Raw genomic sequence first — 57,372 nt, forward strand, 5'->3', positions numbered from 1 at the left:
AACGACGCCTTTGTCCGCATGGTCCACATACCCGGGGTCATGGAGCGTCTGCTGCGCACGGTGCGCCAGCGTCTCGCGGGGTTCATCACGCCGATCCCGATCCGGGTCCGGGACGGAACGCATCTGATGCTGCGACCGGTACTGCCCGGTGACAGCGAGCGAACCGTGCACGGACACATCGAATTCTCCAGCGAGACGCTGTACCGGCGCTTCATGACGCCGCGCCTTCCCACGCCGGCGTTGATGCACTACCTCTCGGAGGTCGACTATGTCGACCATTTCGTCTGGGTGGTGATCGACGGGAAGGACCCGGTGGCCGACGCGCGCTTCGTGCGCGATGAAGACGACCGCAGCGTCGCCGAGATCGCCTTCACCGTCGCCGACGCTTACCAGGGACGCGGGATCGGCACGTTCCTGATCAACGCGCTGTCCATCGCGGCACGGGTCGCCGGGGTCGAAAGGTTCTCCGCGCGAATGCTTTCCGACAATCTGCCGATGCGCACGATCATGGACCACTATGGGGCGGTCTGGCAGCGCGAAGACGTCGGTGTGATCACCACCGTCATCGACGTGCCCGAGCGGCGCAACCACGGGTTTCGGCGTGACGTGGCCGCAAAGATCGAGCACGTCGCCCGCCAGATGATCGAGGTGGTCGGCTGAGCCCGCTCGTTGTGCTATCAACGGGCATGCGGCCGTTCCGGTTTGGCCCGGTGGCAACTCCCGCGATCGTGTTGCTGGTGGCGGCGTGCGCTCATGCGCCGGCGCCCGCACCGTCGCGGACGCCCGCCAAGGCGCCGCCGCCGACGGCGGTCAACCCCGCCAACATCAAACGGGTGGTTCGCGACCTGCCGCCCGGTTACGAGGCGTCCACGGGCATCCCCAGCGGAGTCTCCCCGGGGGCGATCTGGAGCCTGGGGCCCGACGCATCGGATAGCAAGGCGAGGCCGCCCCAGTGCGGGACCCTTGCCGATCCCGGCAGTGGACGCGACCAGTCGGCGCAGGGCGTGTCCGGTTCGGGCAGCGGCGGGATCGTCGACGCGGTGGTGGTGGCGTTGCCGGGGCCGGTCGAACTGCCGGGCGACGTCGTCGCCGCGTGTGGCCAGTGGACCGTTACCGCCGGGCGCAGCACGGCAAGCGTGCACCTCATCGACGCCCCGCATATCGATGGCGCCCAAACCGTCGGAATGGTGGCCGATGTCAAGTCGGCCGTCGAGTCGGGCACCGAGATCGATTCGCGCACATACACATTCACCGCCTACCTGGGCAACTTCTACGCGTTCACCACATTGACCACCGACCCTGGTTCGGTGGTGCCCGCCCTGCCCCCGCAGTTCGCCGCCGATCTGCTCGTCAAAACGGTGTCCACGTTGCGCAGCTGATACATCGGCCTTGGGTAGATTGGCCACGATGTTCAAGCTGGCGTTCGCGGTCGCGGTGGTGGGTGTGCTCGCCGGGTGCTCGTCGGGGGCCACCTCGGCCAAGGTCGACATCAAGAAGGTCTCCGAGGTCAAGTCGAGCTTCGGGCCCGACTTCAAGGTCACCGACATCGGCGAGCGGGGGATCGATCCCAAGGTGTTGTCCGGCCGCAAGCTCCCCGAGGGGCTGACGTTCGACCCGGCCAACTGCGCGAAAGCGGCGGCGGGGCCGGAAATGCCGCCGGACCTGCAGGGCAACATGGCCGCCATTTCCGCCGAGGGCAAGGGCAACCGGTTCGTGGTCATCGCCGTCGAGACCTCAAAAGCCTTGCCCTTCAACGACCCCGGTAAGGACTGCGCCAAGGTGGCGTTTTCCGGCCCGCAACTACGCGGCGGCATGGAGGTGGTGGATGCGCCGCAGATCGACGGGACCCACACGCTGGGGGTGCACCGCGTCCTGCAGGCGCTGGTCGCCGGCGGCCCTCGCACCGGCGAGCTCTACGACTACTCCGCCCAATTCGGTGATTATCAGGTGATCGTCACCGCCAACCCGCTGGTCATTCCCGGCCAGCCGGTCGCCCCGGTCGACACGCAACGCGCCCGCGACTTGCTCGTCAGCGCGGTGAAGGCGGTCCGCAGCTAGCGCGCGAACAGTGTCTCAGACCTAGCGCACACCGCGCGGGCGGAACTGGATGCTGACGCGCGGGCCCACCGGCGACGCCGTCTTGGGCACGGCGTGCTCCCAGGTGCGTTGGCACGATCCGCCCATCACCAGCAGATCCCCGTGCGCCTGCGGCAGCCGCAACGACGGGCCGCCACCCCGCCGGCGCATGGCGAAGGTACGGGTAGCGCCCAGGCTGATGATCGCCACCATGGTGTCCTCGGAGCTGCTGCGGCCGATGGTGTCGCCGTGCCAGGCGACGCTGTCGGAGCCGTCGCGGTAGCAGCACAACCCGACCGTGGTGAACGGCTCGCCCAGCTCGCCCGCGTAGATATCGTTGAGCCGGCGCCGCAGCCGGGCCAACAGCGGATGGGGCGGCTCGTCGACGGTGAGGTCGTGAAAGCTGACCAGTCGCGGCACGTCGACCACCCGGTCATACATCTGGCGGCGTTCCTCCCGCCAGGGCACGGCCGATAACAGACCTTCGAGCAGGTCGTCGGCGTCGGTGAGCCAGCCCGCGCGGATCTCGATAAAGGCGCCGTCACCGAGTTCTCTGCGCTCGGTGTGCTGGAACAGGGAGCCTTGTGCCGCCATCTCCACGACGCCCAGTCTATCGCACATCCGTTCGATGGAGCGGGGACCGGCGGCGCGACCGGCTACCGTTTTCACTGTGGGTGTGGTTGAGCTGGGCACCAATTCCGAGGTGGGCACGCTGCGGGTCGTCATCCTGCACCGCCCCGGCGGCGAGCTGCGGCGGCTGAATCCGCGCAACATGGACCAGTTGCTCTTCGATGGGTTGCCCTGGGTCGCGCGCGCGCAAGACGAACACGACCAGTTCGCCGAGCTGCTCCGCGCTCGCGGCGTGGAGGTGCTGCTGTTGTCGGACCTGCTGGCCGAGGCGCTGACCCACAGCGGGGCCGCGCGGATGCAGGGTGTCGCCGCCGCCGTCGACGCGCGCCGGCTCGGAGTGCCGCTGGCGCAATCTCTTTCGGCGTACTTGCGGGGCCTGGACGCCGGCAGGCTGGCCCAGGTGCTGATGGCCGGCATGACGTTCAACGAATTGCCGTCGGACATCCGCACCGACGTGTCGTTGGTGCTGCGCATGCACCACGGCGCCGACTTCGTCATCGAGCCACTGCCCAACCTCGTGTTCACCCGTGACTCGTCGATCTGGATCGGTCCGCGGGTGGTCATCCCCACGCTGGCGCTGCGCGCCCGGGTGCGCGAGGCATCGTTGACCGATCTCATCTACGCCCATCACCCGCGGTTCACCGGAGTGCGGCGCGCCTACGAGTCGCGCACCGCCCCGGTCGAAGGAGGTGACGTCCTGCTGCTCGCCCCCGGGGTGGTCGCGGTTGGCGTGGGCGAGCGCACCACCCCGGCGGGTGCGGAAGCGTTGGCCCGCAGCCTTTTTGACGACGACCTCGCGCACAAGGTGCTGGCCGTGCCGATCGCCCAGCGGCGCGCGCAGATGCACTTGGACACGGTGTGCACGATGGTCGACACCGACACCGTGGTGATGTACGCCAACGTCGTCGACACGCTCTCGGCGTTCACGATCGAGCGCACGCCGGACGGCGTCGCCATCAGCGACGAGGCGCCCTTTCTGGAGGCCGCCGCCAAGGCGATGGAGATCGACAGGCTGCGCGTCATCGACACGGGGTTGGACCCCGTCATCGCCGAACGGGAGCAATGGGACGACGGCAACAACACCTTGGCGTTGGCGCCCGGAGTCGTCGTCGCCTACGAGCGCAACGCGCAGACCAATGCCCGCCTGCAGGACGCGGGCATCGAGGTGCTGACCATCGCGGGGTCCGAGCTGGGCACCGGCCGCGGCGGCCCCCGCTGCATGTCGTGCCCGGTCGCCCGCGACCCGCTGCATTAGACGTCGAGATCGCCGCCATGGTTGTGGATAGAGCATCGTCCACAGCCCTCATGGCAATCTCGGCGAGTACCGGTCTAGCGCATCGCGTGCTCGTTGAACGATGACGTGGGGGCGGTCCTCGTTGATCACCCTGATCACGTTCCAGCCGAGTCGACTCAACATTTCGGCTCGGCGAATGTCTCTCACGTACTGGTTTCGATCGGTGCGATGCTGGTCGCCGTCATACTCCATCGCCACCATCGCGTGCTGCCAGCCCATATCTAGATAGGCCACGAACCCGCCGTCAGTGACTTTGATCTGGGTGGTCGGCCGCGGTAGACCTGCGTCTATCAAGACGAGGCGCAACCAGCTTTCTTTCGGCGATTGCGCACCGCCGTCCATCAGGGAAAGGGCGGCCTGGCATTGTCGGACGCCACGGACTCCTCTGTTGCGGCCAATGAGCGGGATGACTTCGGCAGCGGTGAGGCCGGTCGCGGCCGAAAGGGCATCCAGGTGGGACACCGCTCGAACCCGCGGCAGGTGGCGTGCGATATCGAATGCCGTCCGCGCCGGACTGGTTGCTGGTAGTCCGTTGAGCTCGACCAAATCCTGGGCGCTGATGCGTTCTCGGCGAATGATGATGCCGGGCGGTGAATGGTTGAAGGGCCCGATGATCTCTACTGGGGTGAAGTCGTCGACCCATTTGGCTCCGTGGAGCGCGGCGGCGGCGCAGCCGGCGATGATCCCTCGCCGACCCGACCACAGCCAGGCGGCCAAGATATTGTCATGAAGTGACGTGAGCGCGTTCTTCGGGACATAGACGTCTCGATGGATTCGCCGGTAGTTCCAACGCAATTGGCTGCGAGTGAGCGAACCGCGTGCTATCGCTTCGCTTCCGAGAAACACCCCCGCCACGCGCTCATCATGAGCGCCGCCGCCCGCCTCTCGTCGACATTGCCGCCATGGTTGTGGATCGCGCGGATATCACAGCCATAGCGGCAATCTCGATGCAAAAATCGACTACCGCCAGCTGGGCAGCCAGATCTCCATGTCCCAAGTCTGCTGCGAGATCGGCAGGCCGGTGAGCACCGGGAAGAGCCAGGCGAAGTTCGTCACCACCAACGCGACGTAGCAGCACACGGCGATCAGCCCGAGTGTGCGCCGTTCCGAGCTCAGCCCGCGGGCTCGACCCGGCTGGTAGAGGATGTCGCCACAGATCAGGGCGATCCCCATCACCAGGAACGGCGCCATCGTCGCCGCGTAGAAGAAGTACATCTGGCGGTCGATGTCGGCGAACCAGGGCAGCCAGCCGGCGCAATAGCCGGTCAGCACAACGGCGTAACGCCAGTCGCGGCGGACGAAGGTGCGCCAGACCGCATACACCAGGACTGGGACCGCGAGCCACCACATCGCCGGAGTGCCCACCAGCATCTCCGCCTTGACGCACGACTGCGCGCCGCACCCGGAGACGTTCTGCTGATCGATCGCGTACAGCACTGGCCGCAACGACATCGGCCAGCTCCACGGCTTGGACTCCCACGGGTGGTAGTTTCCCGCGGCGTTCGTCAGGCTCTTATGAAAATCGAAAGCCTTGGCGGTGTAATGCCATAGCGAGCGGATGGCGTCGGGCAGCGGCACCACCGAGTGCGGGCCGATCGACTGACCCACCTCGTGTCGATCGATCGCGGTCTCGGACGCGAACCACGGCGCGTAACTGGCCAGGTACACCGCGAACGGGACGAGCGCGAGCGCATAAGCGGTGGGAATCAGGTCACGCCGCAAAACCCCCCGCCACGGGTTCGGCACCTGGTACTGGCGCCGCGCCACCACGTCGAACGCCAACGACATCGCGCCGAAGAACAGCACGAAATACAGCCCGGACCACTTTGTCCCGCAAGCCAATCCGAGCAGGACGCCCGCAAAGAAGCGCCACCAGCGCACCCCCAGGCGCGGCCCCCACACCGTCTCGGCGGCGCGCCCGGCAAGCAGCGCGACGTGCATGCGCTGGCGCACCTGATCCCGGTCGACGATCAGCGCGCCGAACGCGGCGACCACGAAGAAGGTGAGGATGCCGTCGAGCAGCGCGGTCCGCGCGGCAACGAAGCTGACCCCGTCGCAGATCACCAGCACGCCGGCGATGGCGCCGACCAACGTCGAGCGGCTGATCCGCCGGACGGTCCGCATCACCAAGACCACCAGCACCACGCCGAGCAGGGCGCCGGTGAACCGCCAGCCGACGCCGTTGTATCCGAAGATCGCCTCCCCGATCGCGATCAGCTGCTTGCCGACCGGCGGATGGACCACCAAGCCGAACCCGGGGTTGTCCTCCACCCCGTGGTTGTGCAGCGCCTGCCAGGCCTGCGGCGCGTAATGCTTCTCGTCGAAGACGGGGGTGCCGGCATCGGTCGGCGAACCCAGATTGAGGAAGCGGGTGATCGCCGCCAGTACGGCGATCACGCCCGTGACGACCCAGCCGCGGATTTGATCGGTGGGCCCGAAGTCGGCCACCGGAACCATCGGACCCGGGCTGACGACGGGCACGACACGCTCGTCCTCGACGACGGGGCTTTCGCGGGGCGGGGCGGACATCGGTGTCGATCGTAGGCTGTCGGTCATGACCACTGGCCGCCTGTTGCTGGGCGCGACGCCGCTGGGCCAACCGTCGGACGCCTCGCCCCGCCTGATCGACGCCCTCGCCCACGCGGACGTGGTGGCGGCCGAGGACACCCGCCGGGTGCGGACGCTGGCGAAAGCGCTGGACGTCACCATTTCCGGCCGGGTGATCAGCCTGTTCGACCGGGTGGAGGCGGCCCGGGTGGACTCGCTGATCGCCGCCCTCAAAGCGGGTGCGACGGTGCTGGTGGTCAGCGATGCCGGGATGCCGCTGATCAGCGACCCCGGCTTCCGGCTGGTCGCGGCGTGCGTGGAGGCCGACCTTCCGCTGACCTGTCTCCCGGGCCCGTCGGCGGTGATGACCGCGCTGGCACTGTCGGGTCTCCCGGCGGAGAAATTCTGTTTCGAGGGTTTCGCGCCGCGCAAGAAGGCCGCGCGGCGGACCTGGCTCGAGTCGCTGGCCGACGAGCGGCGCACCTGTGTGTTCTTCGAATCGCCGCGCCGGTTGGCGGCGAGTCTGCGCGACGCCGTCGACCAACTCGGCGGTGACCGCCGGGCGGCGATCTGCCGGGAACTGACCAAGGTGCACGAGGAGGTGGTGCGCGGATCGCTCGACGAGCTGGCGGCGTGGGCGGACGACGGGGTGCTCGGCGAGATCACCGTCGTGCTTGCCGGTGCGACCCCACGCGCCGACCTGCCGTCGCTGGTCGCGCGGGTGGAGGAGCTGGTCGCCGACGGCGCCCGCGTCAAGGACGCCTGCGGTGAGGTGGCCGACGCGAATCCGGGGGTGCGCTCACGCCAGCTCTACGACGCGGTCCTGCAGTCGCGCCGCGCGTGAGGTCAGCCGGCCGAAAACGCGGCGGCGATGCGCGGCTGCCCCACGATGGGGGACGCCTTGTGCAGGCATTCGGCCCATTCGGCGTCGGGATCGGAGTCCGCGGTGATCCCCCCGCCGACACCGAGCACGGCACCACCCGCGGCGTCGAACTCGACCGTGCGGATGGCGACGTTCAGCTCGCATCCGGCCACGGGAGAGGCCAAACCAATTGTGCCGCAATATATCCCGCGACGATGCGGCTCCCACTGCGAAAGCAGCTGGCGGGCCCGGTGTTTGGGGGTCCCGGTAACCGAGGCCGGTGGGAAGGCGGCGTCGAGCAGCGCCGACGTCGGCAGTTCGACCGGAACCCGCGCCGACACGGTGGACACCAGGTGCCACACGCCGGGCGCACGCCGGACCACCAACAACTCGGGCACGGTGACGGTGCCGACGAGCGCTACACGGCCGAGGTCGTTGCGCACCAGGTCCACAATCATGATGTTCTCGGCCACCTCTTTGGCCGACGCCCGCAGCGCCGACGGCCAGGCGTCCAGGGGCAGGGTGCCTTTGATCGGGCTGGAGGTCACGAGCGTGCCGCGCCGCCGCAGGAATAACTCCGGGGACAGCGACGCCACCGCGCCCCACGCCCCGGCGAGATACGCGGCCCGCGCCGGGGAGGTGCGGGCGATGCCGTCGGCGAAGAAGTCCAGCGGGGCGCCGGTGACCGTTCCGGTGAAGTGCGTGCACACGCAGGCCTGGTAGACCTCGCCGGCGCGGATGGCCTCGAGGCAGTTCAGCACCCCGTCGCGGTGGGCCGCCCGGTCGGCGGGCCCCCAGTCGATGCGGCAATCGAGCTCCGGCGGGGGCGTCGCCAGCGCGGCGGCCAGCCAGTCCGGCATCGGCGCGCCTGACAGGCTTTCGTACCACCAGTGCCCGTCCCGGTCGCGGCGCAGCACGCAGTCGGTCCAACCGCCCGCGGCCTCGGGGATCCGGTTCGGCCCGCCCTCGGCGCCGGGATCGGGATAGGAGAGGTAGCCGATCCAGCCGCCCCCCACCGCCTGCGCGTCGACGGTCTGCGAGCTCAGCTGGACCGCGAAGGCCGCGTCGGGATCGACCGGCCGCGCCGAGACGCTCGGGGCGATCACCGCCAGCGCGCCGAACCAGTCGCCGGTCAGCGCTGCCGGCGGCGACAGACCGAGGCGCGCCGTGGCGTCGCCCACGGCGCGCAACACCTCGGGTGCGGCGCCGAGGTCGCCGAGCCGGTCGATACGCACCGCCCTAGCTTGACAGAAGGGCGGTCACCTAGCCGCGGCTGACGTCACGGGCGGTCGCCAGGGCCACCAGCTTGTCCGGGTTGCGCGTGACGTAGAAGTTGGTGATTTTGTCGTCGGCGATTTCCAGCGTGATCACCCCTTCGAGGTGATCGCCCAGGTAGAGCAGCACGGCCGGGGCGCTGTTGCACGTCACCATGTCGACGCGGAATTCGGCGAACTCCGTGGCCTTGCGGATCAGGCCGATGATGGCCCGGGCCACCCGGTCGGCCCCCACCACCGGCCGGCGCGCCGCGGACACCTTGCCGCCGCTGTCCGCGGTCCAGGTGGCGTCGGGGGCGAGCATCGTCATGAGCGTCTCCACGTCGCCGCTGGCGGCCGTCGCGAGGAACTGGGCGGTGATCTGCGCGTTGCGTTGCGGGTCGGCCGCGTCGAACCTCTTCCGTCGCGCCCGCACGTGCTCACGCGCCCGATGTGCCACCTGCCGGACCGTCGGCGCGGGCTTGCCCACCGCCTCGGCGATCTCGCCGTAGTCGAAGCCGAACACCTCGCGCAACACGAACACCGCGCGCTCGTCGGGGCTCAGCGTCTCCAACAGGACCAGCATCGCCATCGAAATCGATTCCGCCAGAACGACATCGGTGGAGGGATCTTGGTCGTCGAGCAGCAGCGGCTCGGGCAGCCACGGCCCCACGTAGTCCTCGCGACGACGCGCGTCGGTGCGCAGCGCGTTGAGCGCCTGGCGGGTCACCAGCTGGGCGAGATACGACTTGGTGTCGCGCACGGTCGACAGGTCGACCGCCGCCCACCGCAGGTAGCTGTCCTGCAGCACATCGTCGGCTTCGGTCGCCGAGCCCAGCATCTCGTAGGCGATGGTGAACAGCAGCGGCCGCAGCACGGTGAACCGTTCCGCGTGCTCACTGCCGGCGGACGGGCGCGTCATCGCAGAGCGATCTCGGCCGGTGCCTGCGCGGGCCTCTTGCCACCCTTGAGCCAGAGGTAGGAGCCGGGCTTGGCGGCCTCGCGCCGGATGGCCCACAGCGTGCCCTTGCAGATGGCTTCTTTGATGGACGCACCCGTCCTGCCGCCCAGCGCCATGTTCACCGGGGTGTCGTCGGTGCGCGACAGCTGCACCGTGCCGTGGGTGCGGCCGAGGCTGATGCACTGACCGACGAACGCCTGGCTGAGCGGGGCCGGGGCTGTTCCGGCGATGCGGCTGAGCACGGTGTTGGCGGCTTGCGCGCCCAACGGCCCGGCGGCCTGGCAGCTCATCCGCAGGGGCTGTCCCGACGGCGCGGCGGCGTCTCCCGCCGCGACGACGTAGGGATTGTCGACGCTGGTCAGCGTCTCGTCGGTGAGTAGGCGGCCCACCGCGTCCGTGCTCAGGCCGCTGCGCGCGGCCAGGTCCGGCACGGCGAATCCGGCCGTCCAGACGGTCGCCGCGCTCGGCAGCACGGCGCCGTCGGCGAGCACCACCGCGTCCCAGCGCACCTCGGTCACCATCGCGGATTCCAGCACGTTGACGCCGAAGCCGCGCAGGCGCTTGGCGACCGAGCGCCTGCCCCGCTTGCTCAGCGACGGGCCGAGCGCGCCGCCGCATACCAGGGTCACCTGGCGGCCCTGTTCGGCCAGCTCGGCGGCGGTTTCGATGCCGGTCAGGCCGCCGCCGACGACGGTGACGGGCGCGGCCAGCGGCAGGTCGACGAGCGCGTAGCGCAAACGCTGCGCACTTTCCAGGTCGGCGACCGCGTACGCGAAGTCCGCGAATCCGGGCACCGCCACCGGTGTCGCACCGGTGCTGCCGACCGCGTAGATCAGGTAGTCGTAGTCGAGCTCGGCGCCCGAGGACAGCAGGACGCGACGCGCGGTGGCCTCGATGCGGTCGACGGTGTCGACGACCAATCGGATGCCGTCGCCCAACAGCGTGGAGTAGTCGGCGGTCGCGGCGCCGGTGTCGGCGACCAACTGATGCAGGCGGATCCGCTCCACGAAGACGGGCCGGGAGTTCACCAGGGTGATGTCGATGTCCGGTCGCTGCCGTAGATGGTTCGCGGCCACTGTTCCGGCGTATCCGCCTCCGACCACGACGACGTGAATTTTCCGGGCGGCTACCTCGCTCATTGCTGTCTCCTGTTCTGATGGGCCTGATGCCCTCGAGACACCGCGGGCCGGCCGAGCGTGACAGGCCCGCCCCACATTGTGACGCGCCTCACGGGAGCCACCTCGGGGGCCGGGGACGGCGGCGACGTGCGTGTTAGGCTGCGCTACGCCAATTCGTGACCTGCCCCGCGTCGGATACACGTACCGGATAACCCAGGCAGTATGGGGCCACTTCAGTGGACATCGGTGTGTGTTGGGAGAAGCAACCGTGAAGACGAGGAATAGCGCGCTGGCCGCTGCCGTGTGCGCGGCTATGGTGCTGAGCGGATGCGGTGGCAAGAGCGATCCCGGCCCACTGTCCGCGATGGTCAGTCCGGCCATTCCGCCTACCGCTCAGGAGATCCCCAACCCGCTGCGCGGCCAGTACGAAGAAGGCTTGAATCCGCTTTTCCCGCAAGGCAATCCCGCGCAGCAGCGATACGCTGCCTGGCCCGCGTCGGACGACGCCAGCTTGCGAGTTTCGTGGCGGCAGCTGCAGCCCGTCGACCCGCGCACGCTGCCCCCCGACGCTCCCGACGACCGCAAGTTCGACTTCAGCGTGATCGACGACGCGCTCACAAAGCTCGGCAGCCGAAACATGCGACTGACCCTGGGCGTATACGCCTACAAGTCCTGTTGCAACGATTCCTATCCCGACAACACCAACATCGCGATTCCGGACTGGATCCGCTCCGCGGCCACCAGCTATCCCGCGGCGCCTAACGGTGCCGGACCCGGTGTGGCGCAGGTGGTCCCGAATTGGAATGATCCCGGCTACCTGACCGGTTTCGGGCAGTTGCTCGCCGCGCTCGGGCGGCGCTACGACGGCGACGAGCGCCTCAGCGTGTTCGAGTTCTCCGGCTACGGTGATTTCGGCAAGGCCAGCCTCGCGTACGTGCGTGATGCGCTCGGTGCCCCCGGCCCCGCGCCGGACGACAGCGTGCCGAAGTTGGGCTATTACAGCCAGTTCCGTGATCAAAGCATCACCAAAGCGTCCATCGGGCAACTGGTCGCGGCGAACGTCGGCGCGTTCCCTCACACCCAGCTGGTGGTCGCCGCCGAGAATCCGGAGATCGTCCGCGAGTTGTTCGCCGACGACGTGACGAAAAAGCTGTCCGCACCGGTCGGCGTCCGCGCGGATTGTCTTGGGGTGCAGTCACCCCTGCCGGAATGGGCCGAGTCCAGCGACTCCCACTACGTCCGGTTCGACGACGCCGCTGTCAACACGATCAAGCAGCGGCTCACCTCGGCGCTGGTGATCAGCCAGTGGTGCCGGTTGCCGAACGGTACCGACCCGCGGTCGTACTACGAGAAGGCCCTGCACGACGTCGTCAGGTATCACGTCTCGATGACGGCGAGCGCCGACTTCCCCGACCGGGATGCGACCTCGGCGATGGACCCCAAGCTCTATCTGCTCTGGGCCAAGGCGAACACGTCCGCCGGTTACCGGTATTCGGTGGAGGCCAAGCCGGGCTCGCAGTCCATCCAGGGCAAGGTGGCTTCCATCTCGGTCATCTGGACCAACTACGGTTCGGCGGCGGCCACCGAGCGATGGGCACCCGGTTACAAGCTGGTCGATTTCTCGGGAGCGGTGGTCCGCACCATTCCGGCGACGGTCAATCTCAAGACGCTGTCGCACGACGACTCCAGCCAGTCACGCGAGGAGGCGGTTCCGGAGTCGTCGACGGAGTCGGTGCGCGTCGACGTGACGGGGCTGGCGCCCGGGCACTACACGCTGCGCGCGTCCGTGGAATGGCAGCAACACAAGCCGGGCGCCTCCCACGTGGTGAACTACGCGCCGATGGCGCTGGCCCGCGACGGCCGCGACGGTTCCGGCCTGTATCCGATCGCCACGCTGGACATCGCGAGCGACGCCTCCGCCAACGGTCAATGATGCGTCCGTCTCGCCGTAGACCAGCGCCCGCGCAAGTTGCTCGTTAGCCCGGATGAAGCGGCTACTGCGTGATACGTTTTTGCTGACTGAAACCGATCGTGACCTGCCCTCGATGCGTACGGGCGCGCATTCGACGGGATTCGTCAGCGAGACCGTCCCCCGATCGGGCAACCGTCAAACGCGGTGGCCGCCCGGGTGAACGTATGCCCGTATCGGAGGAGACCGTGCCGCGCAGCCTGGACCTGGTCGTCACCTCCGTTGCCACGCAGCTGATGGAAGCCACGGCAGCGACCGCCACCCTGGTGAGCCAGAAGGTGCTCGCACAACTCGTCGAGCAGTTCGACGTGGACGCCAGCTTCTTGCGACACCTCGACCCGCAGACCCGGGCCTCGGCGCTGGTTGCCGAGTGGCCACCCCGAACGGTCGCCGCGGATCCGGATCCCACGGACTTCGCCCAGCTGGACATCGCGGAGTCGGTCCTCGCGCAGTGCGGGCACGGCCGCAAACCGGTGGTGATCCGGCCGGCGCAGTCGAAACGCTATTTCCGGCGCGGGCCGGGCGGGGGCAAAGTCGCCGCCTCGCCTTCGGTGGCCGCCGCCCCCCTGGTCTCGGGCGAGACGACGACCGGCTTGCTCGGCTTCGTCAAGTTCGGCGCCCGCAAGTGGGAGCAAGACGAGATCAATACGCTCGAGGCCGTCGCCGCGCTGTTCGCGCAGGTGCAAGCGCGCATCGCGGCGGAAGAGAAGCTCCGCTACCTCGCCGAGCACGACGATCTGACCGGCCTGTACAACCGTCGTGCTCTGGTCGCCCACCTGACCGAACGGTTGTTGGCGGGGCGCCCAGGGCCGGTCGCGGTGCTGTACCTCGACCTCGACCGGCTCAAGCCGATCAACGACTACCTCGGCCACACCGCCGGTGACTGGTTCATCCGGGTCTTCGCGCAACGCATCCGGATCTGCGCTCCCAACAGCACGATCGCCCGGTTGGGCGGGGACGAGTTCGTCGTCGTGCCCGACGAGCCGCTGGCGCCGGAAGCCGCGGAGTCGTTCGCCCGTCGCCTCTCGACGATGCTGTGCGAGCGCCTGGCCATCGGCGGCCACGTGATCAGCCGGACGGTCAGCATCGGCCTGGCGGTGGGCGTTCCGGGGCGGGACAACTGCACCGACCTGCTCCGCCGGGCCGACGAGGCGGTGCTGACGGCGAAACGCGCTGGCGGCAACCAGATTGCGGTGTCCACCGACGACATGTCCCTCAAGCGCGCGTTCCGCAACGACATCGAGCTGCATCTGCAGGGCGACATCGGCAGCGAGGCGCTGCTGCTGCACTACCTGCCGGAGGTGGACCTGTCGACGGGCGCCATCGTCGGCGCCGAGGCGCTGGTGCGCTGGCGGCACCCGATCTGGGGGCTGCTGCTGCCGGATTCGTTCATCGGGATCGCCGAATCGACCAACCTGGCGATGGAGTTGGGCCGCTGGGTGCTGCGCAGCGCATGCGCCGAGTTCAGTCGCTGGCAGACCAACGGCGTCGGCCGGGAAGCCGTCATGCGCATCAACGTGTCGCCCGTCCAACTGATCACCCGCGGGTTCGTGCGCGACGTCGCCGGCATCATCGACGAGTTCGGCATCGCGGCCGGTTCGGTGTGCCTGGAGATCACCGAGCGCGCCGTGGTCCACGACATCGATACAACCCGAAAAACCCTGGCGGAGCTCAAGGAAGTCGGGGTCCAGCTGGCCATCGACGACTTCGGCACCGGTTATGCGGTGTTGTCGCACCTGAAATCCCTGCCGGTCGACATGCTCAAGATCGACACCGGATTCGTGCGCGACCTGGGCAACAACGCCGGCGATCTGGCGATCGTTCGCGCCATCATCGGCCTGGCCGAGGCGTTCGGCCTGGACGTGGTGGCCGAGGGAGTTGAAACAGCGGCCGCGGCAACGATTTTGATGCAGCACGGCTGCCGCCGGGCGCAGGGCTTTTTGTTGTCGCGCCCCGTCCCAGGCGACGAGATGGAAGCGCTGCTGGCCGCGCGGTGGTTGCCGATGCCGTTTTTGGCCGACCTCAAGGCGTTGCCGACGAGCGCCATCTAGCATCGCACCGATGGTCCGAAAATTGAGGAAGTGTGCGGCGGTGATCGTCGCGTGCTCGGCGCTGGTGCTGAGCGGATGCGGTGGCCACAGCGACCCCAACCCGTTGTCCGCCGTGATCAGTCCCGCCATCCCGCTCAGCGTGCAGGAGGTGCCGAATCCGCTGCGCGGGCAGTACGAAGACCTGATGATGCCGCTTTTCCCGCAAGGGAATTCCGCGCAGCAGCGGTATCCGGCGTGGCCGGCGTCGTACGACGCCAGCTTGCGCGTTTCGTGGCGGCAGTTGCAGCCCACCGACCCGAACACGCTGCCCGCCGACGCTCCCGACGACCGCAAGTTCGACTTCAGCGTGATCGACGATGCGCTGGCGAAGCTTGCGAGCCGGAACATGCGGCTCACGCTTCGCGTGTTCGCCTACAACTCCTGTTGCGACGCCACCTATGCGAACAACACGAACATCGCGATCCCGGACTGGATGCGGTCCGCCGCCACCAGCTATACGGGGCCGCAACGATACTGGTGGACACCCGGGGTGGCGCACGTGGTGCCCAACTGGAACGACCCCGTCTACCTGAACGCCTTCGGGCAGCTGCTCGCCGCGCTCGGTCGCCGCTACGACGGCGACGAGCGGCTCAGCGTCTTCGAGTTCTCCGGCTACGGGGACTTCAGCGAAAACCACATCGCCTATCTGCGCGACACGCTTGGCGCGGCGGGTCCCTCTCCGGAAGAGAGCATCGCAAAGCTGGGTTACTACAGCCAGTTTCGTGATCAAAGCATCACCAAAGGGGCCATCGGACAGCTCGTCGCGGCGAACGTGAACGCGTTCCCTCACACGCGGTTGGTGACCACCGCGCTGAATCCCGAGATCGTTCGGGAGCTGCTCGCCGACGATGTCACCAAGAAGGTGTCCGCGCCGGTGGGCATCCGCTCGGATTGCCTCGGCGTGTACGCGCCGCTGCCCGTATGGGCGGAGTCGGATGGCTCGTACTACGTGCACACGAAAGATCCGGTCGTCGGCCAACTGAAAGACCGGTTGGCCTCGGCATTGGTGATCACCGAATGGTGCCAGCTGCCCGATGGAACCACTCCGCGGTCCTACTACGAAAAGGGCCTGCGCGACGTCGTGAAGTATCACGTGTCCATGACGTCGAGTTTCAACTTCCCGGCCGTTGATTCGAACACCCCGATGGATCCGGCGTTGTACCTGCTGTGGGCGCAGGCCAACGTGTCGGCCGGCTACCGCTACTCCGTGGGAGCGCGGCCGGGGTCGGAATCGTTTCGCGATCGCGTGGCGACCATATCGGTGGTTTGGACCAACTACGGCAGCGCCGTCGCCGTCGAGAAATGGGAGCCCAGCTACCGGCTGGTGGATTTCTCCGGCGCGGTGGTCCGCACGCTGCCGACAGCCGTGGCCCTGCACAAGCTGGTCCCGTCCGGGGAGAACTCGGGTAATCAACCGGCTCCGGCGTCGTTCACCGAATCGGTGACCGTCGACCTGGCGGGTTTGGCGCCCGGGCACTACACGCTGCGCGCTTCCGTGGATTGGCAACAGCACAAGCCGGACGCTTCACACGTGGTGAACTATCCGCCCATGCGGCTGGCCCGCTCGGGACGCGACGAATCCGGGGGGTACCCGCTCGCGACCCTCGACATCCCGCGGGAGGCACTGACTTCCGCCCCGCGCCAATGATGGTGGGCTCCAGCAAATGCTTCTAAGCGGGTGTAACAACGCATTGCGATTAGGACGATGCTGCGTGGCGAGTGCTGCATAATGTGCACTGGGCTTTGCGCGGCGGGTGTAAGGCAAATCAATTCGACGCTATTGGCGTGGCGTCGCCCCAGAGAGGTTAGTGGATGGATTTCCGCACCTTTGTCCGGACTCTCCTCACGCACTGGAAACTCGCCTTGGGCGCATTGCTGGCGTGCACCATCGGCGCCGCGGCGGTCACGGCATTGCAGACCAAGCATTACCAGTCGACTGCCACCATCCTCATTTCCTTTCCCGGTGCCACCGACCTCACCGAGTTGTACAACGGCACCCTGACCGCACAGGAACGGTTGTCGTCCTACGCGCAGATCGCCGGCGGCCGGACGGTGGCGGAGCGCGCGGTCAACCAGCTGCAAGCACCGATCAGCGCCGACACCCTGGTGACCCAAACCCAGGTGAAATACACCGCCAAGTCTCAGCTTTTCACGATCACCGTCAAGGACACCGACCCGAACCGCGCCGCGGCCTTGGCGGGAGCCATGGCCGATCAGTTCGCCGCGCTGGTGCCGACACTCGGCGCGACCACGGGTCCGAATGGCCGGCCCGTACCGGTGACGTCCGGCCCGCGGTCCGACGCCGGCGAGCCGAATCCACCCGCGGCCCCACCGTCGGAAGCGCCCGGCCAACCGGCGGCCAAACCCATGCCGGTGGCCAGGGCGCGGGTGGTGGAGGCGCCGCGGGTGCCCGATCACCCCGTGACGCCCGTGCCGGTGCGCAACATGGCGATGGGATTCGTTGCCGGAATCCTGCTGGCCATGGCGGTGGCGGTGGCCCGCGAGGCCAGCGATCGCACCGTGCGATCTCGGGAGAAGCTGGAACAGCTTTCGGGCCTGCCGACCTTGGCCGAGCTGCCCGGCAGGCGCGGGAACACCCCGCGGTTCGGCGTCGACTCCGCCCTCGACGACGCCGTGCGGGGCTTGCGCGCCCGGCTACTCAGGGCGATCGGACCCGACGCCCGCCGCGTGCTGGTGGCGGCGCCGTTCGGTGGGGAAGGAACGACGACCACCGCACTGAACCTGTCGCTGGCCCTGGCCGAAATCGGCGAGGACGTCCTGCTCGTCGAGGGCGATACGCGCCGGCACGTGATCGCCGGTCTGCTGCGGGTCGAGTCAGGGGAGGGGCTGGCCAACGCGCTGGCCAGCCCCGGGATCGCCGCGGAAGCCGTGAAGCCGACGCCGATCGCCAAGCTGTTCATCCTCGCGTCCCGGTCCGCCCGCCGCGAGACCCCGCCCTGCAGCGCGTTTCTGCCGGAGGTGATCGACAGGGTGATGCTGGACTTGTCGTCACGCTTCGACCGGATCGTGGTCGACGGGCCGCCGGTGCTGGCGACGCCGGACAGCGGCCTGCTGTCGGGCGCGGTGTCGGCCACGGTGCTGGTGGTGCGGGCGCGCCGGACCACCGTCGACGAGCTCAACGACGCGGTGACCGCCCTGCGCTCGGCCGGCGCACAGGTGGTGGGCACCGTGCTGACCGACGCCCGGCCGGCGCTGCACATCAGGGCCGCGGCCAAGACCTATCGGACGAAGGTCGGCGGCCCGGCGTGATTCCCTACCTGCCCGGTCGCCCTCGCCTGGCAGTGGACGGCGTCCTGCTGACGGTATTCCTGTTCGGCTGCTTCGTCTTTGGTGTGCTCGCGGTGCGCCGAACCACCGAGGGAGTGTTGCTCATCGCCGCGACGTTCTGCCTGGTTGTCTATTGGGTGAAGCGCGAGGCGCTGGTGGGGGTGACGCTGTTCCTGGCGTTCGCGGCGCTGCCGGAAGGATTGCACATCGGCAAAGTGATCGGGCCGGTGGCGATCTACGCCTACCAGGTGGCCGCGGTGCTGGCGATCGGTTACCTCATCCCGATCGTCAGACCGCGGTCCAAGGATTTCCTGCTGCCGGCGATGTTCGTGTTGACGGTCGTGTACTTCACCGCGGTCGGGTTTCAGATGGGGCACGACGCCACGATGGTGCTGCACGAAGCGACGACTTTGATCGAGATGGTCATCGGCTTCGTCTTGGCGCTGTTGATCGTGTACGGCGGCTATCTGAAGTTCTGCATGCGCGTGATGGTCGTGACGCTGTGGTTCTCGGCGGCGATGGCGATCTTCAGTTCGTTGCATGCCATCCGGCTGGCCGGCCGCGCCGAAAGCCTGGAGGGCGCGACGGGCGCCGGCCAAGCCCTCCGCATCGTCCTATCCACCCAGACGCCGGCCACCGCCGCGCTCACCGCGCTGGTCGCCGCGTCGATCATCGGTCGCGTCCGGCCCATGACGTACCTGGCCTTCGGTCCGCCCGCGCTGATCATTTCGCTGCTGGCTTTCTCGCGGAACACGCTGATCGCGGTGGCGGTGGGCGCGACCGTCGCCTTCTTCGCCAGCTTCGGCTGGCGGGCGCTTCGCCGTTCGGCCGCCGTGGCCGCTGTCAGCGCGGGTGTGGCCGCGCTGATATTGCCCGGGTCGCTATTCCTGCTCCAGCAGTCGGACGCGGGGTCGTGGCTCAGCGATCAGTTCACCGCGTTCAATCAGCGGGTCTTCGGCGGGGTTTCGGCCAGCGCGCTCGCCACCGACGAATCGACGCTGGACCGGCTGCGGGAAGTTGCCCGGCTCAACGCCGCGATCGCCCAGGCGCCGGTGTTCGGCCACGGCCTGGGCTACGCCTACCAGCTGCCGTCCGGCAACGATCCGAAGGCCTTCGCCTGGACGTTGGGCCCCACCTACTCCCACCTTTTCTACCAGTGGTGGCTGGCCAAGGCCGGGGCCGTGGGCATGGCGGCGTTCGCGTGGATCGCGTTGACACCGATTGTCCGCGCGCTGCGCTGTGCGACGATGCAGGCGAAGGTCAGTGCGGCGGTCTGCGCCGGTCTGCTCGCGATATCCGCGGTCTGGCCGCTGCCTGAAATGCCCATGGACGCACTGGCTTTGGGGCTTGCCCTGGGAACGGCGATGGGATTCGCCGGCCTACTTCGCAGGAATTCCGAAGCGGATCAGGCGGACGCCGGCCCGGCGCCGGCGCCGGCCGCTGCCGGCGGAAAATGATTGCGGTCACTCACGTCGGGCCCGACATGTACAGCTTCGGCGGGACGCAGTCAGTGATCCGAGTCATCCGCGACAACAGGATCGGCGCCGACGAAATTCGCGTCCTGTCAACGTGGAACGGGCGTCACCACGCCAAGAACCTGTGGCTCACCGCGCGCGCGGGCGCCGCGCTGGCTCGGGCACCGCGCGGGAGCGTCGTGCACTTCCATATGTCGAACGGCGGCGCCTGGCTGCGCGAAGGGTCGCTGATTCGCGTTGCGCGGGCGCGAGGGTTCCGGGTCATCGTCACCATCCACGGCTCCGACTTTCCGCAGTTTTCCCGGTCGCACCCCCGTTTCGTGGCCGCCACCCTGAGGAAGGCGGACCATCTCATCGTGTTGTCGGAGGAAGCGCGTGCCTGCGCGCAATGGGTTGCGCCCGCGGTGCCGGTGTCGATCGTCGCCAACCCGATCCCCATCGATCGAGACGCGCCCGGGGCCGCCTCGACACCGCCCGTGGTGCTTTTCGCCGGCACCATCGGCCGCCGCAAGGGCGTCGACACGCTGGTCGCGGCATGGCAACTGTTGCTGGCCGAGGGCATCGAAGGGCGTTGCCGCATAGTCGGTGTCGTCGACGACTACACGCCGCCGCCAATGGAGCGGCTCACCGTCGAGCCCCCGGTGCATCCGGATCGGGTCCGCGAGCTACTCCGGTCGGTCCGCGTGGTGACGCTGCCGTCGTACGCCGAGGCAATGCCGATGATCCTGACCGAGGCCCTCGCTGGCGGACGACCGTTCGTGGCCACCCCGGTCGGTGGCACGGCGGAGATCGCCTCGGACCCGGGCATGCTCGTGCCCGTCGGTGACGCGTCCGCGTTGGCGGCGGCGATCGGCCGGTACCTGCGCAACCCGGAGCTGGCAGAGCGCGACGGGCGGCGCGGTCAGGAACACATCGCGGCGACGCGGAGTCCGCGGATCATCGACGCGGAGCTGCGCCGGATTTACGAGGGCTGCGGTGTTGGAACGAGTTGAACTCGAGGGGCCGCAGCTGAGAGTGAGCGCGGTCGGCTTCGGATGCGGCGGTCTGATGCAGTCGCCGTCCCGGCGGGAACGGATGACCGTGCTGGGCGCCGCGGTGCACAGCGGCATCACTCACTTCGACACCGCGCGGATGTATGGCCTGGGCAGGGCGGAGGCGGAACTCGGGGCGTTCCTGCGGACGGTCCCGCGCGACAGCGTCACCGTGGCAACAAAATTCGGCATCGACGTCGGGGGGATGGCCCGGCGCCTCGGCCGGTTTCAGGCTCCGGCGCGGGCGCTGCTGCGCAAGGCGCCGGCGCTGCGACGCGCGGTCAAGCGGCAGCAGGCGGCACCCGAAACCGCCCGGGTGTACGACGCGGCCACCGCGGCCCGCAGCCTCGACGAGAGCCTCGCGGCGCTGGGCGTCGACTACGTGGACATCCTGTTCGTTCACGGTCCGCGGCCGGGGGACACCGTCGCCGGCGGCGAACTTCGAGAATTCTTCGAACGCGCCCGCCAGCAGGGCAAGATACGCGCCTGGGGTGTCTCACAGGACGAGGGGCTCGACACGGATTTCGCCGCAGCCTTCGCGCCGGAAGGGGTGAGCCAGGTGCGCGCCGATCTCTTCCATCCGCCGCCGCGCCCAGCGGATCTCGCGTTCGGCGTGCTGCAACGGTCGTACGCTGCGCTCTCGAACGCGTTGCGGGCCGACGCGGAGTTGGTGCGACGCTGGCGCCAGGCCCTCCAGCTCGATCCGCTCGCTCCCGGGGCGCTGCCCAGGCTGATCCTCGCTTCCTCGGCCAGCGCAACGGGTTGCCGCGCAATCCTATACAGCACCACCGACCCACACCGGGTCGCCGAAGCGGCCGGCGCCGTCTCGGCGCCGCCGGACCAGGAGACCCTGACGCGGTTCCTCGCGCTGGTGGCCGAGGTGCGCGGGGGCGCTGCCGCGTGATCCGCGGCCCCCGGGAGTTCGCCCCGAACACGACGGTCCGGACCGACGTCGTGGTCGTCGGGGCCGGCGCGATCGGCATTGCGACGGCGCTGGAACTCGCGCGAGCCGGCATCCAGGTGGCGTTGATCGAGAGCGGACTGGAACGCAAAGACGAAGCGGCCCAGGATTTGTCGGCCTTGGACTCCCGGCAGGACGACGATCTGCATGCGCGCAGCGAGCTGATGATCCGTCGGCAGGTGGGGGGGACTACCGCGCTCTGGGGTGGCCGCTGCGTCAAGTTCGACCCCATCGATTTCGAGGACCGCCCGCTCACCGCGCAGGCGCCCTGGCCGATCCGATACGAGGACGTCGAACCCTACTTGCAGCGTGCCTGTGATTGGGCGGCGTGTGGCCGGGCGGCGTTCAACGCGCGGGAGATTCCGGAGCTGGCGCACCACGACCTGATCGCCGGGCTGCCCGACGGCGACGTGCGCACAACCGACCTCGAACGCTGGGCGCTGCCAACGCGTTTCGGCCGTGAGTACCGGGACGCGCTGCGTGAGGCCTCTGCCCTCACCGTGTGGACCGGCCTCACCTGCACCGAGATCGTGACGACGCCGGCCGGTGACTCCGTTGACCACCTCGTGGTCAAGACGCTCGAGGGCCGACAGGGGAGCGTCGTCGCCGCGGACTACGTCATCGCGACCGGTGGTTTGGAGGCGACCCGCCTGCTGCTCGCCTCGGACCGCCATCACCCGGCGGGTCTTGGAAACGCGGGCGGCCACCTCGGGCGGTGGTACATGTCGCACGTCGAAGGCCGGGTCGCGCGCGTGCAGTTCGCCACCGACCAGGTCAGCTACGCCTACGAGCGGGACGGGGACGGGGTGTACGTGCGCCGGCGATTCACCCTCGATCCGGCTCTGCAGCGCGAGGCGGGGTTGCCGAATGCCGCTGTGTGGCTGGTGAATCCACCGATCAGCGACCCGGAGCATGGAAGCGGCATCCTTTCCGGCGTCTATCTCACGCTCATCTCCCCGATCGGCCGCTTCCTGCTGGCGGAGGCCATCCGCGCGAAGCACACCCAAACCGACGGTCCGCCGCGGATCCTCGCGCACCTGCGCAACATCGTGCGAGACCTGTTCCCGTCGATCCGGTTTGCGATTGCCTTCTCCTATGCCCGCTTCCTCCGTAGGGGCCGCAAGGCGCCGGGCTTCTTCGTGAAGAGCGCGGACAATCGCTATCTGCTGCACTACCACGGCGAGCACCTCCCGCACTGGGAGAGCCGCGTCGAGCTTGCCGACGACCGCGACGCCCTCGGCGTGCGCAGGATCCGCACCCATATCCACTTCTCCGAGGACGATTACCAAAGCGTGCGCAGGGCCATCGCCGTGATCGATGAACATTTGCGCCGCCACGGCGCCGGACAAGTGGAGTGGCTGACCGACGACGTCGAGGGCGCCGTCCGCGAGTTCTTGGCCGGGCACGCCGGCTACCACCAGGCCGGAACGACGCGCATGTCGCACGGTCCCGATGGCGGCGTCGTCGACCCGGACCTACAGGTTCACGGTGTGCGCGGGCTATACGTGGCGAGCACGTCTGTCCTGCCGACGTCGAGCCAGGCCAACCCGACCCTGCTTGGCATTGCGCTGGGTGTCCGGCTCGCCGATCGCCTCAAGAAGGCTCGAATGGCTTGCGAACGTTGACGGCATAGGCAGCTCAGCGCCGACTCGCCAGCACCCGGTCGATGACGTCCAGGAAGCGCTCCGCGACGATGTCGACGTCGCAATGCTGCGCGTAGTAGCGCGCCGCCTCGGCCCCGCGCTGCGCCGCGACCGACGGGTCGGCCAGCAGGTCGAACGCGGCGGCGACTCCGGCGACATCGTCGACACCGATCGGGGGACAGCCGGGCGGCTGGTACTCGGGCAGGCCGCCGGACGTCGACACGATCGGCATCACCCCCAGCTGCATCGAGAGCACCTGCACGCCGCTTTGTGACGCGCGTCGGTAATGGCAGACCGAACCCTTCGCGGCGGCCAGTGTCGGGATGACGTCGGCGTAGCGGTAGCTGCCGTTGCGCCAGCGCGTGTGTTTGGGCAGCGCGGCGGGGTCCAGCGGCCCGTCGCCGATGAGCACCAGGTTGTCACCGTGCCAGCCGCCGCCGACGATATGGTGCTGCCACGCCTCGAGCACGACATCGACGTTCTTGTACGGGTTGAGCCGGCCGAACATGACGAAATCCCGGCGACCCTCGGGACCCACGAATGGCGGAACGCGTTGGGGGTCAATATCACTCGCGAGCGGCACGACAAACACGGGCGTGCCGGCGACATCGCGGCGCGAGGCGACGGCTGCCGCAACGTACTCGCTGTAGGTGATGGTGGCGGCCGAGCGCGCGCCCCACCGGTCGAACACCGCGCGTTCGTAGGACGGGACCTGTTCGCCGGGGTCGTGCGGCCGGTCGTCATGCACCACCTGGATGCGGGGAACGCGCCCGGCCAACGCGATCCAGCGGGGATCACGGACGATCTCGGCGATCACGACGTCGGGTCGAAACTCGCGGATCCGGCGCCACGCCTTGAAGGTTGGGAGCCAGGTGGCGGCGGTTTTGAACCGCGGATCGAGCACCAGCTCGTAGTCGCGGGCGGCGTCCGACTCGGGGTGCCGGTCGGAGGTCACCAGCAACACGTCGGCGCCGCGGCGCAACAGCCCCTCGGCCTGCACGCGCACCGCCGGCCGTGTCCACGGCGAAAGCCAAAGTACCCGAGGCGATTTCATTGCTCGTTGTCGGCCTGCAGGAAAACGTCGGCGTCGGTCCACATCCGTGTCTGAAGCGCGCGTCGTGGCAGGCCCTCGAGGAGGCCCGTGATGCGGGGGGAGGCCAGCAGCCGCCAGGCCAGCGGATTGATTTTCTCGCGAGTCCATATGTGCAGACCCATGCCCCCGAGCTGCCACCACCGCGTCTTGGAGGTGTGGAACTGCATGCCGAACTGCTTTCCGATGAGCGCCAACGTCGATTTCTGATAGAAGGTGATGTGCTGGCCGGTGGCAAAGGCGTAGTACATCCATTCCTCCGGTGGCGGGGGCCGGCCGTCAAAGAGTTCGGTGGTGAACACGATGGTGTCGGTGCCCGTGGTCTCCAGCAATTCGGCAACAAATCCGACCGGGTCGGCGAGATGCTCCATCACCTCGAAGGCGGTGACCACCGTGTACGGCGGGCCCGGACCCGCATCGGCCTCGAAGCCTTGCGCGGTCAGGTTGGGGGAGTGCTTGTCGGTCCAGTAATAGTCGAAGCCGATGTCCCGCATCAGGCGGGTGAAAACACCATAGCCCCCGGCCGCGTCGAGAAACCGGCCGCGGCGATCGAAGAAGAAGTACAGCAGCACCGACATCGCCCGTGCAAGATACTGATTGCGCCACAGCATGGTGGTGTCCGCCGCCGCGATGGGGCTGGCGTAGGCCTCGTCCAGCCAATGCGGCTCTTCGGTCTGCAGGCCGCCGCAGTTGTCGCAGAAGTAGTACTTGCAGTCGTATTTGGCGAGGACCCGGTGAGTGAACGCCAGACTGGTGCTCGAATTGCAGATGCGGCACAACACGCCTATCAGACCCTCCCGAGCATGACCCGCGCCTTGAGCAAACACCGGGACAATGGAGAACCTACGGCACCCGCAACGCCATCGGCAAGCAAATCGGGACCGAATTTCGGCGCGGACGGGCGTTGTGCAGCACCGCTATTCAGCGAATGCCGGGAATAGTCAGGCGGGGCCGTGATAGCTTTGGTCTCCAATGGCCAAAAGCGCTACACCGCCGCCGAAAGAGACGCTCCGGCAGAAGGTCCGGCGCATTCTCGGCAGTGAAACGCGGGACCAGCTCAAGGATCTGATCCTTTTCGATCATTCCCAGTCGCTGAAGGCGAACCATCCCAACCCGCTCAACCGCGCGGGCAAAAAGTGTTTTTCGGCGACCGACGAGGACGGAATAACGCTGGAGATCCTGCGCCGCATCGGCCGGCTCGACGGCGGCGTCTTCGCGGAGTTCGGCGTCGGCGACGGGACCGAGAACAACACCCTGATCCTTGCGGCCCTGGGCTGGAAGGGCTTCTGGGTCGGGGGCCAGGACCTGGCCGTGGCCGTCGAGGACCACCCGCGGTTCGCCTACGAGAAGGCGTGGGTAACGGCGGACAATATCGTTGCGCTGGCCCGGTCCTGCCTGCGGAGGATCGACGCCACCCAGGTCGACGTGGTCTCCCTCGACCTGGACGGCAACGACATCTACCTGGTCGAGAAACTCCTGGCCGATGGCATCCGGCCCAAACTCTTCATCGTCGAATACAACGGGAAGTTCCCCCCGCCGGTGAAGTTTCAGATCGCCTACGACCCCGAGCACGTGTGGCAGTCCGACGACTATTTCGGGGCGTCGCTGAGCAGTTATGCCGAGCTGTTCGCCCGCTTCGGCTACCGCCTGGTCTGTTGCAACTCCCACTCCGGTTCCGATGCGTTCTTCATCGACACCGCCCTGTCCGAGTGCTTCGCCGATGTGCCGACGGGCATCGAGCAGCTCTACGTGGAACCCAGGTATTTCCTGTACAGCGGGTTCGGGCAGCACAAGACGTCGCCCCGCACGGTGGCCAGGATCCTCCGCTACGAGCGGTAGGGCCTTGGACGAAAGCCATTGCCCCCAGCGGGCGTTCACAGCACCGCATTGATCGCCTCGAGGTAGGCGTCGGTCATCGCCTCGACGGTGTAGTGCTTACGCATCCGTTCGAAGCCTCGCCGCCCGACCGGCGGCAACGCGTCCGGCTCCGCCAGGATCCGCGCCAGGCTCTCCCGCCACCCCACCACCGACACCGGCTCGACCAGGAATCCCGCCCTGCCGAAATCGAGCATTTCCGGCACGGCGCAAATCGCCGACGCCGCAACGGGAACCGCCCGGGCCATCGCCTCGAGAATCACCAGCGGAAACGCCTCGGACCGGCTCGGGACACACAGCAGGTCCGCGTCCGCCAGCGCGGGCCCGGGTCCGGCCGACCATCCCCGCCACTGCACCCGATCGCGCAAGCCGGCCGGGGTAAGCGCCTGCAACCTCTCGCGATCCGGGCCGTCACCGAAAACCGAGAGCCGCCATGGCATATCGGGCAGCTCGCCGAGCGCCTCGATCAGTAGGTGCGGGTTCTTGTGCTCGACGATCCGCGACAGCATGACCAGGTGCAGCGGGTCACCGGCCGTGCGGACCCGGGGCGCCGGGTCACCGGCGAGGGCGACGCCGTTGGGCGCAACGAAGTGCCGTCCCCACAACCGATGCTGGGCGACCAGCATGTCCCAATGCCGTTGGGCCAACACGATGAAGCCGTCGGCGCGGCGCATGGCGGCGGTCAGCGGCCGCGAGTAAATGGGCCGGTCCTGCTCGGGAGGGACATGCGGAGCCACCAACCAGCGCCGGCCGGCCGCGCCCGCACGCCACAGTGACGCGAATCCCGCCTCCGTGTTGGTGTCGGCGGTGATGAGCACCGCCGGGCCTTCGGGGATATCGACCACGGGCGCCCACCACGGCTGGCGCACCACGCGCACGGTGTCCGGAATCTCGGCGATCATTGGGCCGAACCGTTGCACGCAGACGATGGTGACCGAGTAACCCCGGCTATCCAACTCCGTTGCCAGCAAAGCCTTTTGCCTCTCGGCGCCGCCGTAGACCAGGCGGTTGGTGGTGATCACGATCGCGGGCAGGTCCTTGCGGCGGCCGCCGTGAAGGCTCCGCCGCGACCGCAGCAGGGTGGTACCGGCCAGGTACGCGTCGGCGTGGTGCACGCTGTGCTGGTGCTCGAGCAGCAGCGCGGTATCGGCTCGCGCCAGATCCCGCTCGCGGCGGGGCTCGGCGGCGGTGCTCTCCTCGTCGCCGAGACCGGCACCCTCGACGCCGATCTCATCGGCCAGCAGCATCCGCCAGCCCGCCGCGCGGGCGCGGGCCTGCCAGTCCGCCGCCGCTGCGACGCCGCTGAACTCCTCGTCGAAGCCCCCGACGGTGTTCCACGCCGCGCGGTTGATCGCCAGGCAGGTGGGGTCCAATTCGCCCTCGACGCCCTCTGATTCGGGTGGTTGCCGGGCGTAGCGGCGTGAAAACGGTGAGCCCCGCCGCCTGCCCGCCGCCAGCTCGCGAACCAGGGTCCGGCGGCGGGTTGCGACGTCCCACGGCGCCCAGCCGGGCGTGGTGTCGCCCCGCGCCATCGGCGAAACCGCGGCCACCCGAGGTCCGCGCAGCAACTCGCGAGTGCGGGTCAGCGGTCCCAACAGGCGGACTCTGACGTCCAGCAGCAGCAGATCCGCGTCGCTCGGGGCGTGCCCCACCAGCGCGTTGAAGGCCTCGGCGAAGCCAACTTTCGCCGCGCCCGACACCAAGTGGACCCACGGGTGCCGGGCCGCCACTTTCCTACAGTCGCCGGTCGCGTAGACATAGACGGCCAGCCCGGGCAGTTGCTCGGCGACACCGGCGAGGCACCCCTCGAGCGTGTCGGGGCCGCACCCGGCCACGATCAGCACGGCAAGCGGCCGGACCGGTGGCAGCCCGGCCGCGCCGCCGACCGGGCCCTTCAGATATTGCCGGTCCAGTTCACGCTTCATGCCGCCAGCCGATTTCGGCGCAAGGAGGCAAGGTCCGACCAGCGCAGCGGGCCGGCGGCCGCGCTGGTGGCGAGGTAGACGACGGCGGCCACCGCGAGGACGAGAACCACGTGGTGACCCCGGAGCAACAGGGTCGCCGCGACGCTGGCTGCCGTCGGCATCAGCACCCGCAGCAAGAACGCCACGGGCGTACGGTAACCGCAGTGCCGGCGCAGCCACCAGCTGCTCACCGCCAGGTTGAAGAACTCCGTGCATACCAGCGCGATGCCGGGGCCGACGGCGCCGAGCCGGCCCGCGAGCGCGACGTTGAGCGCGACGTTGAGCACCAGGGTGGCGACCGTCAGCCAGAGCAACACCCGCTGATGATGGCTGGCGACCAAACCCTGGCCCAGCGTGCCGCTGATGAATCGCAGGGCCGCCGCAACGAACAGCAACGCCAGCGTCGGCGTCCCGCGGGCGACGAACCCCTTATCGCCGAACAACCCGATCAGCGGTCCGGCCAACAGCGCCCCGACAACCGCGACGGGGATCGCCACGAAGTACATCAACTCCACGCTGCGGCGCAGGAAGGCGGCGAACGCGGCGACGTCACGCGAGAACAGCTCGGTGGCCGTCGACAGCGTCGACTTGAGGAAGACCAGTGAGACCACAATGGTGTTGAACGCGATGGTGAAGGCCAGCCCGTACACGCCCACCTCGGAGTGGGTGCTCAGCAGGGACAGGATCACCCCGTCGGCGCGGCAGTACAGGAGTCCGACGACCAGAAACCCCATCAGCGGCAGGCTTTCCCGCAACAGATCCGCGGCCTCCCGGGGCGCGAAGATTGGGCGCACCGAAATGTGCCGCATCGCCGCGGTGCCCTGGATCACCAATTGCAGGGCGGGCGGGATCAGTTGCGCGACAGCGAACCAGACGACGTCCGCCCGCGCCGCGACCAAGCCGACGACCATGGCCAGCGCGGCCAGGCGCCCGGCGACGTCGGAGATGGCCACCGCCGAGAACCGGACGGTGGCCAAGAACACCGGCTCGAACCGCGTCGTCATGGTCTGCATCAGCAGCGCCCCGGACAGCACCACGAGCATCACTCGGACGTCGGCGTCGTGATAGATGAGCAAGCCGGAGCCGGCCGCCAACAACGCCAGCGGAACGCAATAGATCAGGGCCATGCCGCTGTTGACGCGCACCAGACGCTCGAGGTCGCCCTGGCCCGAGGTCACGCGGCGCACGATCACGGTCGCGATGCCGAGATCGGCCAGACTGGTCCACACGGCGATGAAGAGCACCGCGATGGAGAGTTGGCCGTAACGGCCCGGACCCAGGTAGCGCGCCGTCATCGCCACCGAGACCACCGAGGCCAGCATGCCCAGTGCCCGGCAGATCAGTTGAATCGAGAACGCGTGAGCCATCCGCGAGAGCGGCACCGATGGGACGACCGCACCAGGGGTCGTCGGCTCAGTCATGACTCCCTAGTATGCGCCGTGACTGGTGAGAACGGCCTTAATCGTCTTGGCGATGATCATCAGATCACCCGACATCGACCAGTTGTCGACATAGGAGAGGTCCAACCGCACCGACTCTTCCCAGGACAGGTCGGATCGGCCGCTCACTTGCCACAATCCGCTCACGCCCGGCTTCACCAGCAGCCGCCGCTTGACGTCACCCTCGTAGTTCTCGACTTCCCGCCGCAATGGCGGGCGCGGCCCGACGACGCTCATCTCGCCCTTGAGGACGTTGATGAACTGCGGCAACTCGTCGATGCTGAACCTGCGCAGAATCCTGCCGACGGGAGTGACCCGTGGGTCCTGGCGCATCTTGAACAGCACGCCGCCTGCGCCTTCGTTCAGCTCCAAGAGGTGATCGATCTGTGTGTCTGCGCCGTCGATCATGGTCCGGAACTTGAGCATTCTGAAGGGCTTACCGTCGATGCCGATCCGTTCGGATGGGTAGAACACCGGGCCCTTGCTGGTGAGCTTGACGGCGATCGCCGCCGCGATGAGGAAGGGCGCCGTCCCGATGAGGGCCGCCAGCGAGAAGAGGAAATCGAAGACCTGCTTCTGAAAGCGCTGCGTCCCTTCGTATTGCGGCTTCTCGACATGCAGCAACGGCATGCCCGCCGTGGGACGCAGGGTCAACCGCGTCTCCGCCACGTCCATCACGCCGGGCGAGACCACGACGTCGACGTCCATTGTCTCCAACTGCCACATCAGCTCTCGGATTCCGTGCATCCCGAAGTGGTCCGTCTGCGTGATCGCCACGGTGTCGGCGCCGCAGCGCTGAATCGCCGCCACCGCGTCGCTGACGTCACCGAGGATCGGCACCGCACGGCCGCCGAGGGTGAGGGCATTGCCGCGCGGTCTCCCGTAGCCGGGAATGCACACACCGACGACGGCGTAGCCGTCCAGCGGGTTGCGTGTCAGTTCGTGGGTAAGGTGGGAAACCGCCTGGCGGTCCCCGATCGCCAGGACCGTCGTCTGGCATTGGCCGTTCGCGCGCATCTGGCGGATGTGCTTGCGCCACAGGCTGCGGCTCCCCAGCAAGCCCATGGTCCCGACGGGAAGCGCGATCGCGAGATAACCGCGGGCCAGGTCGACCTTGGCGAGCAAGGTCACCATCGCGATGATTCCGAACGTCCAGAATGACGCGCTGCCGATCCGCCGGTACTCGTCGATGCCGGCACCGATGACTCGCGTTGAGCGCGTTTGGAATACCGCCAGCGATGACAGCCACAGCGCCGCGAACAGGAATGACAACATCGTCATCGCTACGTCCGAGTAACCCGAGGTGTTGGCGATTTCACCGAATCGGACGTACTGCGCGAGCAACACCGACGCACACACGATCACGGTGTCGCTGATGCGCAGATGCTGCGAATACTGCTGCTGCCAACGCCGGACGGCATTCCCCGCGGGGGAGGGCGCCGAAGCGGCGGTGACGGGTAAAGCGCTCGTTTGGTGGCGAGCCGACGGGATCATGCCGGCAGGCCTCCAGTTGTGCGGCCCTGGTTCGGCGTGCACGACATCCACCAATTCCCGGGTCATCAACGGCTTAGACATGACGCTGCCCTCTCGATTGGCGTGAAGGTCGGCGTTCGCGATGGCCAACTGGCGTCCCGCTCGGAGATGACCGTGACCGGCAGCGGCCAGACAATCCCGAATTCGGGGTCGTTCCAATGCAATCCCTGCTCGTCGGAGGGTGCCCGCTCACCGCTGACGTGGTAGCTGACTTCGGTGTCGTCGATCAGGGTTTGGAAGCCGTGCGCGACAAACGGCGGCAGGAACAGCGCGCGGTAATTGTCCGCGCTCAACTCGACCATCACGTGGTCGCCGTAGGTCTGCGACCCGGGCCGGATGTCCACCGCCACGGCCGCGATGGCGCCGCGGGTGCAGCGGACCAGTTGGGTTTGGGCGTACGGCGGCACCCGATGGTGCAGGCCCCGCACGGTGCCACGGGTGTAGTTGAAGAAGATGTTCGTCTGGGTGACGTCGAAAGTCAGCCCGCGGCTGGCGAATTCGTCGGCGCAGAAGGTGCGGGAGGAAAAGCCGCGGTGATCACGTTGCGGTTCGAGGTCGATGATCGTCACGCCGGCGATCTGGGTGGGCGTGTACTTCACTTACCGCTCCTTCCGTAACGAGTGCTTGGTCGGTTGATGTGACGGCCTATGCGTATCCACCGGATGGCGGGCGCGTCATCACGGTCGGGATGACCCCATACCGGGGCCCGAGGTTCTTGCCGGACGCGGCGGCCAGGCGCGGCAGCGACCCCATGATGCTGGGCGGCGTGTTGGCGCCGGCGAGACTGATGGTCGGCAAAGCCGAGGCGGCACTGTGCGCCGCCGGGATCACGCTGGTCCAACTGGCGGGCACCGCCAGTGGGCCCAGCGAGGCCGCGCTACCCAGGCTGCCGATCACGCCGGATCCGAGCGAGCCGATCGCGCCCGCGCCCGCGCTCGCCGCGCCCGCTGCCGCGCTCGCGGCCCCGGAGGCGGCAGCGCCCGCAGCGTTCGCGGCCGCCATCGCGCCGTTCGCCAAACCCTGGCCGGTCTGGGCCATGCCGAGGATGGAGGACATCCCGTACAGCGGGGTCGCCGCGGCCATGAAGTAGGTGGGAATGGCGCTGGGGACGCTGGACGCGAGGCTCGACATCAGCGACGAACTGGCCGAGTTGGTCACGGTGCTCGTGGCGCCGGTACCGGCGTCGGTGAGGGTGCTGGCGATCATCGGCGACGAGAGCCCGTGCAGGGCGTTGGGCACCGAGGACACCACGTTCGAGAGCGACGTATGGGTGGCCGTCAACGTTTCGGCCTGGGCGAGCGCGCTGCTCTGGCTGGCCACCCCCGCCGGGTTGGTGACGTCCGGCGGCGGGCTGAACGGGGTGACCTCGCACGCGGCGGCCGAGCCCGCGGCGTACGCGTACATGGCCGCGGCGTCCTGCGCCCACATCTCGCCGTATTCGGCCTCCGTGGCCGCGATCGCCGCCGAGTTCTGGCCGAAGAAGTTGGTGGCGATCAGCGTCGCGAGCTGGACCCGGTTAGCGGCGACCGCGGGCGGGGGGACGGTCATCGCGAAGGCGGCTTCGTAGATTTCGACGGCGAGCCTGGCTTGACCGGCCGCCTCGGCCGCCCGCGCGGCGGCCCCGGCGGTCCACGCCATGTAGGGCGCGAAGGCGGACGCCATGGTCAACGACGAGGGACCCATCCAGCGCCCGCTCGTCAATCCGGCGATCACCGACCGGTAACAGCTTGCCGCGGAATGCAATTCGGCGGCAAGGCCGTCCCAGGCCACCGAGGCGGCCATCAGCGAGACGGGGCCGGGACCGGCATACATCCGCGCGGAGTTGAACTCCGGGGGAAAGGCGCCGAAATCGATCACTTCAGGCCCTGCCCTCAGCGGCGGCCCGGCTCGTCGCACGCGAAGACCCGCTGACTCCGGCGGGAGGCAGGTCGGCTTCGGCCGGGGGCGCGCCGTACTGCAGCACCGGCATTCCGCAACCAAACATACTTAAAGTATGGAATAGGACCATAGCGCTAGCGAAGAGTATTTCGCCCGCGGCGGCGAAGGCACTTAGTCCTTTCCCTGGTGGTCCACCTGCTGACGCTGCCTGCGCACGTGGCCTCGTGGTCACGACCGGCATCTACTTCTCCTCACAACCTGCAGGTGGCCCGGGACGGGGCGTATTTGCTGTTCAAAAGCCTGAACCATGGGTTTGGGCCATCTCTGACCACAAACTGACAAACTGATAATAGCGTACAAATCATACTAATAGTCTGTAAAGATCGTGTGATCCGCACTACAGGTATTTGCGGGACCGTCAAGCCGGGCGTTTGTGGCTGCTAATCTCAGAAGTGGCCCAAGTACTGCCCGGGGGTGGCCGGTCGGTTTCGCTTCAGACCGCCTGAGAACCGAGGTGTATGCCCTGCTCATCAACCTGATGGCGATCGAACAGGTCAGGGTCGCAGCCCCCGACGAGGACACTTGCGTTGTCCGCCCCGACGCGGGAGGCCCCGGCATTCGTGTCGGGTTCACGCCTTCGCATGAGGGTCGCGTCTTCGCGGCCGATGAGAGCTGAGCTGGCATCCCGATGACGACCCACTCGACCGATGGACGCGCCGACGCGACGCGGCGGCAGATTCTGCGGGCTGCGTCCCATCAGTTCGCGCGCCGGCCCTATCACGACGTCGGGCTCGATGACATCCTGGCTGAGGCTCAGCTGACCAAGGGCGCGATGTATTTCCACTTCAAGTCGAAACACGCCCTGGCGGTGGAGCTCATCAACAAGCAGATCGCCGCGGCCACGGTAGCGGTGGAAGACCTGTTGACGAGGGGGCTTTCGGGTCTGGAAACCCTCATCGACTTCTCGTACCTGATCGCCGTTCAAGACATCAAGACGGATCTGGTCAGGGCCGGGCTGAATCTGATCGAATCGGTCGGGCAGCCCGAAGGTCTGCAGGACACGATGCTCGGCGGATGGGTGGAAGCCCTCTCGGCGGTCGTTCAGCAAGCCATAGACGAGGGCGACATCGGCGAGAACTGCGATCCCGACGACGTTGGCCGCCTGATGGTGGCCCTGCATATGGGGTTGCGGAAAACGAGCAATCTGGACGAGCCGGAAAGGTTCCTGCTCGACCTGGAGAAATGCTGGATGCTCATCCTGGGTGGCATCCTGCAGCCGGACCGAACCGATTACTTCCGCCAATTCCTAAGGCGGCGTGCGGCCCTCGCCGTCAACGCGAGTTCGACCGGAGAAGACTCGCCATAACGGCAGCCAGGCCGACCGGACGGCACGCTCGCGGTGGCCGCGGCTGCTAACCTTGGACGTCTTGGCGGTCGATGCGAGCCCAGAGTGACGACGTCCTCGCAGCCATCGCGGATCTGGAGGAGCAAAACGATGCCGCGCCAGGTCCGGTCCGAAGCCACTCGACGCAAGATTCTCGATGCCGCAATCGAGGTGTTCGGCGAAGTCGGATACGCGGCCGCCGGGTGGGGGGCGATCATCGAGCGGACGGGGATGACCAAGGGCGCCCTGTACCACCACTTTGATTCCAAGGAATCGCTGGCGTCGGACATCCTCAAGGAGGGCTCCGACGCTCTTCTCACCGCCTTCCGGAACGTGTGTGGGTCGTCATCGCCGGGGCTGGAGAACCTATTGCACGGCGCCTTCACCATCGTCGAAGTGCTGAATACGGACAAGACGGTTCGCACCGCTGAGCAATTGGCCTCTGCCTTAAGCGGATTGAACGAGGCCGCGGCGCGCTTCTATGCGGACCTGGCAGCGAAGATCGCCGAGGAGGCCAGGAGGGCGATCGGCGAGGGAGACCTTCGCAAGGATGTCGACCCCGAAGTGCTGTCCGAGTTCCTCGTCGGGGCGATGTTCGGAACGCGCTTGGTATCCAACGCGATAGCGCGCCATGACGCGAACAGGGGTACCGGTGTCGACATCTCCGGGCGCCTGCGGCAGATCTTGGAACTGCTGCTGCCCGGCACCGTGACGGAAGCGTCACTCCCGTACTTCCGGCAATTCCTCGGTCGCGAAATGATGCGCAACGCCCCGGCCGTCGCGGCCCGCGCCGACGCCTCGACGGAGCCCTGACCGCCCTGGGCTCCGGGTGCCGACGTTCGGGCCGGATGTGCCGCACCCTCTTTCGCGGTCCTCTAGCCGTTGATTCGGTAAGTGGGACTTGACGCGCATCCAACGATGCATACTGTTCCGGTGATGTACCCGAGACGTCTGGGCAAAGCGGTTGCGCTGGCCGCCGTGACCGGATTTTTGGTGATCAGCGCCCCGGCGTCGTGGGGTGCGCCCGGCGACCCGGCGACCGCGGCCGACTCGCCGACCCTGTCGCTGACCGACATTGGGTCAACCCCCACCCTGGAGTTCTGGGGTTTGACGAGCAGCCAGCAGCTGACCGTGCCTGTGCTGCACGGGCTGACGCCGACGGCGGTGAACACCACCGTCGAGCTGCCGATCAACTTGCGGTCCGGGTTGATCACCGTGACGCAGGGCGAGCGCACCATCGCCCGACTGAATCTGCCCTCCGCCGATCAATCGCCGCTCGTCATTCCGTTGGCCGGAGCGGAAGTGAATGACAACTGGCTGACGGTGACGCTGCGTTCCTACCTGGTGCCGCTCGATGGGTACTGCTTGTACCCGGAGAGCCCGCTTCGCCTGACCAACGGGTCGGTCACCTACACCGGGGTTGAACTGCCGCCCACCACGGTGGCCCATTTCCTGCCCCCGGTGCTGCGGAAGCTATCCATCTTTCTGCCGCAATCTCCGTCCGCTAACGAGGCCGACACCGCCGTTCAACTGGCCGCCTCCGTGGCCAGTCACTACGGCAGGCAGACCCCGGAGATATCCGTGACGCCGTTGGCCGAAGGACAGGCGGCACCGCCGACGCCGCCGCAAGCGCTGGAACGTCAGATCGTCGTCAAAGAGGGCCCCGACAACGGGCTTTCCCTGCAGGGCGCCGCCGGTGTGCCGTGGCTGTTGATGTCGGGACCGCTCGGCCAGTCCGACGAATCGAACACTGCCGTGCTGTTCAACGACGTGTCTCAGCTGGCCCTGTCGTCCAAGGCGGCGGTGGAACAACTGAAGCCCAGCTTGCAGCGGCCGGGCGACAGCGTCGCGCTGCGCGAGTTGGGGCAGCCGGTCGTCAACGCCACGTCACTGCAACCGCGAGTGTCGATCGGATTGGACCAGACCAGGTTCGGCAGATCCGTGCACGACCTGCGCGTGCATCTGCAGGGCTCCTACACGCCGACACCGGGCAATATCGCCGGCCAGATCACCGTGGCGGTCGGTCCGGAGACCATCGACCACTGGCCGACCGACGGCCATGGCACCATCGACCGCTGGGTCGACGTGCCGGACCGACTCCTGCAGCGGTACACCAGCCTTGACCTGGTTCTCGACGTCGCGGCGAACGTCGGACACTGCGGAGACTTCTACACCGCGGGGCCCGGCAATCAGCTCCTCACGTTGAACATCAACGGCGACAGCACGATACAGAGCACCCCCGCAGCGCCACCGGTGCCGGACGGGTTTCAGTCGGTGCCACAGTCGTTGATGCCCCGGGTGCAGGTGGGCATCGAGCCGCACTCGTTGATCGACGCCGTGCGGGCGATCAACCTCGTGGTGGGCCTGCAGCGAATAAGCTCCGTCCCGATCTACACGACGGTCACGACTGTGCAGCAGGCGATCGACTCGTCGGATCCCGCGATATTGATTTCTGCCGACGGGTGGAACCACTCCAATGTCGTGCTGCCGGTGTCCGCGGGACCCAGCGGGCCGATCACCGTAAACGCCATCCAATCCGACGGTAAACCGGCGAAGCTCGCGCTGGACCCCAATCTTCGGTTCGCCTCTCTCCAAACGGTTTTCGACCGGGGTAGGTCCCTGTTGGTGGCCACGTCGAACGGCGCACCGGCACAGCTCGACGAGCTGCTTCGGTGGCTCAACGCCGATAACAAGCGTTGGCAACGCCTCAAGGGCGTGGCCGTGGTGTCCGCACCGGGGGGACAGGATCCGGTCGCCGTCGAACACTCACCCGTGGCCGGTCCGGCCGCGGGGTCGCAGAGCCACTCCGATCTCGGCTGGCTGTGGTGGTTCGGCGCAGGCTGGATCGCAGTAGCCATAGTCGGTGTAGGTGTGATCGTGTGGCGCACCAGGCGCGAATCATGGCGGCGCCGCTAGCATTTGGCGCCTGATGTCACGACTGAGAGACTTGGCGGCCCGCCCGGCCGTCAAGAACCTCGCGGCAGGACTGCTCTGCGCCGCCGGCGTGCCGGCGTTCGCGCGGCGGCGGCACCGGGATGTGGTCGCCATCGTGATGTTCCATGGAGTCGAAGACCAACCGCTTACACCGGTCTGCCGGCACGTGCTCGGCTCGGCGCTATACCGCCGTCAATTGGAGTACATCCGTAGGCATTTCAACGTTCTTCCGCTGGAGGAGGCGCTCGATCGGCTCGCCGGGGGCACGTTGCCGCCGCGCGCGCTGGCGATCACCTTCGACGACGGCACCCGCAACCTCGCCACGCACGCGGTCCCGGTGCTGCGCGAGCTGGGACTGCCCGCGGCGGTGTTCTTGGCGACCGGCCCGATGGACAGCGGCGAAACCTTGTGGCCTGACCGGCTTTGGCTCGCGATCGCCCGCACCGCGGCTAACGAGATCGACCTCGGCGCGTTGGGACGCGGCGTTTGCTCGCTTGACGGCAGCGGCAACCGCGGCAAGGCCTACGCCGTCGCGGTTGAGGGTTTGAAAAACTTGCCCGATGCGGACCGCATCGCCGCCCTGGACGCGATTCTCGGCGCACTGGGGTACAGCGACGACGGCGACGGAGGTCCGTTCCGGGTGCTCAGCTGGAACGAAGCGCGGGCCATGGTCGGCGACGGGCTGGTGACGCTGCATCCACACTCGGTGACCCACCCGATCCTGGCCCGCTGCGACGACGACAAGGTCGAGCGGGAGATCGCCGCTTCCTGCGCGGCGCTCGAACGCGAGACTGGCTTTGTAGCAAGTATTTTCGCGTACCCCAACGGCCGACCGCAGGATTTCGACAACCGGGCCAAAGACGCGCTGCGTCGCCGCGACATCCGCTGGGCGTTGTCCACCACGGCGGGCTTCGCGGATCGCCATTGCGACCCGCTGGCGTTGCCGCGCCTGGCAGTGGCCGGCGACGCGTCGTTCAGCCACTTCCGGCTGATGGTCTCCGGCGGCCTGCCGCGCCGCTATCGGAGACGGCGCGAGACGGCCGCGGCAATCGGCCGCTGAGGGGCTAGCGGTCTTCTTGCCACAGCTGCTCGGTCAGATCCTGGAAAGCCGCGAGCACGAATTGGTCGTCGGCTCGCATCGCTGCCGACTTGCTCATCAGGGCTCGCACGACCGAGCCGTCCTTGTGCGCCAGTTCGACGACCATGTTCGCCAGGGAATGAACGACCGATAACAACGATTCCGAGGCCGGCGCCTGATGGAAGATCTGATGGAACCGGAGCGACAAGACCTCCTCGGGCTCGTAGCCCATCATCTCGGCGAACGCGGCGTTGGAAAACAGGATGGCGCCGTCATGTTCGATGGCCAGCACGGGAATTGGGATCCGCTCGAGCACCACGAGTGCCGGCAGCTGCTTCAAGGTCGTCATCGGCGAATCCCCATGTTGCCGATTACGTCGTCGCTCCACCGGCCGATTATGGCGCATAACATAGGCTATACACGAGGTCTTCGCTCAGATGAGCACGCCGAACGTGGCGGCGCCTTCCCTTTTCGCAGTCGATTCGGTTTCGCGGCGCCTTCCCCGAAGCGGCCGACTCACCTCGTCGGGGCGGGGGCGCCGCAGAATCCGCTGATCAGCATGTCGACGCGGGCGGGGTGCTGGTCCGGGCGCAACCGGCCGCTGCGGTCGAGGGTGACCAGGCCGTGCAGTGCGGCCCACACCACCTCGGTCAGCGTGTCGGGATCCCGTTGGCCCGCGACCATGTCGACGGCCGCGCGGAGTTCGGCGAAGGCCGCGGCCAGCTCGGCAGGGGTGTCCGCGGTGGCGAACTGCAACGTTGTCCTGCGGGTGAACATCGCGTCGAACAGTGCGGGGTTGTCGCGGGCGAACCCGATGAACGCCTGAGCGACTCGGGCCAGGGCGTCCCGGCCGTCGGTGGCGCCGTGGCGCGCGGTGCGCAGCGCCTCCGCGAGTTCGCCGAATCCCTCGACGGCGACCGACGCCGCGATGTCTTCCATGCCCGAGAAGTGTTTGTAGAGCACCGGTTGGCTGTATTCGATCTCGGCGGACAGCCGGCGGGTGGTAACGGCGTCCCAACCTTCTTGTTCGGCCAGCCTGCGCGCCGTGGCGGTGATCAGCCGACGACGGGCGGCGCGGTCGCGGGCGCGGCGATCCTCAATGGCCACCCCGTCATATTAGCGCCGATACAAATAATAGCAACGCTATTGACATGATCGAGATCGGCGCGAATATGACCGACGCCAACGGCGTGTCACCGTTCGCTTCGCGGGCGGCTAGTCGACTTGGTAGCGGGGGAAGACGCCGGTCGGCACCGGCAGCGCGGTGCCGGGCACCAGCCTCGTGCCGATGGCGTCGAAGCTGCGCTGCTCGGGCGGTTGCCCGAGCAGGTCGAGTAGCTTGCTCGCCGAGCCGGGCATCACCGGCTGAATCAACAGCGCCGCAATGCGAACCGCTTCGCACGTCGTGTAAAGCACCGTCGCGAATCGCTTCTGGTCTGCTTCCGACTCGCTCTTGCGCAGCACCCACGGCTGCTGAGCCGAGAAGTATCTGTTGGCCGCGCCCAGCATCAGCCAGATCGCCTCCAGCGCCAGATGCATTGCCTGACTGTCGAATTCGGCGCGCACACGCTCGAGCAGGCCGTCGGCGATGTCGAGCAGTTCGGTGTCCTCGGCGGTGAATTCGCCGGGGGTCGGCACCACTGAGTCCAGGTTCTTGGCCACCATGGACAACGACCGCTGGGCCAGATTGCCCAGCTCATTGGCCAGATCGGTGTTGATCCGGGTGATGATCGCGTCTTCGCTGTAGCTGCCGTCCTGGCCGAACGGGACCTCCCGCAACAGGAAGTAGCGGAGTTGGTCCACGCCGAAGGTGTCGATCAGGGCAACGGGGTCCACGATGTTGCCCACCGATTTGCTCATCTTCTCGCCACGGTTGAGCAGGAAGCCGTGCGCGAAAACCCTTCGCGGCAACTCGATCCCGGCCGACATCAGAAACGCCGGCCAATAGACGGTGTGGAACCGGATGATGTCCTTGCCGATCATGTGCAGATCCGCCGGCCAGTAGCGGCGGAACAGCTCCGACTCGGTGTCGGGGTAGCCCACCCCGGTCAGGTAATTGGTCAGCGCGTCGACCCAGACATACATGACGTGGTCGGGATGATCGGGTACCTTCACGCCCCAGTCGAATGAGGTGCGCGAGATCGACAGGTCGCGCAGGCCGCCGGAGACGAAACTCACCACCTCGTTTCGCCGTACCTCGGGCGCAATGAAATCCGGGTTGGCGTCATAGTGGGCCAACAGTTTGTCGGCATACGCCGACAACCGGAAGAAGTAGGTCTGCTCCTCGGTCCAGGTCACCGGCGTGCCGGTCTCGACGGCGACGCGCGTCCCGTCGACAAGCGCGGTCTCGGATTCGACGAAGAAACGCTCGTCGCGCACGGAGTACCAACCGGAATAGCTGTCCAGGTAGATGTCGCCCGCCGCCTCCATCCGCTGCCAGATCGCCTTGGAGGCTTCGTGATGGTCGGCGTCCGTGGTCCGGATGAACCGGTCGAAGGAGATGTTCAGCTTCTCCTGCAACCGTTGGAACACATCGGAGTTACGCCGGGCCAGCTCGGCGGTCGGTACGCCTTCCGCGGCTGCCGTCTCGACCATTTTGAGGCCGTGCTCGTCGGTGCCGGTCAGGAAACGCACGTCGAAGCCGTCGAGCCGCTTGAACCGGGCGATGGCGTCGGTGGCGATGTACTCGTAGGCATGCCCGACGTGCGGATCGCCGTTGGGGTAGGTGATCGCGGTCGTGACGTAGAAGGGCCTCATCGAGAGTCCACCTTATTGTGTGCCGGTGAGCTCCAAACCCCGAGAACGACGAGAACGAGAAGCCCCGCCCGCGCCGGAACCGCTGGCCCCCCTGGTCGACGCCCACACCCACCTCGACGCCTGCGGTGCGCGGGACGCCGAGGACGTGCGCGCCATCGTGGAACGCGCCGCGGCGGTCGGGGTGGAGGCGGTGGTCACGATCGCCGACGATTTGGACTCGGCGCGGTGGGTGACGCGGGCCGCCGAATGGGATCCGCGGGTGTATGCCGCGGTGGCGCTGCATCCGACACGCGCCGACGCGCTGGACGAGGGCGCACGCGTCGAGATCGAGCGGCTGGTGGCGCATCCCAGGGTGGTGGCCGTCGGCGAGACCGGCCTGGACCTCTATTGGCCCGGGCGCCTCGACGGCTGCGCGGCCCCAAAGACGCAGCGGGAAGCCTTCGCATGGCACATCGACCTGGCCAAACGGTGCGGGAAACCGCTGATGATCCACAACCGGGACGCCGACGCCGAGGTGCTGGACGTGCTGGCGGCCGAAGGCGCCCCCGACGCCGTGATCTTCCACTGCTTCTCGTCGGATGCCGCGATGGCCCGCCGGTGCGTGGACGCCGGATGGATTCTCAGCCTGTCCGGGACGGCGAGCTTCCGCAACGCCCGCGACCTGCGGGAAGCCGTCCCGCTGATACCGCTGGAGCAGCTGCTGGTGGAAACCGATGCGCCGTTCCTGACGCCGCACCCCTACCGCGGGTCGCCGAACGAGCCGTACTGCCTTCCTTATACTGTGCGAGCGGTCGCAGAACTGGTCGGTCGTCCAGCCGAAGAGCTGGCACAGGCCACCACGAACAACGCTCGGCGGGTCTACGGACTGGCTCACGGCTAAGACGCCGAACCTGGCGATTCCGTAAACAAACTCGCGCCGGAGTTGCTCAACATTGGCCGGTTCGTTACCGTCTTGTGATCGAAAGGGTGGGGCCTACGGGCCCTTATTTGTCGCTTGGTGCTGATTAGGTCGTTGGAGTGCTTGCTGTGGTCGGGATAGACGCGCGTTGACTGTATTAACAAAACTTCATCAGACCCCATCTCCGATGTTGCGGCTTGTTGTCGGAGGACTGTTAGTAGTTCTGGCGTTCGCCGGTGGGTACGCGGTCTCCGCGGTTAAGACCGTGACGCTGACCGTCGACGGCATCGCGATGCGGGTGACGACCATGAAGGCGCGGGTCATCGACATCGTCCAGGAGAACGGCTTCGCCGTCGACGAGCGCGACGACCTGTACCCCGCCGGAGACGTCAAGGTGCACGACGCCGCCAACATCGTGCTCCGCCGCAGCCGGCCGCTGCAGATCTCGCTGGACGGCCACGACACCAAGCAGGTGTGGACGACGGCGTCGACCGTCGACGAGGCGCTGGCCCAACTCGCCATGACCGACACGGCCCCCGCCGCGGCCTCCCGCGGTAGCCGGGTCCCGCTGGCCGGGATGGCGCTGCCCGTCGTCAGCGCGAAGACGGTTCGCATCAACGACGCCGGCGCGACCCGCACGGTCCACCTGCCGGCACCGAACGTCGGGGGGCTGCTCAGCGCCGCCGGCGCGCCCCTCCTCGAGGGCGATCAGGCGGTACCCAACGCGGCTTCGCCCATCGTCGACGGCATGGAGATCCAGGTGACGCGTAACCGGATCCAGCGGGTCACCGAGCGGATGCCGTTGCCGCCCAATGCCCGTCGGGTCGAGGACCCAGACATGAACATGAGCCGCCAGGTGGTCGAAGACCCGGGAGCCCCGGGCACCCAGGACGTCACGTTCGCGGTGGCCACGGTCAACGGGGTCGAGACCGGCCGGTTGCCGATCGCCAATACCGTGATCACGCCGGCCCGTGAGGCCGTGGTGCGGGTGGGTACGCGGCCCGGCACCGATGTGCCACCGGTCACCAACGGATCCATCTGGGACGCGATCGCGGGCTGCGAGGCCGGCGGGAACTGGGCGATCAACACCGGCAACGGCTACTACGGTGGCGTCCAGTTCGACCAGGGCACGTGGGAGCGCAACGGTGGGCTGCGATTCGCTTCGCGCGCCGACCTGGCCACCCGCGAAGAACAGATCGCGATCGCCGAGGTCACCCGAGAGCGTCAGGGTTGGGGCGCCTGGCCGGTGTGCAGCGGAAGAGCTGGTGCCAACTGACCATCCGGCTGCTCGGTCGCACCGAGATCAGGCGGCTTGCCAAAGAACTTGACCTTCGGCCACGGAAATCGCTCGGGCAGAACTTCGTTCACGACGCCAACACGGTCCGCCGGATCGTCGCGACTTCCGGGATAGGCCGTTCCGACCACGTCCTCGAGGTGGGCCCCGGACTGGGCTCACTCACGCTGGCCCTGCTCGACCGCGGCGCCATCGTCACGGCCGTCGAGATAGACCCGGTGCTGGCCGAGCGGTTGCCGCAAACCGTCGCCGAGCATTCGCGCAGCGAGATCAACCGGCTCACCGTGCTCAACCGCGACGTCCTGACCCTTCGGCATGACGAGCTGGCCGCCCAGCCCAACGCGGTCGTCGCCAACCTCCCTTACAACGTCGCGGTGCCCGCGATTTTGCATCTGCTCGCCGAATTCCCGTCCATTCAGACCGTGACCGTCATGGTGCAAGCGGAGGTGGCCGAACGGCTGGCCGCCGAACCGGGCGGCAAGGAGTACGGCGTCCCGAGCGTGAAGGTCCGGTTCTTCGGCGCGGTTCGGCGGTGCGGCATGGTGTCGCCGACGGTCTTCTGGCCGATCCCGCGCGTCTATTCCGGGCTGGTTCGCATCGACCGCCATGCCGCCCCGCGCTGGCCCACCGACGAAGCCTTCCGGCGTCAGGTATTCCAGCTGGTGGACATCGCGTTCGCGCAGCGGCGCAAGACGGCTCGCAACGCGTTCGCGGAGTGGGCCGGCTCGGGCAACGAGTCGGCGAACCGGCTGTTGGCCGCCAGCATCGACCCGTCCCGTCGCGGTGAGACGCTGTCCATTGAGGACTTTGTGCGGCTGTTGCGGCGATCGGCCGACACCACCGTCACCTCCGGGCCGCCCGCGGCCGAACAGCAGCCTTCCCCGAGCTGACTGTGGTTCCTTCGGGGCGCCGCTGCGTGTAGTTGACCGGCGGCAGCGATAGTCTGCTGCGGTGTCCGCATCTGACGGCAATACCGCCGCCCAGTGGGTGCCCACCGGGTCGGTCACCGTTCGGGTGCCCGGAAAGGTCAACCTCTACCTGGCGGTCGGCGATCGCCGGGAGGACGGCTATCACGAGCTCACCACCGTTTTTCAGGCCGTCTCACTGCTCGACGAGGTGACGGTCCGCAACGCCGACGTGCTGTCGCTCGAGCTCGTCGGCGAGGGCGCCGACACGCTGCCCACCGACGAACGCAACCTCGCCTGGCAGGCCGCCGAACTGATGGCCGAACACGTCGGCCGGGCGCCCGACGTCTCGATCATGATCGACAAATCCATCCCGGTGGCCGGCGGGATGGCCGGCGGCAGCGCCGACGCGGCCGCGGTGCTGGTCGCCATGAACTCGCTGTGGGAGCTCAACGTGCCCCGGCGCGACCTGCGCATGCTCGCCGCACGCCTGGGTAGCGACGTGCCCTTCGCCCTGCACGGCGGCACCGCACTGGGCACCGGCCGCGGCGAGGAGTTGGCCACTGTGTTGTCGCGCAACACCTTCCACTGGGTGTTGGCGTTCGCCGACGGTGAGTTGCTGACGCCGGCGGTGTTCGTCGAGCTGGACCGGCTCCGCGAAGCGGGGGACCCGCCGCGGCTCGCCGGCCCGGGCCCGGTGCTGGCGGCTTTGGCCGCGGGCGACCCGGAACAGCTGGCGTCGCTGCTGGGCAACGAGATGCAGGCGGCCGCCGTGAGCCTGAATCCGAAGCTGCGCCGAACCCTGCGAGCCGGGGTCGAGGCCGGTGCGCTGGCGGGCATCGTGTCCGGCTCGGGCCCGACATGCGCCTTCTTGTGCCCCTCGGCCGCCTCGGCGGTCGACGTCGGCGCCCAGGTGTCCGGGGCGGGTGTCTGCCGGACGGTACGGGTAGCGACCGGGCCGGTGGCGGGGGCGCGTGTGGTGCCGACGCCCACCGAAGTGTGAAAAGCACCCCAAAAACCGCATTCGTTTGGGCTGTTCCCTAAGAGGAGTTTAAGATATGCGCGGTGACGAGTCGCGCTGAGCAAGATCACACATTTCTGTCGTCCGCCGGGGTCTCCGGCGGGCGACTGATGCTTCGGGCCCACCGGCGGTTCTCGGGCCCGCTTCCCGCTCATCGGCCGGCCGAACGGCAGGTAGCCGACTCATCGCCGATTCGAGACCTAACCGCCGCCCGACTGTGTTTGCGCGCCTGTTCCGAAGCGTTACCCAGTGGGCGGAATATGAAATCCCGGGCGTTGGGCCAAGCGCCGGAACCGAGGAGGTTTGCGTGAGCAGGTTTACCGAGAAGATGTACCGCAATGCCCGTAACGCGACGACGGGCATGGTCACCGGTGAACCGCACGAGCCGGTCCGGCACACCTGGGGCGAGGTCCACGAGCGCGCCAGTCGCATCGCGGGCGGCCTGGCCGCCGCCGGGATCGGCCTGGGCGACGCGGTCGGTGTCCTGGCCGGCTTCCCGGTGGAGATCGCCCCGACGGCGCAGGGCCTCTGGATGCGCGGGGCCAGCCTGACGATGCTGCACCAGCCCACGCCGCGCACCGACCTGGCCGTGTGGGCCGAAGACACCATGACCGTCATCGGCATGATCGAGGCCAAGGCCGTCATCGTTTCCGAGCCGTTCCTGGTGGCCATCCCCGTGCTGGAGGAGAAGGGGATCAAGGTCCTCACCGTCGCCGACCTGCTGGCGTCGGAGCCGATCGACCCCGTCGAGGTCGGCGAGGACGACCTCGCGCTGATGCAGTTGACGAGTGGCTCCACCGGTTCTCCCAAAGCCGTCCAGATCACCCATCGCAACATCTACTCCAACGCCGAGGCGATGTTCATCGGCGCCGAGTATGACGTCGACAGGGATGTCATGGTGAGCTGGCTGCCCTGCTTCCACGACATGGGCATGGTCGGCTTCCTGACCATCCCGATGTACTTCGGCGCGGAGCTGGTCAAGGTCACGCCGATGGACTTCCTGCGTGACACGTTGCTGTGGGCCAAGCTGATCGACAAGTACAAGGGCACCATGACCGCGGCGCCCAACTTCGCCTACGCCCTGCTGGCCAAGCGATTGCGGCGCAACGCCAAGCCCGGCGATTTCGACCTGTCCACCCTGCGTTTCGCGCTCTCGGGTGCCGAGCCCGTGGAACCGGCCGACGTGGAGGACCTGCTCGACGCCGGCAAGCCGTTCGGCCTGCGGCCGTCGGCGATCCTGCCGGCCTACGGCATGGCCGAGACGACGCTGGCCGTGTCGTTTTCGGAGTGCAACGCCGGTCTGGTCGTCGACGAGGTCGACGCCGACCTGCTGGCCGCCCTGCGCCGTGCCGTGCCCGCCACCAAGGGCAACACCCGCAGGCTGGCGACCCTGGGCCCGCTCCTGCAAGACCTCGAGGCGCGCATCATCGACGAGAACGGCGACGTGATGCCGCCGCGCGGCGTCGGCGTCATCGAGCTGCGCGGGGAGTCGCTGACGCCCGGCTACCTGACCATGGGCGGTTTCATCCCGGCGCAGGACGAGAACGGCTGGTATGACACCGGTGACCTCGGCTACCTGACCGAGGACGGGCACGTCGTGGTCTGCGGCCGCGTCAAGGACGTCATCATCATGGCGGGCCGCAACATCTACCCCACCGACATCGAGCGGGCCGCCTGCCGCGTCGAGGGGGTGCGGCCCGGCTGCGCCGTCGCGGTGCGCCTGGACGCCGGCCACTCACGCGAAACGTTCGCCGTCGCCGTCGAGTCCAACGCCTGGCAGGACCCCGCCGAGGTGCGCCGCATCGAGCACCAGGTCGCCCGCGAAGTGGTGGCCGAGGTCGACATGCGGCCCCGCAACGTCGTGGTGCTCGGGCCGGGCACCATCCCGAAGACACCGTCGGGCAAGCTGCGCCGGTCCCACTCCGCCACCCTGGTCACCTAAGCCGCGGCGGTTACCAGGCGTGGACCTGGTTCTGCGCCGGCTCCAGTCCCACCTGGATGAGCAACTCGGTGGCGTCCGCGGCCTGCTCGCAAATGGTCGGGACCTCGCCGCGCTCGGCGGCGGTGAAGTTCTCCAACACGAAAGCCGCCGGGTCTTTGCGCCCCGGCGGCCGGCCGATCCCGATGCGGACCCGCTGAAACTCCTTGGTGCCCAGCGCGGACGCGACCGAGCGCAGCCCGTTATGGCCGCCCTCGCCGCCGCCGATCTTGAGCCGGATGCGGCCGAAGTCGAGGTCGAGGTCGTCGTGGACGACGATGATGTCGGCCGGGGTCACCGAGTAGAACTTCGCCAACGGCCCGACCTGGCGGCCGGACTCGTTCATGTAGCAGCGCGGCTTGGCCACCAACACCGAGCGCCCCGCCAGCCGGCCGCTGACCACCTCGGCGCCGGAACGCTTGTGCACCTTGAACTTCGAGCCCAGCCGTTCGGCGAGCAGGTCGGCGACCATGAACCCGAGGTTGTGCCGGGTGCGGGCGTAGTTGTCTCCGGGATTGCCCAGGCCGACCACCAGCAACGGCTCGGCCACGTTGCGGTCCGCCTACTCGGACTCGTCCGCGGGGGCCCCGGAATCTGTGGCCTCGCCGGCCTCCGCTTCCGCGGGGGCTGCTTCGGCCTCGGCGACCTCGCCCGCGCCCTCTTCCTCGAGGTCCTCGGCGGTCGGCGCGGTCACCACGTTCACCACCAGCATCTCCGGGTCGGAGATCAGGTTGACGCCCTTCGGCAGTGCGATCTGCCCGGCGGTGAACTGGGTGCCCGGCTCGGCGTCCTCGACGGACACCGTCAGCTGCTCGGGGATCGAGAGCGCGTCGGCCTCGATCTCGATGGTGTTGGTGTCCTGAGTGACCAGGGTGCCGGGAACGGCGTCGCCCTCGATGACGACCCGGACCTCGACCACGACCTTCTCCCCGCGGCGCACGACCAGCAGGTCGGCGTGCTGGATGGTGCGGCGGATCGGGTGGATGTCGAGCGCCTTGGTCAGCGCCAGCTGTTCCTTGCCGTCGATGTCCAGGGTCAGCACCGCATTGGTGCCCGCGTGGCGCAGCACGGCGGCGAAGTCGTGACCGGGCAGCTCGAGGTGCTGCGGGTCGCTGCCGTGGCCGTAGAGGACGGCGGGAATCTTGCCTTCGCGGCGGGCTCGGCGGGACGCGCCCTTGCCGGTCTCGGTTCGCACCGTGGCGGTGAGTTGGTTGCCTGCGGACTTGGCCATCGTGTCGCTCCTGTGTGCTCAATGCCTGAGTGTCGGGGCACGGCCGGGGTCGCGACAGTTCGTCGGTCTCCGTCGATAACGGTGCTGGCTGGCCAGCCACCCTCGCCGTGACGCCCGGTCAGGTTAGCGCATCCGCACCTCAGAGCGGAAATTTGGTGCCGGTGAGCTGCTCGGACAGCTCCCACAGCGCCGCCGCCATCGCCGGGTCCTGCGCCCGGCGGCTACGTCCGACCGATTGAGTGCGGCCGGTCTGGCCGAACCGCGGCCCGACGAACGTGTCGCCCGGCAGGTCCTGCGAGGCGGCGTAGAGCGTTTGCCGGGCGCCGAAGTCGGCGTCGGTGGCCACCACGCGGGTGACGGCCGACATCAGCGCGTCGCCGAGCTTCCGGCCGGATGCGCCCTGCAGGTTGGTGTGCGAGTAGCCGGGATGGGCGGCCAGCGCGCGCAGCGTGGAACCGGCCGCATCCAGGCGTCGCTGCAGCTCGCTGGTGAACAGCAGGTTGGCGAGCTTGGACTGGCTGTAGGCCAGCCAGGGTGAGTATCGCCGCCGCTCCCAGTTCAGGTCGTCGAGGCTGATCCGTCCCGCCCAGTGCGCCATCGACGACACCGTGACCACCCGGTCGGTGAGCTTGGGCAGCAGCAGGTTGGTCAGCGCGAAGTGACCGAGGTGGTTGGTGCCGATCTGGCTCTCGAACCCGTCGATGGTCCGGGCGTACGGGGCGGCCATGATGCCGGCGTTGTTGATCAGCACGTCGGCCTTGTCCACCCCGTCGGCGAACTCCCGCACCGACGACAGATTCTGCAAGTCGAGTGGGCGCACCTCGACCGGGCCGGTATGTGAGCCCCTGATCTGCAGCGCGGCCTTCTCGCCCTTGCGAACGTCGCGGACGGCCATGACGAGCGTCGCGCCTCGCCGCGCCAGCTCGCGGGCGGTCACCGCGCCCAGTCCGCTGTTGGCCCCGGTGACGATCACGCTGCGCCCGGCGAACGACGGCAGGTCTGCGGCGGTCCAGTTGGTCATGCCTGACGAGCCTAATAGGACTCCCTCAGTGCCCGGTGTCGAACTCCAGCGGCACCGTGGTGGGCCCGGTGATGCCGATGATGGCCCTCCACTGCGCGGGGCCGGCCGCGCGGGCATTGGGCATGCGCTGGGTGATGACGCGAAGCGCCTCGGTCAGCTCCAAGCGCGCCAGGTGGGCGCCGAGGCAGTAGTGCACGCCACCGCCGAAGGTGAGCATGGGCGCGGCGCCCTCGCGGGTGATGTCGAGGCGGTCCGGGCGGTCGTAGACACTGGGGTCACGGTTGGCCGCGGCGGTGTTGGCCAGCACGAGCGTGCCCGCGGGAACGCGAACGCCGGCCAGGTCGACATCTTCGGCGGCCCGCCGGATGGTGCCGAAAATGATTGGCCAGTAACGCATCAGCTCGTGGACCGCGTTGGCCGCCAGCTCAGGACGCCGGGCGAGCAACGCCCATTGGTCGGGGTGCGCGCAGAGCGCTTGCACCGCCGCCGCGAGCTGGTTGCGCGTGGTGTCGGTGCCGGCTCCCAGCAGCGTGGCGCACAACATGAGCAACTCGTCATGGGTGAGCCGGTCGCCGTCCTCCTCGGCGCGAATGAGGTCGGAGACGAGGTCGTCGGTCAGTGATGCGCGCCGGCGGGCGATCAGGTCTTCGAGGTAGGCGTCGAGCTGGTCCCAGGCGGCCAGGATCGCCGGGGCGTCCTCGGCGACGTTCCAGTCGAAGAGCTTCTTGATGTCGTCGGTCCAGTCGGAGAACAGCTGCCAGTCCTCGGGCGGCGCGCCGAGCAGGGCGCAGATGATCGGGGTGGGGTAGCGGCGGGAGATGTCGGACACCACGTCGCAATGCCCGGCCTCGGTCAGCGGATCGACCAATCCGTTGATCACCTCGACGATCAGCGAACGCAGCCGCTCGGCACCACGCGGCGCGAACGCCTTGGATACCAGCCGGCGCAGCCGGTGGTGCTGGGCACCGTCGAGTCCGAGGATGTTGGCGGTCGCCCTGTCCCACAACGGGCCGGAGGTGACGCCTTGCAGGTCGAGCCCGAGGCCGTGGGCCGTGATGAAGCGGGGGTCCCGCAGTACCTGGTGGGCCAGTTCGTAGCTCAGCACCTCCGGCCCCCGCGGCCCCATGGCGATCGGGGACTGTTCGCGGGCGGCGGCGATGGCGTGGTGCGCCTCGTCGGGATCGGTGAGGTGGTCATAGGAGAAGAAAGGCACCCCGGCGTCGAACACGCTCGGGCACTCACTGGTTTGGACGGTGGTCATAGCGGTCTCCTCACTCGGCGTTGAGTCGACTATCGGGGGGCGGGCGACAAAGACCATCCGCCGCAGCGCGTAAATGTGCGCGGTCGACCGCGTAGGTTTCGGCGGCGCTTTCGGGGAAGATCTACGCGCTGTGGCCGATGTTTGCGTGCTGGGAGCCCGCGAAGCTGGCTACCATGAGCCAACACGCGGAGATGCCGTCGCTGAACTGGAACGAGTTGGGCGTGAGCGAGTTGCTGCCGACAGGCACGGTGACGTTGCTGCTGGCCGATGTCGAGGGCTCGACCGGGCTCTGGGAAACCCGGGCTGAGGAAATGACCGCTGCGCTGACCCGGCTGAACAAGACCGTCAACGACGCCGTCGACGCGCACGACGGTGTTCGCCCACTCGAGCAGGGCGAGGGGGACAGCTTCGTGGCCGCCTTCGCCCGCGCGTCCGACGCGGTGGCGTGCGCGCTTGCCGTGCAGTGCGCCCCGCTGGCGCCCATTCGGCTGCGGATCGGGATACACACCGGCGAGATCCAGTTGCGCGACGACGCCAACTACGCGGGACCCACCATCAACCGCACGGCCCGGCTACGCGATCTCGCGCATGGTGGGCAGACGGTGTTGTCGGGCGCGACCGAAGCCATGGTGGTGGACCGGCTGCCCGACGGCGTGTGGCTCGCCGACCTGGGTAGCTACCCGCTGCGCGATCTGCCGCGCCCGGAGCGCGTCGTGCAGCTGTGCCATCCCGACCTGGTCAACGAATTTCCGCCGCTGCGAGTGGGCAATGCGGTTGCCGCGCATAATCTTCCGACCCAATTGACGAGTTTCATTGGGCGCGAACAAGAAATCGAGCAGTTGCGACACATCGTCGCGGACAACCGCATGGTGAGCCTGACCGGGGCGGGCGGCGTGGGCAAGACGCGGCTTGCCATCGAGATCGCTTCCGATCTCAGCGACCGCTTCCCCGACGGGCAGTGGTACGTCGACCTCGCGCCGATCACGATTCCCGCCGTGGTGCCGGTCGCCGTCGCGCGTGCGCTCGGGCTTCCCGATCAGCAGGGGCGTTCTACCACGGAACTATTGGTGCGGTTCTTCGGTCGGCGGAACGTGTTGCTGTTACTGGATAACTGCGAGCACCTGATCGACGCGTGCGTGTCGCTGACCGAGGAATTGCTCAAGGCGTGCCCGCAGCTGACCATCCTGGCCACCAGCCGCGAACCGCTCGGCGTGCCGGGCGAATTCGGTTGGCGGGTACCGTCCTTGAGCTTGGCTGACGAAGCGATCGAGTTGTTCGCCGACCGCGCTCGGCGCTCGCGACCCGACTTCATTGTGGGAGAAGATAATCGGGCGCCGGTCGAAGAAATCTGCCGGCGGTTGGATGGCATGCCGTTGGCGATCGAGCTTGCCGCCGCACGGGTTCGGGCGCTGTCGTTACAGCAGATCCTCGACAGCCTGCATGACCGGTTCCGGCTCCTCACCGGGGGCGCCCGCACCGCGGTGCGCCGCCAGCAGACGCTGCGGGCCTCGGTGGATTGGTCGCATGCGCTGCTCACCGAACCCGAACGAATTTTGTTCCGCCGCTTGGCCGCATTTGCGGGCGACTTCGACCTGCACGCCGCCCAAGCCGTCGGTGCCGGCAGCGAGGTCGAGAGCTACCAATTGTTGGACCAGTTGAGCCTGTTGGTCGACAAATCTCTGGTGGTCGCCGAGGAGACCGGAGCCGGGATGCGCTACCGGTTGTTGGAGACGGTTCGTCAATATGCGCAGGAAAAACTCGGTGAGTCCGGTGAGTCTGACGAGGTGCGGACCCGCCACCGCGACTACTACACCGCGAAGGCCGCGGAACTGGCGTCAGAGGGCCATTCCCGCGATGAGCTGCTGTTGCATTGGGGAGAAACGGAAGTCGACAATCTGCGGGCCGCCTTCACCTGGTGCCGCGAGAATTCCGACCTGGAGAGCGGGCTGAGGCTTATCTCATTACTCCGACCGCTGTGGCTGCGAGGCGGGCGCACCCTGGAGGGCATAGCCGGACTGGACTCGATTCTCAACGAGGCAGGTCATTCCGGGATCGCTCCGGCAGTGCGAGCGGGTGCAGTGGTCGAGCGACAGGTCCTCGCGGCGTGGATCGGAATCCCCACGGAGTTGGGGCCCGCTGAGGACGCGCTTGGAATAGCACGACAGCTCGACGATCCGACGCTGGTCACCCGGGCGCTGATCGGTTGCGGCATGAGCACCGTTTACAGCTCGGAGGTGGCGCAGCCCTACTTCGCGGAGGCGATCGACCTCGCCGGCGCCGCCGGTGATTTGTGGAGCCTTTGCCAGATCTACAGCCACCAGGCGACGGTGGGTGCCTTCGCAGGGCGACCAGTCGAGGCGCGCGCGGCCGCCGAAAGGGGGCGTGCTCTCGCCGACACGCTGGGTGACAAGTTCTTCTCTCGCAATTGTCGAACCTGGCTCGGTATCGCGCTGATGATGCAGGGGCATCTCGCCGAGGCCAAGGAGGTGGGGAGGACTTTGGCGCAGGAGGCGGAGGCGGCGGGCGAGGTAGTAATGAAAACCTATGGCCACACGGTCCACAGCGTTGTGCTCAGTCGCCTGGGTCGCGCCGCCGCCGCGCGATCCGCCGCCGAGTCCGCCCTGGTGGCCGCCGAGGCGATGGGCGGGTCGTCCGAAGACACGGTGTACGCGATGCTCGCCGACGCCGTGCTGACCGACGGCGATGCGGACGAGGCGCTGCGGTTTTGTGAGACGGCATGGCAGCGCACCAGTCCCTCGCGGGAGGTGTTCACCAGAAGCGTCAACCCGATCGCCGAGGCCGCACTTGCCTGCGGCCACCTGGACGTCGCCCGCCGATGGGCCGACGAGAACGTCACCATCGTGCCGGGCTACCAGCAGGTGGTGGCACTGACGGCGCGCGCCTACATCGCGCTGGCACAGGGCGAACCGGACGAAGCGGAGCGTGACGCGCACGACGCCCTGGCGGTCGCCGCCCGCGTCCAGGGATACCTTCGGGTGCCCGACACGCTGGAATGCCTGGCGTGCCTGGCGGTAGACGCCGGCAAACACGCGCACGCGGCTCGCGTGCTGGGCGCGGCGGATGGCATGCGGCGGCGGACGGGTGAGGTTCGCCGCCCGATGTACGAATCCGGCTACCAGGCCGTGCTGGCGAAGGCGCGAGAAGCGCTGCCGAACAGCGACTTCGACACCAATTGGGCCGAAGGCGCCGACATGTCCACCGATGAGGCGATCGCCTACGCACAGCGCGGGCGCGGCGAGCGTAAGCGCCCGGCCAGCGGGTGGGGATCGCTGACCCCGACGGAGCAGGACGTGGTGCGTCTGGTCCGGGAAGGCTTGGGCAACAAGGACATCGGGGCCCGCCTGTTCATCTCACCGCGTACGGTTCAAACCCATCTCACCCACGTCTACGCCAAACTCGGGATCACTTCGCGAGTCCAGCTAGTCCAGTTGTCGCTCGGAGGCGGGCAAAACGCGCAGTCCTACACGCAGTGATTCATGTGACGGAAGTGGCGCGCACTGGCCAATCACTTCGCCGCGACGACGAATCCTCGCATGATCGCCTCGATGTCGGTCGACTGCGCGACCGCCTCGTTGGCCAGGCCGGTGATGGTCAGCTGAACCAGGTATCGCTGCTTGGCGGGCGGGGAACCGGTGGCGATGACGATCCGGTTGAAGCTGTGTAGCCGGGTGCCATCCAAGTCGTAGCTGCCCTGAATCATCGACGAAGGGAAGCCGTTGTAGGGCGTCGTCGAGGCGTCCAGCTGCTTGAAGTCTTGGAACAATTGGGCGTCGTCGTTGCCGTGCTGGATCACTTGTGCGGCGTCGAAGTCGCCGTGCAGTACGAACACCACGAGTCTGGCGGTCGGATACTTGCCGCCCTTGGAGATCATCAGCGTCTTCGGGGAGATGTGCGGATTGTTCGCGACCGACCAGCCCGGGGGTGTCGGTATCGACACCGTCAGGTCGGGCAGGTTGCCCGGCGCGACCTGCTCGCCGGTCACACCGATGTTCTGCAGATATTGCGACAGCGGCACGGGCTTGGCGACCCGTGTCGTGGTCGTCGTAGTTGTCGGCGTCGTGGACCAGATCGATTGATAGTCGGGCGTTTTCGGGCCGCACGCCACCGCGGGCAGCGTCACCGCAATTGCGGCGGCCGCGCAGGCACGTCTCACAGAATCTCGCGGACCGTGTCGACCGGCCGAGCCAGCCGGGTGCCCTTCGGTGTGACGACGAACGGCCGCTCGATCAGGATCGGGTGTTCGGCCATCGCGTCGAGCAGCTGCTCGTCGGTGGCGTCGGCCAGACCCAGTTCGGCGTACAGCGCTTCCCGCTTGCGCACCGCGGTGCGCACGTCGATCCCGGCGTCGTTGATCATGTTGATCAGTTCGTCGCGGGACGGGGGGTTCTTCAGGTATTCGACGACCGTCGGCTCAAACCCGCTGTCGCGCAACAAGTCCAGCGTCTTGCGGGACGTGCTGCACTTCGGGTTGTGGTAGATGACGGTATCGGCCATCTAGGCGTCCCCGTCGAATAGCCCCGTGACGGAGCCGTTTTCGAAGACGGCGCGAATGGTGCTGGCCAACAGCGGCGCGATGGACAGGACGGTGAGCTGGGGGAAGCGCTTCTCCTCGCCGATCGGCAGCGTGTTGGTGACGATCACCTCGCGGGCGCCCGACGCCGCGAGCCGCTCGGCGGCCGGGTCGGACAGCACGCCGTGGGTGGCGGCGATGATGACGTCGGCGGCGCCGTCGTCGCGAAGCAGCTGCACAGCGCCGGCAATGGTGCCGCCGGTATCGATCATGTCGTCGATCAGCACGCAGGTCCTGCCCTGCACCTCGCCGACGACGCGGTTGGACACCACCTGGTTGGGCACCCGCGGATCCCGGGTCTTGTGGATGAAGGCGAGCGGGACGCCGCCCAGCGCGTCGGCCCACTTCTCGGCGATGCGCACGCGGCCGGAGTCGGGGGAGACGACCACCATGTTTCCGTCCGGGTAGTTGTCCCGGATGTAGCCGGTGAGCAGGTTCTGCCCGCGCATGTGGTCGACCGGCCCGTCGAAGAAGCCCTGGATCTGGTCGGTGTGCAGGTCCACGGTCACGATCCGGTCGGCACCGGCCGTCTTGAGCAGGTCGGCGACCAGTCGCGCCGAGATCGGTTCGCGGCCGCGATGCTTCTTGTCCTGGCGGGCGTAGGGGTAGAACGGCATGACGGCGGTGATCCGCTTGGCGCTGCCCCGTTTGAGCGCGTCGATCATGATCAGCTGTTCCATCAGCCAGTCGTTCACCGGCGCGGGGGCCGACTGCAGGACGAACGCGTCGCACCCGCGGACCGACTCGTGGAACCGGACGAAGATCTCGCCGTTGGCGAACTCCCGCGCCGTCTGAGCGGTGACGTGGACGTCGAGCTCTTTTGCCACCTGCTCGGCCAACTCCGGGTGCGCACGGCCGGAGAAGAGCATCAGGTTTTTGCGGTTGTCGGTCCAGTCGTGGCTCAACGCGCTGCCCTCGCCGTTCGGATCAGAAGTGGATGGCCAATCGTACGTAGCGAATGGTACGGAAATGTGGCCGGGTTACCAGATACCAAAGTCACGATGTCTATTCGGGCCCGGATGTCTCGTGGTCGGCCTTCGCCGCCTTCGCGGCCGCTTCCGCCGCCGCGCTGCCCGGCCGTTTGCGCTGCACCCAGCCCTCGATGTTGCGTTGCGGTCCGGCGGACACCGCCAGCGCGCCCGGCGGGATGTCCTCGCGCACCACGGTCCCGGCGCCGGTGTACGCCCCGTCGCCGACCGTCACCGGGGCGACGAACATGGTGTCGGACCCGGTGCGCACGTGCGAGCCGATGGTGGTGCGGGCCTTGGACGTGCCGTCGTAGTTGACGAACACGCTGGACGCTCCGATGTTGCTGTGCTCGCCGATGTCGGCGTCGCCGACGTAGGTCAGGTGCGGAACTTTCGTGCCGGCGCCGATGGTCGAGTTCTTGGTCTCGACGAACGCGCCGAGCTTGCCGTCGTCGCCCAACACCGTTCCGGGCCGCAGGTAGGTGAAGGGACCGACCGTGGCGCCGGCGCCGATGGCCGACGACGTGGCGTGGGTGCGCACCACCGATGCGCCGTCGCCGACGGTGACGTCGGTGAGCGTGGTGTCCGGGCCGACGACGCAGTGGCCGCCGAGCTGGGTGCGGCCCAGTAGCTGCGTGCCGGGGTGGATGACGGTGTCGCGGCCGATCGTGACGTCGACGTCGATCCAGGTGGTCGCCGGGTCGATGACGGTCACCCCGGCCATCTGGTGGGCGGCGACGATCCGGCGGTTGAGTTCGGCGCCCAGCTCCGCGAGCTGGACGCGGTTGTTGACGCCGGCGACCAGGGCGCTGTCGTCGACGCGCTGAGCCGGCTGAGCTCCAACAACGCCCAGCAGGAGCTCTACCTGACCGACGTCATCTCGATCCTGCGCGGCGATGGGCAGGCCGTCCACGCCCAGCGCGTCGACGACAGCGCCCTGGTCGCCGGGTCGATGACGGTCACCCCGGCCATCTGGTGGGCGGCGACGATCCGGCGGTTGAGTTCGGCGCCCAGCTCCGCGAGCTGGACGCGGTTGTTGACGCCGGCGACCAGGGCGCTGTCGTCGACGCGCTG

47 protein-coding genes and 2 pseudogenes are annotated in these 57,372 nt (G+C 68.0%); 24 read left to right on the top strand and 25 right to left on the bottom strand.

Annotation, left to right across the window (positions count from 1 at the left end):
* The 3 genes from A5711_RS03565 to A5711_RS03575 all read left to right on the top strand — a co-directional run.
* The coding region (locus A5711_RS03565; protein ID WP_067944113.1) for a GNAT family N-acetyltransferase at nucleotides 1-660 on the top strand (660 nt) is incomplete at its 5' end.
* A 26-nt stretch (nucleotides 661-686) separates the two neighbouring features.
* On the top strand, nucleotides 687-1,379 hold the full coding sequence (locus A5711_RS03570) for a DUF5642 family protein (protein WP_067944114.1): 693 nt from the start codon (nucleotides 687-689) through the stop codon (nucleotides 1,377-1,379).
* Nucleotides 1,380-1,407: 28 nt separating this feature from the next.
* Nucleotides 1,408-2,058: a DUF5642 family protein gene (locus A5711_RS03575; protein ID WP_067944115.1), complete on the top strand. Its 651-nt coding sequence runs from the start codon at nucleotides 1,408-1,410 to the stop codon at nucleotides 2,056-2,058.
* A gap of 21 nt (nucleotides 2,059-2,079) precedes the next feature.
* Here the strand turns inward: A5711_RS03575 and A5711_RS03580 are convergent, their stop codons facing one another.
* Nucleotides 2,080-2,676, bottom strand: a complete 597-nt coding sequence (locus tag A5711_RS03580; protein ID WP_197500947.1) for an alpha-ketoglutarate-dependent dioxygenase AlkB — start codon at nucleotides 2,674-2,676, stop codon at nucleotides 2,080-2,082.
* A 70-nt stretch (nucleotides 2,677-2,746) separates the two neighbouring features.
* Here A5711_RS03580 and arcA point away from each other — a divergent pair, with 70 nt between their 5' ends.
* Entirely contained in the window at nucleotides 2,747-3,961 is a 1,215-nt protein-coding gene (arcA, locus tag A5711_RS03585) for an arginine deiminase (RefSeq protein ID WP_067944116.1), read from the top strand.
* A 48-nt stretch (nucleotides 3,962-4,009) separates the two neighbouring features.
* On the opposite strand, the gene A5711_RS03590 is transcribed toward arcA, so the two are convergent.
* A complete protein-coding gene (locus A5711_RS03590; protein ID WP_067944117.1) occupies nucleotides 4,010-4,855 on the bottom strand; it encodes an endonuclease domain-containing protein in 846 nt (281 codons plus the stop codon).
* 105 nt (nucleotides 4,856-4,960) lie between these two features.
* Nucleotides 4,961-6,529 (bottom strand): dolichyl-phosphate-mannose--protein mannosyltransferase, encoded by a 1,569-nt coding sequence (locus A5711_RS03595; protein WP_067944118.1) that lies wholly within the window; start codon nucleotides 6,527-6,529, stop codon nucleotides 4,961-4,963.
* A 25-nt stretch (nucleotides 6,530-6,554) separates the two neighbouring features.
* On the opposite strand from A5711_RS03595, the gene rsmI reads away from it, so the two are divergent.
* Nucleotides 6,555-7,391 (top strand): 16S rRNA (cytidine(1402)-2'-O)-methyltransferase, encoded by an 837-nt coding sequence (rsmI, locus tag A5711_RS03600; RefSeq protein WP_067944120.1) that lies wholly within the window; start codon nucleotides 6,555-6,557, stop codon nucleotides 7,389-7,391.
* A gap of 2 nt (nucleotides 7,392-7,393) precedes the next feature.
* Here the strand turns inward: rsmI and A5711_RS03605 are convergent, their stop codons facing one another.
* From A5711_RS03605 to A5711_RS03615, 3 genes are read right to left on the bottom strand one after another with little or no spacing between them, the layout of a single operon-like run.
* Nucleotides 7,394-8,644, bottom strand: coding sequence for an aminodeoxychorismate synthase component I (locus tag A5711_RS03605; protein WP_067944121.1), 1,251 nt, complete (start codon nucleotides 8,642-8,644; stop codon nucleotides 7,394-7,396).
* Between the two features lie 28 nt (nucleotides 8,645-8,672).
* Entirely contained in the window at nucleotides 8,673-9,584 is a 912-nt protein-coding gene (locus tag A5711_RS03610) for an RNA polymerase sigma-70 factor (protein ID WP_067944122.1), read from the bottom strand.
* On the bottom strand, nucleotides 9,581-10,762 hold the full coding sequence (locus tag A5711_RS03615; RefSeq protein ID WP_067944123.1) for an NAD(P)/FAD-dependent oxidoreductase: 1,182 nt from the start codon (nucleotides 10,760-10,762) through the stop codon (nucleotides 9,581-9,583). The genes A5711_RS03610 and A5711_RS03615 overlap by 4 nt, the downstream gene beginning before the upstream one ends.
* Before the next feature lie 292 nt (nucleotides 10,763-11,054).
* Here A5711_RS03615 and A5711_RS03620 point away from each other — a divergent pair, with 292 nt between their 5' ends.
* The 8 genes from A5711_RS03620 to A5711_RS03655 all read left to right on the top strand — a co-directional run bounded on the left by A5711_RS03620 (nucleotide 11,055) and on the right by A5711_RS03655 (nucleotide 23,180).
* Nucleotides 11,055-12,674 carry a hypothetical protein gene (locus tag A5711_RS03620; RefSeq protein WP_231987409.1) on the top strand — a complete coding sequence of 540 codons (1,620 nt, stop codon included), beginning with the start codon at nucleotides 11,055-11,057 and terminating at the stop codon, nucleotides 12,672-12,674.
* 224 nt (nucleotides 12,675-12,898) lie between these two features.
* Complete coding sequence (locus tag A5711_RS03625; protein WP_067944189.1) at nucleotides 12,899-14,761, top strand: bifunctional diguanylate cyclase/phosphodiesterase; 1,863 nt, start codon at nucleotides 12,899-12,901, stop codon at nucleotides 14,759-14,761.
* Nucleotides 14,762-14,771: 10 nt separating this feature from the next.
* Nucleotides 14,772-16,448 (top strand): hypothetical protein, encoded by a 1,677-nt coding sequence (locus A5711_RS03630; RefSeq protein WP_067944125.1) that lies wholly within the window; start codon nucleotides 14,772-14,774, stop codon nucleotides 16,446-16,448.
* A 164-nt stretch (nucleotides 16,449-16,612) separates the two neighbouring features.
* A complete protein-coding gene (locus A5711_RS03635; RefSeq protein WP_067944127.1) occupies nucleotides 16,613-18,070 on the top strand; it encodes a polysaccharide biosynthesis tyrosine autokinase in 1,458 nt (485 codons plus the stop codon).
* Nucleotides 18,067-19,545, top strand: coding sequence for an O-antigen ligase family protein (locus A5711_RS03640; protein WP_067944129.1), 1,479 nt, complete (start codon nucleotides 18,067-18,069; stop codon nucleotides 19,543-19,545). Before A5711_RS03635 ends, A5711_RS03640 begins: the two co-directional genes overlap by 4 nt.
* Nucleotides 19,542-20,555: a glycosyltransferase family 4 protein gene (locus A5711_RS03645; RefSeq protein ID WP_067944131.1), complete on the top strand. Its 1,014-nt coding sequence runs from the start codon at nucleotides 19,542-19,544 to the stop codon at nucleotides 20,553-20,555. Before A5711_RS03640 ends, A5711_RS03645 begins: the two co-directional genes overlap by 4 nt.
* 16 nt (nucleotides 20,556-20,571) lie before the next feature.
* Complete coding sequence (locus tag A5711_RS03650; RefSeq protein ID WP_067944190.1) at nucleotides 20,572-21,498, top strand: aldo/keto reductase; 927 nt, start codon at nucleotides 20,572-20,574, stop codon at nucleotides 21,496-21,498.
* Nucleotides 21,495-23,180: an FAD-dependent oxidoreductase gene (locus A5711_RS03655; RefSeq protein ID WP_067944133.1), complete on the top strand. Its 1,686-nt coding sequence runs from the start codon at nucleotides 21,495-21,497 to the stop codon at nucleotides 23,178-23,180. The genes A5711_RS03650 and A5711_RS03655 overlap by 4 nt, the downstream gene beginning before the upstream one ends.
* 13 nt (nucleotides 23,181-23,193) lie before the next feature.
* On the opposite strand, the gene A5711_RS03660 is transcribed toward A5711_RS03655, so the two are convergent.
* A complete protein-coding gene (locus tag A5711_RS03660; RefSeq protein ID WP_067944135.1) occupies nucleotides 23,194-24,252 on the bottom strand; it encodes a glycosyltransferase family 4 protein in 1,059 nt (352 codons plus the stop codon).
* Nucleotides 24,249-25,070 carry a class I SAM-dependent methyltransferase gene (locus tag A5711_RS03665; protein ID WP_067944138.1) on the bottom strand — a complete coding sequence of 274 codons (822 nt, stop codon included), beginning with the start codon at nucleotides 25,068-25,070 and terminating at the stop codon, nucleotides 24,249-24,251. Before A5711_RS03665 ends, A5711_RS03660 begins: the two co-directional genes overlap by 4 nt.
* 190 nt (nucleotides 25,071-25,260) lie before the next feature.
* Between A5711_RS03665 and A5711_RS03670 the strand changes: the two genes are divergently transcribed.
* On the top strand, nucleotides 25,261-26,127 hold the full coding sequence (locus tag A5711_RS03670; protein WP_067944140.1) for a hypothetical protein: 867 nt from the start codon (nucleotides 25,261-25,263) through the stop codon (nucleotides 26,125-26,127).
* A gap of 35 nt (nucleotides 26,128-26,162) precedes the next feature.
* Here A5711_RS03670 and A5711_RS03675 read toward each other — a convergent pair whose 3' ends face one another.
* Genes A5711_RS03675 through A5711_RS03695 form a run of 5 tightly spaced genes read right to left on the bottom strand, consistent with a single transcriptional unit; the run spans nucleotide 26,163 to nucleotide 32,956 of the window.
* Nucleotides 26,163-28,088 carry a glycosyltransferase family 4 protein gene (locus tag A5711_RS03675; protein WP_067944142.1) on the bottom strand — a complete coding sequence of 642 codons (1,926 nt, stop codon included), beginning with the start codon at nucleotides 28,086-28,088 and terminating at the stop codon, nucleotides 26,163-26,165.
* Entirely contained in the window at nucleotides 28,085-29,548 is a 1,464-nt protein-coding gene (locus A5711_RS03680; RefSeq protein WP_067944144.1) for a flippase, read from the bottom strand. Before A5711_RS03680 ends, A5711_RS03675 begins: the two co-directional genes overlap by 4 nt.
* Before the next feature lie 6 nt (nucleotides 29,549-29,554).
* Nucleotides 29,555-31,141 (bottom strand): sugar transferase, encoded by a 1,587-nt coding sequence (locus tag A5711_RS03685; protein ID WP_067944146.1) that lies wholly within the window; start codon nucleotides 31,139-31,141, stop codon nucleotides 29,555-29,557.
* Nucleotides 31,126-31,698 carry a dTDP-4-dehydrorhamnose 3,5-epimerase family protein gene (locus A5711_RS03690; protein ID WP_067944147.1) on the bottom strand — a complete coding sequence of 191 codons (573 nt, stop codon included), beginning with the start codon at nucleotides 31,696-31,698 and terminating at the stop codon, nucleotides 31,126-31,128. Before A5711_RS03690 ends, A5711_RS03685 begins: the two co-directional genes overlap by 16 nt.
* Nucleotides 31,699-31,744: 46 nt before the next feature.
* Nucleotides 31,745-32,956, bottom strand: coding sequence for a PPE family protein (locus A5711_RS03695; protein WP_067944153.1), 1,212 nt, complete (start codon nucleotides 32,954-32,956; stop codon nucleotides 31,745-31,747).
* A 709-nt stretch (nucleotides 32,957-33,665) separates the two neighbouring features.
* On the opposite strand from A5711_RS03695, the gene A5711_RS03700 reads away from it, so the two are divergent.
* The 4 genes from A5711_RS03700 to A5711_RS03715 all read left to right on the top strand — a co-directional run bounded on the left by A5711_RS03700 (nucleotide 33,666) and on the right by A5711_RS03715 (nucleotide 38,355).
* Nucleotides 33,666-34,343, top strand: a complete 678-nt coding sequence (locus tag A5711_RS03700; protein WP_067944154.1) for a TetR/AcrR family transcriptional regulator — start codon at nucleotides 33,666-33,668, stop codon at nucleotides 34,341-34,343.
* 129 nt (nucleotides 34,344-34,472) lie between these two features.
* Complete coding sequence (locus A5711_RS03705; protein WP_067944155.1) at nucleotides 34,473-35,174, top strand: TetR/AcrR family transcriptional regulator; 702 nt, start codon at nucleotides 34,473-34,475, stop codon at nucleotides 35,172-35,174.
* Nucleotides 35,175-35,279: 105 nt separating this feature from the next.
* The gene (locus A5711_RS03710) at nucleotides 35,280-37,277 is read left to right on the top strand and encodes a hypothetical protein (protein ID WP_067944156.1); all 1,998 of its coding nucleotides are present in this window, start codon (nucleotides 35,280-35,282) and stop codon (nucleotides 37,275-37,277) included.
* 22 nt (nucleotides 37,278-37,299) lie between these two features.
* Entirely contained in the window at nucleotides 37,300-38,355 is a 1,056-nt protein-coding gene (locus A5711_RS03715; protein WP_067944191.1) for a polysaccharide deacetylase family protein, read from the top strand.
* Nucleotides 38,356-38,359: 4 nt separating this feature from the next.
* Here the strand turns inward: A5711_RS03715 and A5711_RS03720 are convergent, their stop codons facing one another.
* From A5711_RS03720 to metG, 3 genes are all read right to left on the bottom strand, one after another.
* Nucleotides 38,360-38,722 (bottom strand): PAS domain S-box protein, encoded by a 363-nt coding sequence (locus tag A5711_RS03720; protein ID WP_067200408.1) that lies wholly within the window; start codon nucleotides 38,720-38,722, stop codon nucleotides 38,360-38,362.
* A gap of 167 nt (nucleotides 38,723-38,889) precedes the next feature.
* Entirely contained in the window at nucleotides 38,890-39,480 is a 591-nt protein-coding gene (locus A5711_RS03725; protein WP_067944158.1) for a TetR/AcrR family transcriptional regulator, read from the bottom strand.
* Between the two features lie 108 nt (nucleotides 39,481-39,588).
* Nucleotides 39,589-41,130, bottom strand: coding sequence for a methionine--tRNA ligase (metG, locus tag A5711_RS03730; protein ID WP_067944159.1), 1,542 nt, complete (start codon nucleotides 41,128-41,130; stop codon nucleotides 39,589-39,591).
* A gap of 19 nt (nucleotides 41,131-41,149) precedes the next feature.
* On the opposite strand from metG, the gene A5711_RS03735 reads away from it, so the two are divergent.
* From A5711_RS03735 to A5711_RS03755, 5 genes are all read left to right on the top strand, one after another.
* Nucleotides 41,150-42,010: a TatD family hydrolase gene (locus A5711_RS03735; RefSeq protein ID WP_067944160.1), complete on the top strand. Its 861-nt coding sequence runs from the start codon at nucleotides 41,150-41,152 to the stop codon at nucleotides 42,008-42,010.
* A gap of 166 nt (nucleotides 42,011-42,176) precedes the next feature.
* Nucleotides 42,177-43,304 (top strand): resuscitation-promoting factor, encoded by a 1,128-nt coding sequence (locus tag A5711_RS03740; RefSeq protein WP_197500945.1) that lies wholly within the window; start codon nucleotides 42,177-42,179, stop codon nucleotides 43,302-43,304.
* Nucleotides 43,268-44,212 carry a 16S rRNA (adenine(1518)-N(6)/adenine(1519)-N(6))-dimethyltransferase RsmA gene (rsmA, locus tag A5711_RS03745; protein WP_067944192.1) on the top strand — a complete coding sequence of 315 codons (945 nt, stop codon included), beginning with the start codon at nucleotides 43,268-43,270 and terminating at the stop codon, nucleotides 44,210-44,212. The genes A5711_RS03740 and rsmA overlap by 37 nt, the downstream gene beginning before the upstream one ends.
* Nucleotides 44,213-44,273: 61 nt before the next feature.
* Entirely contained in the window at nucleotides 44,274-45,230 is a 957-nt protein-coding gene (locus A5711_RS03750; RefSeq protein WP_067944168.1) for a 4-(cytidine 5'-diphospho)-2-C-methyl-D-erythritol kinase, read from the top strand.
* A 325-nt stretch (nucleotides 45,231-45,555) separates the two neighbouring features.
* Nucleotides 45,556-47,190, top strand: coding sequence for a fatty acyl-AMP ligase (locus A5711_RS03755; protein ID WP_067944170.1), 1,635 nt, complete (start codon nucleotides 45,556-45,558; stop codon nucleotides 47,188-47,190).
* 10 nt (nucleotides 47,191-47,200) lie between these two features.
* On the opposite strand, the gene pth is transcribed toward A5711_RS03755, so the two are convergent.
* From pth to A5711_RS03775, 4 genes are all read right to left on the bottom strand, one after another.
* Nucleotides 47,201-47,776 (bottom strand): aminoacyl-tRNA hydrolase, encoded by a 576-nt coding sequence (gene pth, locus A5711_RS03760; protein ID WP_067944172.1) that lies wholly within the window; start codon nucleotides 47,774-47,776, stop codon nucleotides 47,201-47,203.
* A 12-nt stretch (nucleotides 47,777-47,788) separates the two neighbouring features.
* Nucleotides 47,789-48,457, bottom strand: coding sequence for a 50S ribosomal protein L25/general stress protein Ctc (locus A5711_RS03765; RefSeq protein WP_067944175.1), 669 nt, complete (start codon nucleotides 48,455-48,457; stop codon nucleotides 47,789-47,791).
* Nucleotides 48,458-48,596: 139 nt separating this feature from the next.
* Nucleotides 48,597-49,478 (bottom strand): oxidoreductase, encoded by an 882-nt coding sequence (locus tag A5711_RS03770; protein ID WP_067944177.1) that lies wholly within the window; start codon nucleotides 49,476-49,478, stop codon nucleotides 48,597-48,599.
* 25 nt (nucleotides 49,479-49,503) lie between these two features.
* Complete coding sequence (locus tag A5711_RS03775; RefSeq protein WP_067944179.1) at nucleotides 49,504-50,739, bottom strand: cytochrome P450; 1,236 nt, start codon at nucleotides 50,737-50,739, stop codon at nucleotides 49,504-49,506.
* Between the two features lie 173 nt (nucleotides 50,740-50,912).
* On the opposite strand from A5711_RS03775, the gene A5711_RS03780 reads away from it, so the two are divergent.
* Entirely contained in the window at nucleotides 50,913-54,233 is a 3,321-nt protein-coding gene (locus A5711_RS03780) for a LuxR C-terminal-related transcriptional regulator (protein ID WP_067944193.1), read from the top strand.
* 32 nt (nucleotides 54,234-54,265) lie between these two features.
* Here A5711_RS03780 and A5711_RS03785 read toward each other — a convergent pair whose 3' ends face one another.
* The 5 genes and pseudogenes from A5711_RS03785 to A5711_RS27420 form a co-directional block, all read right to left on the bottom strand.
* Entirely contained in the window at nucleotides 54,266-54,913 is a 648-nt protein-coding gene (locus A5711_RS03785; RefSeq protein WP_067944181.1) for an LpqN/LpqT family lipoprotein, read from the bottom strand.
* Entirely contained in the window at nucleotides 54,910-55,254 is a 345-nt protein-coding gene (gene arsC / locus A5711_RS03790; RefSeq protein ID WP_067944183.1) for an arsenate reductase (glutaredoxin), read from the bottom strand. Before arsC ends, A5711_RS03785 begins: the two co-directional genes overlap by 4 nt.
* Nucleotides 55,255-56,235, bottom strand: coding sequence for a ribose-phosphate diphosphokinase (locus A5711_RS03795; protein WP_066957338.1), 981 nt, complete (start codon nucleotides 56,233-56,235; stop codon nucleotides 55,255-55,257). It lies immediately after the preceding gene.
* 100 nt (nucleotides 56,236-56,335) lie between these two features.
* A pseudogene (locus A5711_RS03800) lies at nucleotides 56,336-57,127 on the bottom strand (DapH/DapD/GlmU-related protein); the annotation flags it as partial.
* Nucleotides 57,128-57,252: 125 nt separating this feature from the next.
* A pseudogene (locus A5711_RS27420) lies at nucleotides 57,253-57,372 on the bottom strand (hypothetical protein); the annotation flags it as partial.

The organism is Mycobacterium sp. E2238 (assembly GCF_001672665.1).
Lineage (GTDB): Bacteria > Actinomycetota > Actinomycetes > Mycobacteriales > Mycobacteriaceae > Mycobacterium.

What these genes read in the sequence shown, in the direction of transcription:
- A5711_RS03570 (WP_067944114.1), top strand. Translation starts at nt 687, where the DNA reads ATGCGGCCGTTCCGGTTTGGCCCGGTGGCAACTCCCGCGATCGTGTTG.
- A5711_RS03575 (WP_067944115.1), top strand. Translation starts at nt 1,408, where the DNA reads ATGTTCAAGCTGGCGTTCGCGGTCGCGGTGGTGGGTGTGCTCGCCGGG.
- A5711_RS03595 (WP_067944118.1), bottom strand. Translation starts at nt 6,529, where the DNA reads ATGTCCGCCCCGCCCCGCGAAAGCCCCGTCGTCGAGGACGAGCGTGTC.
- rsmI (WP_067944120.1), top strand. Translation starts at nt 6,555, where the DNA reads ATGACCACTGGCCGCCTGTTGCTGGGCGCGACGCCGCTGGGCCAACCG.
- A5711_RS03610 (WP_067944122.1), bottom strand. Translation starts at nt 9,584, where the DNA reads ATGACGCGCCCGTCCGCCGGCAGTGAGCACGCGGAACGGTTCACCGTG.
- A5711_RS03615 (WP_067944123.1), bottom strand. Translation starts at nt 10,762, where the DNA reads ATGAGCGAGGTAGCCGCCCGGAAAATTCACGTCGTCGTGGTCGGAGGC.
- A5711_RS03620 (WP_231987409.1), top strand. Translation starts at nt 11,055, where the DNA reads ATGGTGCTGAGCGGATGCGGTGGCAAGAGCGATCCCGGCCCACTGTCC.
- A5711_RS03630 (WP_067944125.1), top strand. Translation starts at nt 14,772, where the DNA reads ATGGTCCGAAAATTGAGGAAGTGTGCGGCGGTGATCGTCGCGTGCTCG.
- A5711_RS03635 (WP_067944127.1), top strand. Translation starts at nt 16,613, where the DNA reads ATGGATTTCCGCACCTTTGTCCGGACTCTCCTCACGCACTGGAAACTC.
- A5711_RS03645 (WP_067944131.1), top strand. Translation starts at nt 19,542, where the DNA reads ATGATTGCGGTCACTCACGTCGGGCCCGACATGTACAGCTTCGGCGGG.
- A5711_RS03660 (WP_067944135.1), bottom strand. Translation starts at nt 24,252, where the DNA reads ATGAAATCGCCTCGGGTACTTTGGCTTTCGCCGTGGACACGGCCGGCG.
- A5711_RS03670 (WP_067944140.1), top strand. Translation starts at nt 25,261, where the DNA reads ATGGCCAAAAGCGCTACACCGCCGCCGAAAGAGACGCTCCGGCAGAAG.
- A5711_RS03675 (WP_067944142.1), bottom strand. Translation starts at nt 28,088, where the DNA reads ATGAAGCGTGAACTGGACCGGCAATATCTGAAGGGCCCGGTCGGCGGC.
- A5711_RS03680 (WP_067944144.1), bottom strand. Translation starts at nt 29,548, where the DNA reads ATGACTGAGCCGACGACCCCTGGTGCGGTCGTCCCATCGGTGCCGCTC.
- A5711_RS03685 (WP_067944146.1), bottom strand. Translation starts at nt 31,141, where the DNA reads ATGTCTAAGCCGTTGATGACCCGGGAATTGGTGGATGTCGTGCACGCC.
- A5711_RS03700 (WP_067944154.1), top strand. Translation starts at nt 33,666, where the DNA reads ATGACGACCCACTCGACCGATGGACGCGCCGACGCGACGCGGCGGCAG.
- A5711_RS03705 (WP_067944155.1), top strand. Translation starts at nt 34,473, where the DNA reads ATGCCGCGCCAGGTCCGGTCCGAAGCCACTCGACGCAAGATTCTCGAT.
- A5711_RS03710 (WP_067944156.1), top strand. Translation starts at nt 35,280, where the DNA reads ATGCATACTGTTCCGGTGATGTACCCGAGACGTCTGGGCAAAGCGGTT.
- A5711_RS03720 (WP_067200408.1), bottom strand. Translation starts at nt 38,722, where the DNA reads ATGACGACCTTGAAGCAGCTGCCGGCACTCGTGGTGCTCGAGCGGATC.
- metG (WP_067944159.1), bottom strand. Translation starts at nt 41,130, where the DNA reads ATGAGGCCCTTCTACGTCACGACCGCGATCACCTACCCCAACGGCGAT.
- A5711_RS03765 (WP_067944175.1), bottom strand. Translation starts at nt 48,457, where the DNA reads ATGGCCAAGTCCGCAGGCAACCAACTCACCGCCACGGTGCGAACCGAG.
- A5711_RS03770 (WP_067944177.1), bottom strand. Translation starts at nt 49,478, where the DNA reads ATGACCAACTGGACCGCCGCAGACCTGCCGTCGTTCGCCGGGCGCAGC.
- A5711_RS03775 (WP_067944179.1), bottom strand. Translation starts at nt 50,739, where the DNA reads ATGACCACCGTCCAAACCAGTGAGTGCCCGAGCGTGTTCGACGCCGGG.
- A5711_RS03780 (WP_067944193.1), top strand. Translation starts at nt 50,913, where the DNA reads ATGAGCCAACACGCGGAGATGCCGTCGCTGAACTGGAACGAGTTGGGC.
- arsC (WP_067944183.1), bottom strand. Translation starts at nt 55,254, where the DNA reads ATGGCCGATACCGTCATCTACCACAACCCGAAGTGCAGCACGTCCCGC.